This window comes from Streptomyces marokkonensis (assembly GCF_039539045.1).
GTDB lineage: Bacteria > Actinomycetota > Actinomycetes > Streptomycetales > Streptomycetaceae > Streptomyces > Streptomyces marokkonensis.
Map to the genome: position 1 here is coordinate 1 of NZ_BAABCQ010000057.1, position 41514 is coordinate 41514.

44 protein-coding genes and 6 pseudogenes are annotated in these 41514 nt (G+C 69.7%); 25 read left to right on the forward strand and 25 right to left on the reverse strand.

The features are described 5' to 3' along the window. Positions 1-383, forward strand: a pseudogene (locus tag ABEA26_RS16285) (RNA-guided endonuclease TnpB family protein); the annotation flags it as partial. 425 nt (positions 384-808) lie between these two features. On the opposite strand, the gene ABEA26_RS16290 reads toward ABEA26_RS16285, so the two are convergent. The 4 genes from ABEA26_RS16290 to ABEA26_RS16305 all read right to left on the reverse strand — a co-directional run bounded on the left by ABEA26_RS16290 (position 809) and on the right by ABEA26_RS16305 (position 4070). After that, a complete protein-coding gene (locus tag ABEA26_RS16290) occupies positions 809-1555 on the reverse strand; it encodes an SAM-dependent methyltransferase (protein ID WP_345593045.1) in 747 nt (248 codons plus the stop codon). Positions 1556-1572: 17 nt separating this feature from the next. Further along, positions 1573-2547, reverse strand: a complete 975-nt coding sequence (rsgA, locus tag ABEA26_RS16295; protein WP_345593046.1) for a ribosome small subunit-dependent GTPase A — start codon at positions 2545-2547, stop codon at positions 1573-1575. 608 nt (positions 2548-3155) lie between these two features. Beyond that, positions 3156-3404, reverse strand: coding sequence for a transposase (locus ABEA26_RS16300; RefSeq protein ID WP_345593047.1), 249 nt, complete (start codon positions 3402-3404; stop codon positions 3156-3158). Positions 3405-3443: 39 nt separating this feature from the next. Next, entirely contained in the window at positions 3444-4070 is a 627-nt protein-coding gene (locus ABEA26_RS16305; protein ID WP_345593048.1) for a TetR/AcrR family transcriptional regulator, read from the reverse strand. A 99-nt stretch (positions 4071-4169) separates the two neighbouring features. On the opposite strand from ABEA26_RS16305, the gene ABEA26_RS16310 reads away from it, so the two are divergent. Beyond that, positions 4170-4823 carry a CatB-related O-acetyltransferase gene (locus tag ABEA26_RS16310; protein ID WP_345593050.1) on the forward strand — a complete coding sequence of 218 codons (654 nt, stop codon included), beginning with the start codon at positions 4170-4172 and terminating at the stop codon, positions 4821-4823. Between the two features lie 275 nt (positions 4824-5098). On the opposite strand, the gene ABEA26_RS16315 is transcribed toward ABEA26_RS16310, so the two are convergent. Next, on the reverse strand, positions 5099-6076 hold the full coding sequence (locus ABEA26_RS16315) for an SDR family oxidoreductase (RefSeq protein WP_345593052.1): 978 nt from the start codon (positions 6074-6076) through the stop codon (positions 5099-5101). A gap of 153 nt (positions 6077-6229) precedes the next feature. Here ABEA26_RS16315 and ABEA26_RS16320 point away from each other — a divergent pair, with 153 nt between their 5' ends. The 3 genes from ABEA26_RS16320 (at position 6230) to ABEA26_RS16330 (ending at position 8052) form a co-directional block, all read left to right on the forward strand. After that, complete coding sequence (locus tag ABEA26_RS16320; protein WP_345593053.1) at positions 6230-6820, forward strand: TetR family transcriptional regulator; 591 nt, start codon at positions 6230-6232, stop codon at positions 6818-6820. 220 nt (positions 6821-7040) lie between these two features. After that, positions 7041-7244, forward strand: coding sequence for a hypothetical protein (locus tag ABEA26_RS16325; RefSeq protein WP_345593054.1), 204 nt, complete (start codon positions 7041-7043; stop codon positions 7242-7244). A 415-nt stretch (positions 7245-7659) separates the two neighbouring features. Then, complete coding sequence (locus ABEA26_RS16330) at positions 7660-8052, forward strand: hypothetical protein (protein WP_345593055.1); 393 nt, start codon at positions 7660-7662, stop codon at positions 8050-8052. A 43-nt stretch (positions 8053-8095) separates the two neighbouring features. On the opposite strand, the gene ABEA26_RS16335 is transcribed toward ABEA26_RS16330, so the two are convergent. Then, the gene (locus ABEA26_RS16335) at positions 8096-8719 is read right to left on the reverse strand and encodes a helix-turn-helix domain-containing protein (RefSeq protein ID WP_345593056.1); all 624 of its coding nucleotides are present in this window, start codon (positions 8717-8719) and stop codon (positions 8096-8098) included. A gap of 93 nt (positions 8720-8812) precedes the next feature. Between ABEA26_RS16335 and ABEA26_RS16340 the strand changes: the two genes are divergently transcribed. Then, positions 8813-9463: a class I SAM-dependent methyltransferase gene (locus ABEA26_RS16340; protein WP_345593057.1), complete on the forward strand. Its 651-nt coding sequence runs from the start codon at positions 8813-8815 to the stop codon at positions 9461-9463. Positions 9464-9522: 59 nt separating this feature from the next. Further along, positions 9523-10011 (forward strand): DinB family protein, encoded by a 489-nt coding sequence (locus ABEA26_RS16345; protein ID WP_345593060.1) that lies wholly within the window; start codon positions 9523-9525, stop codon positions 10009-10011. 334 nt (positions 10012-10345) lie between these two features. On the opposite strand, the gene ABEA26_RS16350 is transcribed toward ABEA26_RS16345, so the two are convergent. The 3 genes and pseudogenes from ABEA26_RS16350 to ABEA26_RS16360 all read right to left on the reverse strand — a co-directional run. Beyond that, a complete protein-coding gene (locus ABEA26_RS16350; RefSeq protein WP_345593061.1) occupies positions 10346-10552 on the reverse strand; it encodes a hypothetical protein in 207 nt (68 codons plus the stop codon). A gap of 12 nt (positions 10553-10564) precedes the next feature. Continuing rightward, on the reverse strand, positions 10565-10894 hold the full coding sequence (locus ABEA26_RS16355) for a hypothetical protein (RefSeq protein ID WP_345593062.1): 330 nt from the start codon (positions 10892-10894) through the stop codon (positions 10565-10567). A 142-nt stretch (positions 10895-11036) separates the two neighbouring features. Next, positions 11037-11258 (reverse strand): annotated as a pseudogene (locus ABEA26_RS16360) (bifunctional DNA primase/polymerase); the annotation flags it as partial. A 311-nt stretch (positions 11259-11569) separates the two neighbouring features. Here ABEA26_RS16360 and ABEA26_RS16365 point away from each other — a divergent pair. After that, positions 11570-12436 (forward strand): GNAT family N-acetyltransferase, encoded by an 867-nt coding sequence (locus ABEA26_RS16365; RefSeq protein ID WP_345593063.1) that lies wholly within the window; start codon positions 11570-11572, stop codon positions 12434-12436. Positions 12437-12645: 209 nt separating this feature from the next. Here ABEA26_RS16365 and ABEA26_RS16370 read toward each other — a convergent pair. Next, positions 12646-12950 (reverse strand): annotated as a pseudogene (locus ABEA26_RS16370) (SDR family NAD(P)-dependent oxidoreductase); the annotation flags it as partial. Between the two features lie 29 nt (positions 12951-12979). Between ABEA26_RS16370 and ABEA26_RS16375 the strand changes: the two are divergent. Continuing rightward, the gene (locus tag ABEA26_RS16375) at positions 12980-13372 is read left to right on the forward strand and encodes a TetR/AcrR family transcriptional regulator (protein WP_345593065.1); all 393 of its coding nucleotides are present in this window, start codon (positions 12980-12982) and stop codon (positions 13370-13372) included. 27 nt (positions 13373-13399) lie between these two features. Then, positions 13400-14293 (forward strand): GNAT family N-acetyltransferase, encoded by an 894-nt coding sequence (locus ABEA26_RS16380; RefSeq protein WP_345593067.1) that lies wholly within the window; start codon positions 13400-13402, stop codon positions 14291-14293. A 141-nt stretch (positions 14294-14434) separates the two neighbouring features. Here ABEA26_RS16380 and ABEA26_RS16385 read toward each other — a convergent pair whose 3' ends face one another. The 3 genes from ABEA26_RS16385 to ABEA26_RS16395 all read right to left on the reverse strand — a co-directional run bounded on the left by ABEA26_RS16385 (position 14435) and on the right by ABEA26_RS16395 (position 16619). Then, on the reverse strand, positions 14435-14617 hold the full coding sequence (locus ABEA26_RS16385; protein ID WP_345593068.1) for a hypothetical protein: 183 nt from the start codon (positions 14615-14617) through the stop codon (positions 14435-14437). Next, a complete protein-coding gene (locus ABEA26_RS16390; RefSeq protein ID WP_345593070.1) occupies positions 14581-15441 on the reverse strand; it encodes a hypothetical protein in 861 nt (286 codons plus the stop codon). The genes ABEA26_RS16385 and ABEA26_RS16390 overlap by 37 nt, the downstream gene beginning before the upstream one ends. A 614-nt stretch (positions 15442-16055) precedes the next feature. After that, on the reverse strand, positions 16056-16619 hold the full coding sequence (locus ABEA26_RS16395; RefSeq protein WP_345593072.1) for an NADPH-dependent FMN reductase: 564 nt from the start codon (positions 16617-16619) through the stop codon (positions 16056-16058). A 405-nt stretch (positions 16620-17024) separates the two neighbouring features. On the opposite strand from ABEA26_RS16395, the pseudogene ABEA26_RS16400 reads away from it, so the two are divergent. The 3 genes and pseudogenes from ABEA26_RS16400 to ABEA26_RS36355 form a co-directional block, all read left to right on the forward strand. Beyond that, a pseudogene (locus tag ABEA26_RS16400) lies at positions 17025-17174 on the forward strand (helix-turn-helix domain-containing protein); the annotation flags it as partial. 352 nt (positions 17175-17526) lie between these two features. After that, complete coding sequence (locus tag ABEA26_RS16410) at positions 17527-18330, forward strand: SAM-dependent methyltransferase (protein ID WP_345593074.1); 804 nt, start codon at positions 17527-17529, stop codon at positions 18328-18330. A 548-nt stretch (positions 18331-18878) separates the two neighbouring features. Next, entirely contained in the window at positions 18879-19631 is a 753-nt protein-coding gene (locus tag ABEA26_RS36355) for an integrase core domain-containing protein (RefSeq protein ID WP_425587850.1), read from the forward strand. A 155-nt stretch (positions 19632-19786) separates the two neighbouring features. Here ABEA26_RS36355 and ABEA26_RS16420 read toward each other — a convergent pair whose 3' ends face one another. Next, positions 19787-20182 (reverse strand): ankyrin repeat domain-containing protein, encoded by a 396-nt coding sequence (locus ABEA26_RS16420; RefSeq protein WP_345593076.1) that lies wholly within the window; start codon positions 20180-20182, stop codon positions 19787-19789. A gap of 97 nt (positions 20183-20279) precedes the next feature. After that, entirely contained in the window at positions 20280-21743 is a 1464-nt protein-coding gene (locus ABEA26_RS16425) for a catalase (protein WP_345593078.1), read from the reverse strand. 188 nt (positions 21744-21931) lie between these two features. On the opposite strand from ABEA26_RS16425, the gene ABEA26_RS16430 reads away from it, so the two are divergent. The 3 genes from ABEA26_RS16430 to ABEA26_RS16440 all read left to right on the forward strand — a co-directional run bounded on the left by ABEA26_RS16430 (position 21932) and on the right by ABEA26_RS16440 (position 24272). Next, a complete protein-coding gene (locus tag ABEA26_RS16430; protein WP_345593079.1) occupies positions 21932-22345 on the forward strand; it encodes a Fur family transcriptional regulator in 414 nt (137 codons plus the stop codon). Between the two features lie 72 nt (positions 22346-22417). After that, the gene (locus ABEA26_RS16435) at positions 22418-23005 is read left to right on the forward strand and encodes an FAD-binding protein (RefSeq protein ID WP_345593081.1); all 588 of its coding nucleotides are present in this window, start codon (positions 22418-22420) and stop codon (positions 23003-23005) included. A 616-nt stretch (positions 23006-23621) separates the two neighbouring features. Further along, entirely contained in the window at positions 23622-24272 is a 651-nt protein-coding gene (locus ABEA26_RS16440; RefSeq protein WP_345593083.1) for a hypothetical protein, read from the forward strand. A gap of 100 nt (positions 24273-24372) precedes the next feature. Here ABEA26_RS16440 and ABEA26_RS36360 read toward each other — a convergent pair. Both ABEA26_RS36360 and ABEA26_RS16445 read right to left on the reverse strand, forming a co-directional pair. Further along, positions 24373-24615: pseudogene (locus ABEA26_RS36360) on the reverse strand (IS3 family transposase); the annotation flags it as partial. Between the two features lie 57 nt (positions 24616-24672). Further along, positions 24673-24846 (reverse strand): transposase, encoded by a 174-nt coding sequence (locus ABEA26_RS16445; RefSeq protein WP_345593085.1) that lies wholly within the window; start codon positions 24844-24846, stop codon positions 24673-24675. Between the two features lie 228 nt (positions 24847-25074). Between ABEA26_RS16445 and ABEA26_RS16450 the strand changes: the two are divergent. Then, positions 25075-25367, forward strand: a pseudogene (locus tag ABEA26_RS16450) (IS630 family transposase); the annotation flags it as partial. A 124-nt stretch (positions 25368-25491) separates the two neighbouring features. Here the strand turns inward: ABEA26_RS16450 and ABEA26_RS16455 are convergent. Together ABEA26_RS16455 and ABEA26_RS16460 are read right to left on the reverse strand one after the other, a co-directional pair. Further along, positions 25492-25953 (reverse strand): hypothetical protein, encoded by a 462-nt coding sequence (locus ABEA26_RS16455; protein WP_345593086.1) that lies wholly within the window; start codon positions 25951-25953, stop codon positions 25492-25494. Positions 25954-26190: 237 nt separating this feature from the next. After that, positions 26191-26799: a TetR/AcrR family transcriptional regulator gene (locus ABEA26_RS16460; RefSeq protein ID WP_345593087.1), complete on the reverse strand. Its 609-nt coding sequence runs from the start codon at positions 26797-26799 to the stop codon at positions 26191-26193. Positions 26800-26893: 94 nt separating this feature from the next. Between ABEA26_RS16460 and ABEA26_RS16465 the strand changes: the two genes are divergently transcribed. After that, positions 26894-27934: an NAD(P)-dependent alcohol dehydrogenase gene (locus tag ABEA26_RS16465; protein ID WP_345593089.1), complete on the forward strand. Its 1041-nt coding sequence runs from the start codon at positions 26894-26896 to the stop codon at positions 27932-27934. A gap of 494 nt (positions 27935-28428) precedes the next feature. On the opposite strand, the gene ABEA26_RS16470 is transcribed toward ABEA26_RS16465, so the two are convergent. Next, positions 28429-29064 (reverse strand): NADPH-dependent F420 reductase, encoded by a 636-nt coding sequence (locus ABEA26_RS16470; protein ID WP_345593091.1) that lies wholly within the window; start codon positions 29062-29064, stop codon positions 28429-28431. A gap of 33 nt (positions 29065-29097) precedes the next feature. After that, positions 29098-29832 carry an SDR family NAD(P)-dependent oxidoreductase gene (locus ABEA26_RS16475; RefSeq protein WP_345593093.1) on the reverse strand — a complete coding sequence of 245 codons (735 nt, stop codon included), beginning with the start codon at positions 29830-29832 and terminating at the stop codon, positions 29098-29100. Positions 29833-29973: 141 nt separating this feature from the next. Here ABEA26_RS16475 and ABEA26_RS16480 point away from each other — a divergent pair, with 141 nt between their 5' ends. Further along, the gene (locus tag ABEA26_RS16480; RefSeq protein WP_345593095.1) at positions 29974-30585 is read left to right on the forward strand and encodes a TetR/AcrR family transcriptional regulator; all 612 of its coding nucleotides are present in this window, start codon (positions 29974-29976) and stop codon (positions 30583-30585) included. 146 nt (positions 30586-30731) lie between these two features. On the opposite strand, the gene ABEA26_RS16485 is transcribed toward ABEA26_RS16480, so the two are convergent. Together ABEA26_RS16485 and ABEA26_RS16490 are read right to left on the reverse strand one after the other, a co-directional pair. Next, a complete protein-coding gene (locus ABEA26_RS16485; protein ID WP_345593097.1) occupies positions 30732-31571 on the reverse strand; it encodes an NAD(P)H-binding protein in 840 nt (279 codons plus the stop codon). Then, positions 31568-31993, reverse strand: coding sequence for a nuclear transport factor 2 family protein (locus ABEA26_RS16490; protein WP_345593099.1), 426 nt, complete (start codon positions 31991-31993; stop codon positions 31568-31570). The genes ABEA26_RS16485 and ABEA26_RS16490 overlap by 4 nt, the downstream gene beginning before the upstream one ends. Positions 31994-32079: 86 nt before the next feature. Here ABEA26_RS16490 and ABEA26_RS16495 point away from each other — a divergent pair, with 86 nt between their 5' ends. The 6 genes from ABEA26_RS16495 to ABEA26_RS16520 all read left to right on the forward strand — a co-directional run bounded on the left by ABEA26_RS16495 (position 32080) and on the right by ABEA26_RS16520 (position 37411). After that, entirely contained in the window at positions 32080-32688 is a 609-nt protein-coding gene (locus ABEA26_RS16495; protein WP_345593100.1) for a TetR/AcrR family transcriptional regulator, read from the forward strand. 206 nt (positions 32689-32894) lie between these two features. Beyond that, positions 32895-33479, forward strand: a complete 585-nt coding sequence (locus ABEA26_RS16500; RefSeq protein ID WP_345593102.1) for a TetR/AcrR family transcriptional regulator — start codon at positions 32895-32897, stop codon at positions 33477-33479. 76 nt (positions 33480-33555) lie between these two features. Beyond that, the gene (locus ABEA26_RS16505) at positions 33556-34902 is read left to right on the forward strand and encodes an MFS transporter (RefSeq protein ID WP_345593104.1); all 1347 of its coding nucleotides are present in this window, start codon (positions 33556-33558) and stop codon (positions 34900-34902) included. 25 nt (positions 34903-34927) lie between these two features. Further along, positions 34928-35686, forward strand: coding sequence for an SDR family NAD(P)-dependent oxidoreductase (locus ABEA26_RS16510; RefSeq protein WP_345593106.1), 759 nt, complete (start codon positions 34928-34930; stop codon positions 35684-35686). A gap of 119 nt (positions 35687-35805) precedes the next feature. Beyond that, positions 35806-36261, forward strand: a complete 456-nt coding sequence (locus ABEA26_RS16515; RefSeq protein WP_345593107.1) for an MDR/zinc-dependent alcohol dehydrogenase-like family protein — start codon at positions 35806-35808, stop codon at positions 36259-36261. Positions 36262-36313: 52 nt separating this feature from the next. Beyond that, positions 36314-37411, forward strand: a complete 1098-nt coding sequence (locus tag ABEA26_RS16520) for a MerR family transcriptional regulator (RefSeq protein WP_345593110.1) — start codon at positions 36314-36316, stop codon at positions 37409-37411. Between the two features lie 462 nt (positions 37412-37873). Here the strand turns inward: ABEA26_RS16520 and ABEA26_RS16525 are convergent, their stop codons facing one another. Both ABEA26_RS16525 and ABEA26_RS16530 read right to left on the reverse strand, forming a co-directional pair. Then, on the reverse strand, positions 37874-39262 hold the full coding sequence (locus ABEA26_RS16525; protein ID WP_345593108.1) for a CoA transferase: 1389 nt from the start codon (positions 39260-39262) through the stop codon (positions 37874-37876). A gap of 212 nt (positions 39263-39474) precedes the next feature. Beyond that, positions 39475-41502: a HelD family protein gene (locus ABEA26_RS16530; RefSeq protein WP_345593112.1), complete on the reverse strand. Its 2028-nt coding sequence runs from the start codon at positions 41500-41502 to the stop codon at positions 39475-39477. Positions 41503-41514: the final 12 nt, after the last annotated feature.

A 41514-nucleotide genomic window follows, 5' to 3' on the forward strand; every position in this document is an offset into this window, starting at 1 on the left:
CGAAGGGTGACGGAGCCAACCGGGCCAAGGCCCGCCGCAGGGTCGCCAGGATCTACGCCCGCATCGCCGACCGACGCCGGGACGGGCTCCACAAGCTGACCACCCGACTCGTTCGTGAAAACCAAACGATCGTGATCGAGGACCTGACCGTACGCAACATGGTCAAGAACCACACCCTCGCCCGGGCCATCTCGGACGCGGGCTGGAGCGAGTTCCGCTCCCTGCTGGAGTACAAAGCCGCCTGGTACGGGCGCGAAGTGATCGCAGTGGACCGCTTCTTCCCCTCCTCCAGGCTGTGCTCGGCCTGCGGCGCCCTGCGGGGCAGGATGCCCTTGAACGTCCGTACCTGGACGTGCGACGGCTGCGGCACGGCCCACGACCGCTCCCCACTGGTGCCGTGTCTGCGTCGAGTCGCGTGGTCGGCTGGATGGCCGGCCCACCAGGTAGGCCCTGCCGATGGTCGGCGGGCTCCTGCCCCGCTGTCTCGGACTCATGTGAATTCCTGCGGCCGGTTCGAGCTGGGCTCCCGCCTCGGTCTCGCCGCGGTGGCGGCAGCGGCTCCCGGTCCTCGCACCGGGCCAGAATCGGGAGCCGCACTTGGCGGCACGTGCGGGTGGGGAGGCGTACTGACGGCCGTACCCCGAGCTTCGCGGCGCCGGGCTCCCTGGTCCTGGAAGGAGGAGGGCAGGGCCTGCACGGAGGGAGCGGGTGTCGGTTCGCTTGTCGTCGGCCTGAGCGTCGTGGTGATGAAGTGTCCAGTGCGGGGCCCGGACGGAATGATGTCCGGGCCCCGCACGGGGCGGGGTTGTCAGCGCTTCATGAGGGCGAAGACGCCCCAGCCGAGGTACTCACGTCCGTAGCGGGCGTAGCGGGCGGGCTCGGTGGTGAGTTCTTCCCGTACTTCGGGGGCGAGTTCGTCGTCCGGGTTCTCACCGAGCCAGCGGCGCATGCTGAGCCACTGGGCTGCGGCGTAGCGGTCCCAGCTGTTCTGGTCGGCCAGCGTCATTTCCACGACGTCGTACCCGAGTTCCTGGAACTGTCCGATCAGTTCCGGGAGTTCCAGGAAGTCGGCGATGGAGGCGGCGTGGCAAGCCTTGGCGGTCTCCTCGTCCGGAGGGGTCTGCCGCCAGAAGGGTTCGCCGATCAACATCATGCCTCCGGGACGAAGGCTGCGCTGGAGCAGATGGGTCGTGCCGGCGACGCCGTTGCCGATCCAGGTGGCACCGACGCAGGCGGCCAGATCGACGGGCTCGTCGGCGACGTGGCCGGCGGCGTCACCATGGAGGAACTCGACCCGGTCGGCGACGCCGAGTTCGGCGGCGCGGGCGCGGGCCTGCTCGGTGAAGAGCGTGCTGATGTCGACCCCGGTGCCGGTGAAGCCCAGGTCGCGGGCCCAGGTGCAGAGCATTTCGCCCGAGCCGCTGGCCAGGTCGAGAACCCGGGTCCCGGCGGGGAGGCGGAGGGATTCGCCCAGGGTGGCGAACTTGTCCGCGGTCAGCGGGTTGTGGATGCGGTGGCCGCTCTCGCGGATGGTGAAGATGCGGGGAAGGTCCATGACCGTATTCCTTTCCGTCATGCCTTGAAGTGGGGGGACTGCTTGAGGGCGCGCACCTGGCGCGCGATCTGCTTCATCGGCCGTTCCAGCTCGGCGCGCAGCCGCGCGTCGGTACGGGAGGCCGCGTAGGTGTTCTCGCGCTGCAGCCGGTGGTAACTGTCGAGGCGCCGCCGGGTGAGGTGACCGTCCTCGACGGCGGCCAGCACCGCGCAGCCCGGCTCGGTGGTATGGGCGCAGTCCGCGAAACGGCAGTCGTGGGCCAGCTCGGTGATCTCGGCGAAGGTGTGCTCCAGGCCGTCGTCGGCGTCGTGCAGGCCGACACCGCGCAGGCCCGGGGTGTCCAGCAGGACGCCGCCGTGGGGCAGCGGCACCAGTTCGCGCCAGGCGGTGGTGTGCCGGCCCTTGCCGTCGCTGCCGCGTACCGCGCCGGTGGCCAGGAGGTCCTCGCCGAGCAGGTGGTTGCCGAGGGTGGACTTGCCCGCGCCCGAGGGTCCGAGCAGGACGACCGTGCCCGACAGGACGGCGGTCAGGACGTCCAGGCCCTCGCCGGTGGTGGCGCTGGTTACCAGCACCTCCACGCCCGGGGCCACCGACCCCACCTCGGACGCCGCCGAGGTGGGGGCGGTGGACCGGTCCGCCTTGGTGAGCACGATCACGGGTGTGGCGCCGCTGTCCCAGGCCACGGCGAGCATCCGCTCGATCCGACCGAGCTTGAGCGGGTCGGCGAGGGAGACGGCTACCGCCACGGTGTCGACGTTCGCGGCCAGTACCTGGGCTTGGGAGGTGCGCGAGGAGGTGGAGCGGACCACGGCGGTCAGGCGCTCCAGCACCTCCACCACGGTGGCGGGGGTCGCCGGACCGGACGGACGGACGGACACCCAGTCCCCGGTGCACGGCGTCAGCCGGTCACCGGTACCCGAGGAGGAAAGGACCATCGCGCGGACGGGGCCGCTCTCGGCGACGACGTCGCACAGACCGCGCTCGGCCCGCACGACACGTCCCGGGACCAGTCCCTCGTCCCTCGACGGGGCGAAGGACCGCTCACGTTCCGTGTCCCAGCCGTAGTCGGCCGGAGTCAGGACGCGCGAAGGACGGGAGAGAGCAGATAGGTGTGAAGCGTGTTGGTGAAACGATGAAGAGACCCTTGAGAGGAGGTCTCGCCGGACGACAGACATGCCGGAACCACTCCCACGGCGGGGAGGATGGCAGGGGAAAGGTCAGGACGAGACCCGAGAGATGCGAACGAGTCGGGCACCGCACACAGCGGTGGTCACCACGACCGTCATCACGCATCTCCTCCGATCTCCAAGAGTGGCATGGTCGCCACTTGCACAGAAACCGTAGCATCTTCTGTGAACCTCTGCGGCACCGGTTCGAGCTGGACGTTGCTGCCGCCGCGCTTGCCCTTGCGGGCAGCGGTGTCGAGCCCTTCGAGAGTACTTCACGGAAGCTCTCGCGCTCGGTCCCGGCCATGGCGGCGAAGAACCCGCCGCTACTTGAGTGACGTCACGCGTTCGACGGCGCGGGGCGCATGCCTTCGAGCAGGGTGCCAAGGTAGCGGTGGGCGGTGAGACGTCGCGAGTTTCGGTGCGGCCCGGATTCACGTCTGCCGTGGCGGGTTCAGGTTCACGGTCTGCTGGTGGGACAGCAGGCCGGCGACTGCTTGGATGGTGTCGCTCATATGCCCGCGGCGGCCGACGGGGCGGGCCAGGGCTCGGGCAGTTCTCAGGTGGGCGAGGCCGCGCTCGACCCGGATACGCCGTGAGGAGTGTGCCTTGCGCCGGCGCTCGTACACCTCCTCGCACCAGCCGGGGGTGTTCTTCCTGAACTTGCGGTGCGGTGGTGTCACCACGTTGATTGTGCGTGCGTCAGCTCCCTGTCTCCTCGATCACGCACCCCCTTCCCGACGGACGGAGAAGGCACCCGCGGCAGCCGCCAGAGCTGCCGCCTCCGCGGCCCGTTCCGGGAGTTGCGGGTCCGGGTTGGCACGCAGGAGCACTAGCTGGTGGTAGAGCGGCGCCGTGGCGGCGATCAGCAGCCTCCGCGCGTCCGTGTGCTGTGCGGGGAGTTCACCGCGCTCGATGGCGCGCTCGACGAGGATCTCGCACTGGGCGTACCGGTCCGTCCACAACTGCGTCTGGGCCCGCGCGGCCTGTTCGGAGTGGAACGAGGCGGCCATCAGGGCGACGGCGAACGACGGCTGCACGACCAGGGATTCCTGGATCTCCTGGTTGAGGGCCGTCAGATCGCCGCGCAGCGAGCCGGTGTCCGGCGGTTGCCAGTCGATCTCGCCGGCGGCGTCGATGACGTCGACGAGCAGGCCGCCGACATCGCGCCAACGCCGGTAGACCGTGGCGCGGTGCACTCCGGCCCGCGTCGCGACACCCTCCATCGTGAGTCCTTCGTCACCGCCTTCAGCGAGTTCGGCGCGCACTGCATCGAGAACCTGGGCGCGGATGCGGGCGGTGCGACCGCCCGGGCGGCGGTCCGACGTCGTGTCCGGTGGGTCTGTCATCAGCAATCAGTATCCGGTTGATCAAAGGGGCAGGGCTGTGCCAGCATCTTAACGCGACAGTTGTCGCCCTAGGTTCACTGGAGAGGAACAGCTTCCGCGATGCCGCCCGTTCCCGCCGATCCCACCGTGCTCCACCCGATGCCCGAGCACCCGCGCGTGATTCTGCTCAAGCCGCTGGTGAAGTCGCCGTTGATCGAGGTCGGTGACTTCTCCTACTACGACGATCCGGACGACCCGGCCGCGTTCGAGACGCGCAACGTCCTGTACCACTACGGTCCCGAGCGGCTTGTCGTCGGCAAGTACTGCGCCCTGGGGACGGGCACCCGGTTCATCATGAACGGCGCCAACCACCGCATGGACGGTCCTTCCACCTTCCCGTTCCCCACCATGGGGGGCTCCTGGGGAGAGCACTTCGACCTGATCACCGACCTGCCCGGCCGGGGCGACACGGTCGTCGGCAACGACGTGTGGTTCGGCCACGGCGCCACGGTCATGCCCGGTGTACGCATCGGTCACGGCGCGATCATCGCCGCCGGCGCCGTGGTCACCGGCGACGTCCCCGACTACGGCGTCGTCGGCGGCAACCCCGCCCGGCTCATCCGCACCCGCTACGACGCTGCGGACATCGCCCGGCTCCTCACCGTGGCGTGGTGGGACTGGCCCGTGCAGCACATCACCAGGCATGTACGGACGATCATGTCGGGGACAGTCGCCGATCTCGAGGAGGTCGCCGCGCAGATCGACCAGCCCTGACACCGCGTCCTCGCCACACCGCCCGCACCCGTCCCGCGCCAGAAACGAGTGATCGCCCATGTCTCGTCGCCGCGCCCATATCGCGATGGTCGGCGTCCCCATCGTCAGCCCCCGACTGAAGCCGGGGGCTTCTCGTCACGCCGGGTTGACGTCGCGACGGGCCGGCCCGGCCCATGGACGAGGTCATGCGAGAGACGTACTGAGAGATGGGTCCCCGAGCAGTTCGCCCAGGTCAGCTCTCGCAGAACCCCTCGACACCGCGCGGCTGCGCGGCGTCACGCCGTCGAGGACACCACCGGGCCCCGACCTGCTCCAGGGGATGACTGTGTTGCGTATGTCGTGGTCGCCGGGGCGTCGAAGTAGTGGCCCTGCGCGAGGTCGTCGATGAGGCCGGGACGGAGGGGCTTCCAGCCGAGGAGGTCGCGTGTCAGCGTGCTCGAGGACGGGTTGTCGGCCTGGGCGTGCGCGCTGAGGAAGCCGAAGTGGTCGTCGGCCTGCGTCGGCGGGACACTGACGACGGGCAGGTTCAGCCCGCGGCCGATGGCCTCGGCGATCTGGCGGAAGGTGATCCCCTCGTCGTCGACGGCGTGCAGCCGTGACCCCGCCGGCGCGGATTCCAGCGCCAGCCGGTACAGGCGTGCCGCGTCGAGCGTGTGCACGGCGGGCCAGCGATTGGCCCCGTCGCCGACGTAGACGGAGACACCCTTCGACCGGGCGATGGAGATGAAGGTCGGGATGAAGCCGTTGTGGTCGAGCGTGCTGTGCACGGTCGGAGTGAGCCGGACGACGGACGAGCGGATGCCGCGCTCCGCGAGTGCGACCACCGCGTTCTCGGCGTCGATCCGCGGACCGGCGTCGAGCGCGTTGGCTTCGGTGAGGGTGCCTTTGAGGCCCGCGACGGCGAACAGCGCGGTTCCCGACGTGGCCACCAGGGGCTTGCCGGTGCCGGCCAGAGCGCCCCCGAGCGCCTCGACGGCGCGCAGATCCGCTGCGACCGCGCCCTCGAAGTCGCCGGCGAACATGGCGTCGTGCTTGAAGGCCAGGTGGATGGCGCCGTCGGCCGCGGCGGCGGCCGCGGCGATGCCGTCGAAATTGTCCAGGTCGCCTCGGTACACCTGGGCACCGGCAGCCGCCAACCCGGCGGCGGACTTGTCCGAGCGAGCCAGGCCGACGACCTGGTGTCCCGCTTCGAGGAGTTCGGGGACGACGGCGGAGCCGACGTGTCCGGAGGCTCCGGTGACGAATACGCGCATGGTGCGCCTCCCTGCTACTGGCTCCCACCGGGGCGCCGTGATGTCAGTTGATGACATCACCGTAACACCGATGTCAGTCACTGACGTCACCCCTACGTCAGTGACTGACATCAGGTTATGTCAGGCCCTGTCATCGGCAGTTAGCATCGGAGCATGAGCCGATGGAAACCCGACGCACGAGGCCGCCTGGAGAAGGCGGCGCTGGAGCTCTACAACCACCAGGGCTTCGACGCCACCACCGTCGCGGAGATCGCCACCCGCGCCGGACTCACCGAACGGACCTTCTACCGGCACTTCACCGACAAACGGGAAGTCCTCTTCCCGGCCGCCAACCCCCTCGCCGACGCCCTCGCGAACGCCACGGCCACCGCCCCCGTCCCGCTCCCGCCGCTCGAGGTGATCACCCACGCCCTGACCGAAGCCGCCCACGTCCTCGAAGAACGCGCAGACCTGGCACGGCAACGCCAGGCCGTCATCGCCGCCAACCCCGAACTCCAGGAACGCGAACTGGCCAAACTCGCCGCTCTCGCCTCCATGCTCGCCCGCACGCTGCGCGAACGCGGCCTGGAGACCACCACTGCCGCACTCGCCGCCGAAATCGGGATCGCCACCTTCAAGGTCGCCTTCGAACGCTGGATAAACGACCCCGCCCGACACACCCTCGCGCAGCGCATCCGGGAAACCCTGGACACCGCCAGGCACCTCACCGCGCCTTACGGGCGAGGCGGTGACGGGCCTCGGTGACGTTGAACCGGGCGCCGATCATCCGCTGGTGTCCCCCGTTGGAGACGAACGGGAGCAGGCGCAGGGTCTTGAAAGTGTGACCGGCCCCGACACGGCGCCCTGTACCAGGTCAGGCCGCCGTGTCGGGGCGGTTCCCGGAATTCCGTGCCTGCTGTAAGTCATCGCTTCTACCGTCCAGCCCCGACATGTGATCACAGGGGTGTACGGAAGGGGCCGAACAGTGCGGCGGGATCTGGGACTGGAAGCAGGTGTGGACCACTTCACCCTGAACAGCGACGAGGCGGGCTGGTTACGGAACAAGACCGGCGCCACCAGGCGGGGCTTCGCCATTCAGCTCTTCTTGACCTGGCGCGGCCGGTTCCCCCGCATGCGCCTGGAGCTGCCGCCCGACGCTGTCGAGCACGTCGCAAGCAGGTCGGCGTAGCCGCGTCCGAGCTGTCCTTCCACGACTTCACCTCCCGCGCGGCCAAGCGGCCCCGCAGCGAGCTGCGGGAGCTGATCGAGCCGCCGACCGCGGCCCAGGTCGACACGATCATCCGCTCCGCGCTGCACCAGGCCGACGAGCGCGCCGTCGCCGAGGTCGCCGCCCGCATCGCCCGGGCCGAGCGCTGTACCCGTCGGCTGGACGCGCTGGCTTCACCGACCCGACCGGCAACACCCCCGAGCAGGACGACGAAGACGACCTGGAGTCGGTCCTGGCGGACATCAAGGCCCATCCGGGCAACGTCGGCCTCAACTCGCTGCTGGACGAGATCTCCGCACTCAAGCAGGTCCGCGGCAAGGCGGCCGGACTCCTCGGAAGGATCGCCGCCGCATCCTTCGGCACCCCCCAAGGCAGCGTGCGCGAGGCGATCTACCCGGCGGCCGGCGGCGAGAAGACGCTCAAGGACTTGGTCGCCGAGACGAAGGCCACCAACGCCGCCTTCGCCCGCTCCAAGCGGGAGACGTTCAAGTCCTCCTACAGCAACCCCTACCGGGCCGAGCTGATGAAGCTGCTGGAGGTGCTCGACATCCGCTCCTCCAACGACCGCCACAAGCCCGTCATCGAGGCCCTGGCCCTGATCGAGCGGCACAAGACTCCTCCACCACCTACCTGCCGCTCGACGAGACCGTCCCGCTGGACAGCGTGGTGCGCGGACTGGATGGAGTTCGCCCTCCACACTCCCGACAAGGCCCAGCGGGTGATCCGCACCCCAAGAAGTCCGGGAAGGACACGCTCCGCCCCGAGCTGACGGCCCTTCCCGCAGTGAGCGGCCTGAAGACTCGGGCTCGTGCTCAGGTGGTGCGTGCCCTGATGTGCGCGCGTTCGCCCTGCCGGCCGAAGAGGATCAGCAGCTCGACCGCTCTGCCATCGGCGCTGCCCAAAAAGTGCGGGAGTCCGGTGTCGAACTCCGCGGCCTCGCCCGGCGGCAGCACGAGGTCCTGATCGCCGAGGACCAGCCGCAGCCGTCCGTTGAGGACGTACAGCCACTCGAACCCCTCGTGCGTCTGCGGCGTCGGCTCGGCCGGCGCGTCCCGGCCGGGGATGAGCATCTTGAACGCCTGCATCCCGCCCGGCCTGCGGGACAGCGGAATGAACGTCATGCCGTGCCGGTGAAGCGGCTTGAGGTGGACGCGGGGGTCTCCGGTGGGCGGGGCGCCCACGAGGTCGTCCAGCGGGACGCCGTAGACGCGGGCCAGCGGGAGGAGCAGCTCCAGGTTGGCGCGGCGCCGGCCGCCCTCCAGCCGGGACAGCGTGCTCTCCGAGATCCCCGTGGTCGCGGCCAGCTCGGCCAGGGTGATCCGGCGCTGCCGACGCAGCGCGCGCAGCCGCGGGCCGACGGCGTCGAGCACGCCCTCCAGGTCGTCCGGGTCGTGCGGGTCGTGCGGGTCGTGCGGGTCGCTCCGGTTGTCGTCCATGGTCGGCATCATGCCGCTACAGCAAGTTCTCGTGCAATTTTGGCCAGTACTCGGGCAGTCTCGTCTCACCACGTCCGAGGAGGAGCACCGTCCATGACCGAAAAGACCACTCCCGAAGGGCTCTCCGATGCGGGCCGCTTCTGGGAGGAGCACTACAACTCCCGTGATGCGGCCGCCGGGCGCCGGGTGAATCCCCTGCTGGTGGAGATCGCCTCCGGTCTCGCGCCGGCGACCGCACTCGACCTGGGCTGCGGCGCCGGTGGTGACACGCTCTGGCTGGCCGGTGCGGGTTGGCGGGTGACCGCCGTCGACGTTTCCGGCACGGCCACGGCACAGGTCGCCGACGCGGCTCGCGAACGCGGGCTCGGTGACCTCGTCCGTGCCGAGCGGCACGACCTGGCCTTCGGCTTTCCCGAAGGCCGCTTCGACCTGGTGACCGCCCTGTACCTGCAGTCACCGTTCGACCTGCCGCGCACGCAGGTGCTGCGGACCGCGGCGCGGGCGCTGGCACCGGGCGCACGGCTGCTGGTCGTCGACCACGGGTCGATCGCCCCGTGGTCGTGGAACCAGGACCACGACGCTTCGCACCCCACACCGCACGAGATCGCCGCCGATCTCGCCCTCGACCCGGACGGCTGGTCGATCGAGAGGGCGGCCTCGCCACGCCGGATCGCCTCCGGGCCGGACGGTCGGACCGCCGAGGTCGTCGACCACGTCCTGCTGATCCGCCGGACCACCGGCTGAACAGCACAGGCCGTCTCACCCATCCGCCTGCTCAACCGTTCACGCAGAAGGGCACTTTCATGAGGTCCACCCGCCGCCGTGACCTGCCGCCGCCGAGCACCGGCACCTCGGAGAAGGACGTACTACTCGGCTTCCTCGACTACGTGCGCGCCTGCATGGCGGCCAAGGTCGAGGGCGTGCCGGAGCCGCAGGTCCGCACGCCCGGTGTCGCGTCGGGCACCAACCTGCTGGGCCTGGTCAACCACCTTGCCCACGTGGAGCGTTCCCTGTTCCTCGGCGAGCAGGTCGCCGACTGGCAGGCCACCTTCGCCGCGGCTCCCGGCGACGCGGTCGACGACGTCCTGGCCGCCTACCGCGACGCGGCCGCCCGGTCGAACATGGTCGTCCGCGCCGCTTCCGACCTGACCACCACCGTCGCCCGCCCGGCGTCCCGGCCGAAAGGACCGTCCCTGCGGTGGGCGCTCACGCACATGATCGAGGAAACGGGACGTCACGCCGGCCACGCCGACATCCTGCGCGAACTCCTCGATGGAACCACGGGCCGCTGAACCGTCCGGACCGAACCTCGCGCAGCACGCGCGGCGTCCGGTGAACATGGGGGTGCCGGTAACGACGATGGGACAGGTTCGGCGTATTCGGCTCGCGCTTCAGGCATAAAAGGCTACATCTACTCAGGACCAGAATTTGTCCAACCCGGCTGCTACCAATTCCGCACCGGCGCTGACGTATTGAGTTGTGGAACGGTGAACAGGCGGCCGCTCACGAAGGAAGACGGCGATCTTCATGGTAGTCAGGGCCCCAAAAGCGACCAATCCCTGAAAGAAGACCCGGGCCCCTATTCGACAGAGGCCCGGGTCGGTGTCCGGTAAGGGTTTCGCCGGGTCAGGTGCGTGCCGCCCGCAGTTCGGTGAGCACGATACGGCCGGCGACAGCGAAACCGAAAGCGCCGATGGCGAACATCGCGAAGATCACCGGCCACTGCCATTCGGCCCGCAGATGCAGCGCCACGAACCACAGGGGGGCGACATCGCCGGACAGCTTCATCAGCGTGGGCACGAGCACCTGCGGGAACACGGCGATGCAGCCCACGAAGAAGCTGGTTCACAGCAGCTGCTGACGGTGCTTGGGCATCGCCTTGATGAACGACGCGCCCGGGCCGCCGCCCTTGTCCTGCTGGGCCTTGCCGGTCCGCATCAGATACAGCAGTTCGGGCCCGCGCTTGATCAGTGTCTCGCTCCCTGCGCGGCCGAGCATCATGTACGCCACGAAGCCGGCGGTGACGCTCACCGGCACTCCGGCCCACAGCAGCGACGGGTTGTCGAGCAGATGTCCCGCAGTCACCACCGCGAGGGCGGGTGCAGCGGTGACCGCGCCGAGGAACGGCAGGAACGCCGTCGAGTCGAACGCCGGCGACACCAGACAGCTCAGCACCGCGAAGACCGGCGCCCCGTAGAGCGGCCAGCACTCCGATCGTGTGGAACCCGGTGGCGAGTCCGGTCAGGTAGACGCCGTCGGGAATGCCGATGCCGGGCAGCAGCCGGTCCCGGTCGGGAGTCCGCCTCTCATGGGCGTCGATGCCGTCGACGACGACCAGTCCGGCCGCACCGCAGGCCACCCCGACACCGAGGCCTGGGTGGGCGCCCCACCACTGCTCGATCCTGGCGGCGTCCAGCGTGGCGGCGCGGAATCCGTGGCGCCAGCGGCCCGCGCCACGACAGCCGCACTCCCAGTGGCCGTGCCGGGGCGCCCGGCAGACCGCGCAGTTGCCCGCCGGTGTCTTGCGACGCGGAGCCGGCGGGTGAACGGGTCACCCCTGTCCGGCACACCATCGGGCAGTCGCCAGTGACCGAAGAGTCCCCGGGGACCGGCGCAGCGACCGGATCCACTTCGGTCGCTGCTTCAGCAGCTGGGCGAAGAAGCGGGTCAGGCGCCTTGCGAAGCCGAGAACAGTGACTGAAGCGACTCAGGGAACTCTCGAGCGGACACCGAGTGTGTCGTGCCACATCTCCACCCGTGGCCCCGCCTTCGTGCGGGCACCCCGCAGTACCCACCGCCGCCTTGGCAGTTCCGCTTCCCCCGGACCGAGGACACGCGGGATCGTGAACCATGAGCCCTGACTCCTGGCACCTCTCCGAAGACCTCGACGACGTTCTCGACCGGGCCGGGCCCTTCCTCCGCTCGCGCCCCGTCCTGCACAACACTCCGCTCACGGTGCTGGAGAAGTGGCGGACCCACCCGGACGCCTTCGCTCCCGGGACCGTCCTCTTCGGCCTGCTGGAGTCGGAGGGCGCGATCCAGGCGCTCTTCTTCCGCCCCCCGAACCGCCGGCTGACTCTCACCCCGCTCTCCCCCGACCGGGCCGACGCCCTCGCGGCCCGGCTGACCGGCCTCGGCCATACGCTCGCCGGGGTCACCGGGGATCACGCCACCGCCACCGCGTTCGCCGAGGCCTGGCAGCGGTACACCGGCGCGACACCGGCCCTCCGCCTCGGAATGCACCTGTACCGCCTCGACACCCTCACCCCGCCCGACCCACCCCCGGCCGGCCGAGGACGGCCCGTGGGCGAGCGGGATCACGAGCACCTCATGCGCTGGTGCCGTGAACTCGCCGCGGACCTCGGGGAGACCATCACCATCGACGCCGGTTCCTGGTCCGGGACCCGCTTCGCCGAGAAGCGCTACACCTTCTGGGAGACCCCGGACAACATCCCCGTCTCCCTGGCGGGCGTGAACCCCATGGTCGCCGGGATGGTCAGGGTGGACCCCGTCTACACCCCCGCCCCCCTGCGCGGCCGGGGGTACGCCGCCGCCGTCGCCGCCGAGGTCAGCAGGGCCGCGCTCGACGCGGGCGCCACGGAGGTCGTGCTCTACACGAACGCGGCCAACGCCACCAGCAACGCCCTGTACCAACGCCTCGGGTACCGCCGGGTCACCGACTGGGCCCCGTACGACTTCACGTACGCCGAACAGTGAACCGACAGACAGGCCCAGCGCGTTGCCTCCGCCCATGCCGACCGGAGTCGGTCAGAGTACGAACTCGATCTGCTCCACATTCAGTGAAGCAGATCTCCTCCAGGGCGTCGGTGCGGCAGCCGCCCGCCTGGAAGGAGCCCTCCTTCCAGGACATCGGCGGCGACCTGCCGCAGCCGCTGCTCGCCGACGCCCGCCTGCTGGGCGTCGACGTTGACGTCCCTCTGGGCTCGGGCCTGCGCCTCGCTGAACTCCTCCACCATTCCCGTGAACAGCGCGCCGGCGTTGTTCACGACGATGTCCAACCGCCGAAAACGCGCGACCGCTTCACGGACGACGTCGAAGACCACCGCGCGGTCCGTGACGTCGAGACGCAGCGTCAACAGGCGGTCCGGGTACGGAGCGGCGAGACGTCGCGGGACGCGCCCGCCACCCGGTCTCCGGCAGCGAGCGCCGCTTCGGCGAACGCGCGGCCCAGACCGCGGCTCGCCCCGGTGATGAACCAACTCCATGTCAATACGGCACGTGCCGTGCTGTACTGCCGCCATGGCCAACCGACGCGCGGACCGAACGGAAGCGATCCTGCAGAGTACTCTGGAGCTGGCCGGAGAATCGGGTTTCGCCAAGCTCGGCATCGAGGCGGTCGCTGCCCGCGCGGGCGTCGGTAAGCACACTGTCTACCGTCGCCGGCCGTCCCGGGGCATGCTCTTCCTCGATGCGGTCCCCAGCTCGAACAAACAGGGCCTGGACCATCGCGACACCGGAGACGCCGTCGCCGACCTGCGTGAAGTGATGACCAGGGCCGCCGACCTGCTGGGCCGGGTTCCCTGGGGCCCGCTGTACTTCCGGCTGCTCGTCACGCAACAGCCCTTGACGCACGACCACATCGACCGCGTCCTTCGAGCGGTCTTCACCGGCATGAGACCCAGCGAGACCTGAGTCCCCGCCCTGGACAGAAACGGAGCCTTGCCCATGCGCGTCACCGCTCTCACGGATCCCGACCGCACCTCCTCCGCCCACCGCCTCGCGTGGCTGGCCCACGCCGACGACGGAGACCCGCTCGGCTCCGTGTTCCTGCGGGTGTTCACCCGGGAGGGCCAGGAGCACCTGGCCGAGTTGGAGGTGAACGTCCACAAGGCGGAGCGGCGCAGGGGCGTCGGGTCGCGTCTCCTCGACGCAGCGGTGAACGCCGCGAGGCAGGCAGGAAGGCGCTCGGTCGTCGCCCAGGCCGACGCGGGCACCCCCGGCGATCGCTTCCTCGCCGCACACGGCTTCCGCAAGGTGCTCACCCTGACGTACGCCCGGTTCGACCTGAACGACGGAGACACGGCCAAGGCCGCCGAGACCGCGGCGACAGCTGAGCGGCCGCACCCCGGCTACCGGCTCACGTCATGGCGCGGCACCGTCCCCGAGGAACTGGCCGGGACGTTCGCCGCCTCGCGCCGGGCGATGGACGACATGCCGATGGACGACACCGACTACGGCGTTGTCGTCTGGGACATCGAACGCGTACGGTCCGTCGCCCGGGCCGTCGCCGACCGCGGCGAGCTGCTGACCACGGTGGCCGCACTCGACGCGTCCGACGGCTCGATCGTAGGCTTCTCGGAACTCGTCGTACCGGGTGACGGCAAGGGCGACGGAACGCACTACGGCACCGGCGTACTCCCCGAGCACCGCGGCCACGGCCTCGGCCGCTGGATGAAGGCCGAGTCGATCCGGCTGGCCCGCACCGACCACCCCGCTCTCGCCGGCCTGGTCACCGACACCGCGGACAGCAATACGCACATGCGGCGCATCAATGACGCACTGGGCTACGTCCCCACGCACCAGGCCCTGGAGTACCAGCTCGACCTCCGATGACCGAATACGGCCACGGCCGGGCGGAGAGGTCTGCGGCAGCATGACTCGGGCAACGAGATCGGACATGAAGCGGCTGCCTCGCACGTTGTCCGCTGTCACCGAAATCTAGACGCACTGAGGCCCCCGCTTTCGGCGGGGGCCTCAGTGGTTGTGGCGGAGGACCTGCTGAGTGGGCTTGCGACGCGTCCGCTTCCGCGCGGCGGAAAGTTGCGGGCCGTCGGCCTTCTTTGCCGTGGTCGCCTTCTCGGCAACCGACGAGGGATTCGTCGTCTTGCGCCCCAGACGCTTCACTTCGTTCTCCAGCTTCGCCTGCTCCACGGCCATGTCGTTACGCTCCGAGTAGTCGTCGACGTCCAGCCGGCCGTCCGGGTCGAGCGTGCCGATGGCCTCCAGGTGCTCCGTGATGCTCCTCCCCCCTCACTGATCATGTGGTTGAAAAGGTAGACGCCCTTGGTCTGCCGGAAGACGAGTCGCGCGTGAATGAGGGCTTGGAGACCGCGCCCCACCAAGGAACGGTGGACCTCCACCGCGTCGGCCAGGTCGTCCTCGGTGACGAGACAGCGTCCCCCAGGCTCCTGCGTCCCGAGGAGCCTGAAGAGTACTCGGTAGGCGATCCCTGGCATCGCCGGCAGGTACGCGAAGTCGTTGAGGGTGCCGTACGTCAGCTCTGGCGGCTCCGGATTCACAGACGCTGCAGTCCTCATGTTCACGCCTCCGGCTTCTGCTTCTGCTTGCCCTTGCGCCTGCGCGGGTTCCGGGAGCCGCGCGCCGGGAAGGGCCATCGTCCTGAATTCCTCTGGAACGTCCTGGTCGACCACCAGTTCGTTCAGCAGGCTCAGTTGGTCCACGTGTACCTTGACCTGCCTTCTGGCCGCACCTCGGACAGGCTTGTCCACGACGTTGATGGAGCCCTTCTTGGGCGAGTGGGCCAGGCCGAGGCGCTTGAGCTTCGTCTGGGCTCGTGACACCCGCGCGGGGTCCATCTCCAGGGCCTCGGCGATGTCGACCTGCTTCAGTTCGACATGCCCTCCGATTTCCTGGCTGCCCATCAGATGGAGCAGCACGCACAGGGTGACGTTGTCGACCCGGAAATACCGGGCAGCCCAACGGAGGAACTCCAGGCCGTCCTGCGCGAAGTACTTCCCCATGAACTCGCCCGCCTTGACCCGGGGGGTGCACGAACGCCGAATGCCCCCTGAGGAAGCTCGACGAGTTCTTCCGGGGGGCGAGAGCACCCGTATAGGGGCTGCTTGGACTCGGCGCCCGAGGAGGTGACGAACCCGGCAACCGCCGAGGGCCGCCTTGGGCTTGCGCCGGCATGGCGTTGAGGGCGCGGCAGGCGTCCGTGTCATCGCGGCAGGCCGCTCACCATGTCGGCCCCGTCATGTGCCCTTGTGGCAAGCAGCCGTCAGTGCCCCTCACCAGCCCTTGTAGTCCCATCAACCGGAACGCGTCCTGCTCCCTCAGCCCTTGACCCGCACCACCGAAGCCCGCCACGGCGATGCCTGCAGCCGATCGAGCAGGCGCGCGTCTGCCCCAGCAACCCGGTCCCGGTCTCAGCCACGCTCCCCAATCCTCCGCGACCCGACGGAGCTGTAGCCAACTGTCGGTCATGAGCCGCTGATGCCGCCGCAAGCTTGACCTGAGTAGGCAGAGGACTCCTGGCCCGCCATGGCAACCGATTCCACGGAGGAGGACGCCTAAGCATCCGGCAAGGCGCATACCGTCGGTGAGGGAGAGCGATTGCCGCCCGTCGGACGGATCAGGCCTGGCGCAGTGGGGCGAGCGCGTCGGTCCAGGTGATCACCTCGGTGAGCAACTGCTGGAGAGCTGCCTCGTGACGCTCGGCCGGAGTGAAGGTCCGGAACCCTTCGAAGTCCGCCTGGAGCGACAGGTGAAGCTGGGTACTCACCGCCGCCAACTGAACGGCACCGGCGATGTGCCGCAGGTGGTCGACGGCGCGGGCGCCACTGACGTTGCTGCCGTATCCGACGAATCCGGCGGCCTTGTTGTTCCACTCGTTGTAGACGAAGTCGATGGCGTTCTTCAGCGCGGCCGGGATCGACCGGTTGTACTCGGGCGTGACGAAGACGAACCCGTCCAACTGGTCGATCCTGGCGGCCCAGGCGCGGGTGTGGTCGTGCTCGTAGACGCCCATCCGGGGTGAGCGAGGCTCGTCGAAGAGTGGGAGGGCGTAGTCGGCTATGTCGACCAGTTCGAAGTCCGCGTCCTCGCGGACACCGGCCGTCTTCTGGATCCATTCCGCGATCTGCGGCCCGACGCGGCCGGGACGCGTGGTGCCGAGGATGATGCCGATGGTGGTCACGCATGTCTCCCTGGTGCAAAGTTGGTAGAGAGGTTCACAAGCAAGAGGCAACAGAGTGCACGAGGACGGCGGACCCACGACGGGAACCGGCCATGCCGTGGTCCTCTCACGAGGCATGGTGGCACGATCAGGGCAGTTCGGTCCTGCCCATGTCGGAGCTTTTCGACGCGATCGACGCCCTGGTCGCGTCCCACGCCCCGCTGCGCCGCCGGAGGAACGCAAGCGGTTGCGGAAGGCCCACGAGCACACCATGGACGAGGCCACCCAGGCCCTGGGGGTCCGCCGCGCCACGACTAGTGTCCTGCGCCAGAAACGACGTGGCTAAGTGTGTAGGTTGTTTTCACGGTGTCTCGGGGTCCTCGTGCTGCGGAAGTCGTGCTGTCTGCCGAGGAACGGGCGGAGCTGGTGCGGGCCCGGATCATCCTGGCCTGTGCGGAGGGAGCGTCAAATTCCGGTGTCACAGCGGATTTTGGGGTGTCTACGGAGACGGTGCGCAAGTGGCGCTCGCGGTTCGTGGCCCGGCGGGTGGCGGGGCTGGTGGACGAGCCGCGGTCGGGCCGGCGCAAGCCGGAGCTGGTGCTCTCCGAGGCCGAGCGTTCGGAGCTGACGCGCTGGGCACGGCGGGCGAAGCGGGCTCCGGCCCTCACCAGGGCGACGAGGTGGGGTGCGTTGACGGCCCTCCATCGTGCCTGTGCGGACTCGACGAGCTTGAATACCATGGCCAGGGCGGCCGCGCGGGAGCCTGCACCCCGGTTGGCTTGCCAACGCTGTCGAATCCATGCATCGCTGTACATGTCCCTCACCAGCGGGGCGCTCGCGGGACTGGCGGCTCTTCGGCTTGAGTGAAGTCGGGCCGGACTCGCGGCAATTGGTTCACGGAGACAGAACTGTGTGTGAAGCTTTCCCCATGACTCACCCGCGTGAAGACGTCAGGGCCAGACTGCAGACCGATCGCCCGCATTCCGCCCGTGTCTGGAACTACCTGCTGGGAGGCAAGGACAACTACCCCGTCGACAGCGAGGCCGGCGAGGTCATCCTGAAGACGTTTCCGGAGTTCGCCGCCGTCGCGCGGCTGCAACGCAAATTCCTCGCCCGCGCCGTGCGCTTCCTGGCGGGCGAGGCCGGTGTCCGCCAGTTCCTCGACATCGGCACCGGACTGCCCACCGCCGACAACACCCACGAACTGGCCCAGCGCATCGCGCCGGAGAGCCGCATCGTGTACGTCGACAACGACCCCCTCGTCCTGGTGCACGCGCAGGCTCTGCTCACCAGCAGCGCCGAGGGCGCCTGCGACTACGTCGACGCCGACGTGAGGGATCCGGAGCGGATCCTGGCCGAAGCCGCAAAGACCCTGGACCTCAGCCGCCCGGTCGCCCTGACCGTGCTGGGCACCATGGGGCAGATCTCCGACACCGAACGCCCCGCCGACCTGGTGAGCACGCTGATGTCGGCCCTGCCGTCGGGCAGCTACCTGGCACTGAGCGACGGCACGAACACCAACGAGGCGCTCAACACGGCGGTGGGGGCCTACAACGGGCAGTCGGCCAACACCTACCACCTGCGGTCGCCGCAGGAGATCGCCGCCTTCTTCACCGGCCTGGATCCGGTGGAGCCGGGGATCGTGTCCACGGCCACCTGGCGCCCGGACGCCGGGCAGTCCGAGGAGGACACGGCCGACGTGTCCGTCTGCGGCGTCGCGGTCAAGAAATGACCCGCCCTGTCGCCCGGTACCTCCGCGGCGGCACTCCGTGGCGTCGGCGAAAGGCATGGCTGAAGTGGAAGGGGCCAGCGAAGCCGGACGCCTCGGCCTGCACTTGCCGATAACCTCACCCGCCCTGGCCGAAGCTGGTGTGCGGGTGTACGGGATATCGCGTGCGGTCGGTCGAGTCTGTGCCGTCGCGCGGCTGCCGATCGACGCCACATGATGACCAACCGTGCTGCTGCCACTGGCCTACCTGGACATGGCGAACGCGTTCGCCATGCTGCGCCTGCTACCGATGAGTGATAGGGACAAGGACATGGAGATCCTCGCCCTGCGCCGCCAACTGCCGGTGCTGGGACGCCAACTCGGGAGAAGGGGTGCTTCGGCCCGAGTGACCGGGCTTTCCTGGCGGCGCTGTTGTACCGGCTGCCGCGAGACGTGCTGCGCGGGCTGCGGCTGCTGGTGCGGCCGGACACGGTGCTCCGTTGGCACCGCGACCTCGTCGTCCGCCGCCACGCCGCCGGTCCAAGCCGAAGCACCCGGATCGACCCTGCACCGTGCTCTCCATCCGCCACTTGGTGCTGCGACTGGCACGGGAGAGCCCCACGTGGGGCTACCTGCGTCTCCACGGCGAGCTGCTGGTGCCGGGCGTGAAGGTCGCCGCCTCGACGGTCCGGGAGATCCTGTGGGAGGCCAGGACCGACCCGGCGCCCGAGCGGACCTCCATCACGTGTGCCGACTTCCTGCGCTCCCAGGCCGACGCGCTGCCGGCCCGCGACTTCTTCAGGACGGTCACCCTGACCGGGACGCGACTGTACGTGTTCGCCCAGATCGAGCACGCCAGCCGACGGATCCGGGTCCCCGGCGCGACCGCGCACCCGACGGCCTCGTGGGTGGCGCAGGCCACGAGGAATCCCGTCATGGACCTGGAGGATGTCAACTGCCTGGTGCGGGTCCTGATCCGGGACCGGGACGGGAAGTTCCCCGCCCTGTCCGACGCGGTCCTCTCCGATGCAGGGATCGAGGACGTGATCGCCTCGCCGGCCTTCTCCACGGGTACGAGCATGCCCGCCAGACCTGCCCAGACGAGGACTTCGGCAAGGCAGGGCCTGTACGGTGAATCGACTCGCTGGGACACACCCTCAGCGACCGGGCCAGGGACAACGGCGGGCGCGGGCCGCCATTTGGCGAGGCTCGTGATCGGCCGGACAGGTCCTCGCCGGTTGTGCAGGCGTCGGCCGGAGAACAGCCCGACGATTCTCTCGGCCAAAGCCAGCACCGCCGCTGCACCCACCAAGGTCGCGCCCTGAATGACAGCAGTCTTGATCCGCCGACCCGGGGTCGGTTGTACGCCGTCGGCCGTCGACTCGGGATCCGCCGGCCCATTGGCCGCGTCCGCCCGCGTGTGCTGTACGTACGGGATCAGTCGCAGGCAACCGATGCCGACCGTCAGGCGGCACCCCAATCAGCTCGCGAGTAGGTGTTCCCGGCCGAACATGGAAGCGGCGGCCCGCGCGGTCGGCGTACCGGAGTCCAGGTCCGCGCCGGCTCGGCGCAGCACGGTCACCACGTCGTCGGCGCCTTTGAACAGGGCGCCGGCGATGGGGGCCTGGTCCCTGTCGTTGCGAAGGTCCGGGTCGGCCCCGTGTCGGAGCAGGGTCCGCACGGTGCCCGAGTGACCGTGGTACGCGGCGAGCATGAGGAGAGTGTTGCCTGCCGGATCGCGTACGTCCACGGGCAGCCCGTGTTCCACGAACTCCACCAACTGCTCGGTGGCGCCCTCCCGGGCCAGATCCATGGCGATGGCCACCACGCGCTCCGTCTGCTCGGGAGTCAGCCCACCGCCGTTGTACATGTCCATGAAGTCTCCGAAGCCATACGCCGCGTCGGCGTGGGCACCTCATGCGTGCCCACGCCGACGCGGTGCGAGGTACCGCGCGTCTTGCTGACCGGCCCGGTCAGATGTTGCCGGCGGCCAGGGCCTCGATCGCCTTGCGGACACCTGCGCCGTAGGCCGGGTCGGCCTGGGTGCAGTTGCCGATGTGCCGCTCGATCGTCTGCTCCGAGGCGCCGTCGATCGCGCGCGCCGTGTTCTCGAAGAGAACCTGCTGCTGCTCCGGGCTCATCTGCCGGAACAGGTTGCCGGGCTGCTCGAAGTAGTTGTCGTCGTCCTCACGGTAGTTGAACCGGTCGGCGACGGCGCCCACGGCCTGGCTCGGCTCGCGGTAGGCGGGCTGTTCCTGCCAGCGTCCGTAGGAGTTGGGCTCGATGCCCGGGGTGGCTCCCTGGTTGCCGTCGACGCGCATGCCGCCGTCGCGGTGGTAGGAGTTCACCGGGTTCTTCGGGGCGTTGACCGGGATCTGGTGGTGGTTGACGCCGAGGCGGTAACGCTGGGCGTCACCGTAGGAGAAGAGCCGGCCCTGCAGCATCCTGTCGGGGGAGAAGCTGATGCCCGGGACCACGTTGGCCGGGCTGAAGGCGGCCTGCTCGACGTCCGCGAAGTAGTTGTCGGGGTTGCGGTTGAGCTCCCACTCGCCGACCTCGATCAGCGGGTAGTCCTTCTTCGACCAGACCTTGGTGAGGTCGAAGGGGTGGAAGCGGTAGTTCTCCGCGTCGGCCTCCGGCATGACCTGGATGAACAGCTTCCACTTCGGGAAGTCGCCGTCCTCGATCGCGTTGAAGAGGTCGCCCTGGTGGGACTCGCGGTCCTTGCCGACGAGGGCCTCGGCCTCGGCGTCGGTGAGGTTCTTGATGCCCTGCTGGGTGCGGTGGTGGAACTTGACCCAGAACCGCTCGCCCTCGGCGTTGATCAGGCTGTAGGTGTGCGAGCCGAAACCATGCATGTGCCGGTACGAGGCCGGAATACCGCGGTCCGACATCACGATCGTGACCTGGTGCAGGGCCTCGGGGAGGTTGGTCCAGAAGTCCCAGTTGTTCTCGGCGCTGCGCATGTTGGTGCGCGGGTCGCGCTTCACCGCGTGGTTGAGGTCCGGGAACTTCAGCGGGTCGCGGAAGAAGAAGACGGGGGTGTTGTTGCCGACGAGGTCCCAGTTGCCCTCTTCGGTGTAGAACTTCACGGCGAAACCGCGGATGTCGCGTTCGGCGTCGGCGGCGCCGCGCTCACCCGCGACCGTGGAGAACCGAGTGAACAGAGGAGTCTTCTTGCCGATCTCGGAGAAGATCTTCGCACTCGTGTAGCGCGTGATGTCGTGAGTCACCGTGAAGGTGCCGAACGCCCCAGACCCCTTGGCGTGCATCCGGCGCTCCGGAATGACCTCGCGGTCGAAGTGGGCGAGCTTCTCCAGGAACCACACATCCTGCAGAAGCATCGGTCCACGCGGGCCGGACGTCAGGGAGTTCTGGTTGTCGGGAACCGGTGCACCGGCAACCGTGGTCAGCGGCTTCTGGTTGTTCTCAGGCAAGACTTGCTCCTCGGTGTGGTTCTTCGCATGCGCTGATGGCCTGACGGTCCCGGCCGGCCATCAGTCCGAGGCAAGCTGCCCCGCGCGTATTTCGGCACCACCCTACATTGGACAGAATCTAAGGCAAGGTGCCATCTAGAAGAATATCCGCTCTCGAGTTGTCGCCGAACCCTGTTAGGGTGCTGAGCATGAGCGATCTCCTGGGGCGGCTTCGCGAACGTGGCTGGCGGCTGACCGCGCAGCGGCGCGTGGTCGCCGAAGTGCTCGACGGAGATCACATTCACCTGACCGCCGACGAGGTGCACGCCCGCGCGGCGGAGCGACTGCCCGAGATCTCCCGGGCGACGGTGTACAATACCCTGCGCGAACTGGTGCACCGCGGCGAGGTCGTCGAGGTGTCGACCGACGGCCGCGCCAAGCGCTACGACCCCAACGCGCGTAGCCCTCATCACCACTTGCTCTGCGCGCGCTGCGGCTTGATCCGCGACGTGCACCCGACGGGTGATCCCCTTTCGGACCTTCCGCCCTCACAGTCCTTCGGTTTCACGGTCTCCGAAGTCGAAGTGACGTACCGCGGCTTCTGCCCGGACTGCGCCATCTGACGTCGTCGGAAGGCAAAGTGGAGGAAGGCTTCCTGCCCCGAACTGCCCTTGGCGCCCTGAAAGCCGAGACTCGTGGATCCGCAGTCGCGAACAGCGCAGGTCACCGGCGGCGCGACCGCCGGCGACCTCGTCGGCACCGCACAGGCCCACGGTCCGGTCGCGGTGACAGGCACGGTTGGCACAGTCGGGATGGTGGGTCTGGCTCTCGGTGGTGGTTACGGCCCGCTGTCGGGCTGCTTCGGGCTCGCGGTGGACAGTGTGCTGTCGATCGATATCGTGCTCGCCGATCATCTGCCCGCGGGTGGCCCGGACGAGCTGACCGTCCAGACCGGTTTTGTCGCCGGGCCGGACGGGGCGCCGGTGCTCTTCGTCGCACCGACCTGGTGTGGTGACGCGGCCACGGGTGAACGCGTTACGGCACCACTCGCCCGCCTCGGCAGCCCGTTGATGGCGCAGATCGGTCCGACCGCGCTCGCCGACTCACTGGCGGGGATGGATGCCGCGTTCCCCTTCGGCCGCCATGTCGAGATCAGGACCCGGACTGTCGACCTGACCGCACACGCCTACGGTCCCAACAGCGCCCGCCTGCTCGACATCAAGCACCGCGTCGACCCTGAGACTGTCTTCCGCGCCATCCCGCTACCGGAACCACAGTCGTGACCCCGCACACCGACATCTCGGGTCGTATGGTCTGAAGGCCCTGGTGCCGCGCTGCATGGGCTCGGGTGGGGCGGTCCGGCGGTACTGCCTGGAGTAGGGGTGCCGCTGGCGCGACCAAGTCGGCGACACCGGGTTCTGTTCGGATGGATGCAGGTCAAGACCGCTGCAGGCTGACGAGGTTGGCCGCGCCGTAGGGCCGCTGGTTTGTGTGGGACCGGGCAGCACCAGCCGGAGTGTGCCGGAACCGCGGTCGGCTGGGTCGCGTCTCTTTCCGACCACCGTGAAAGGAACTGAGATGGACCGCGATTTACGCCGCTCGCGACCTCCGCACCGTCCTCCCCATCCTCCCCGTCCCCCAAGAGGCCCGGACAACACACCACAGCCGGCCACGCCGTTGTGGCGCAGGCTGCGTGAGGATGACTGGCCGACGTTGCGCGAGCTGGTGCGGGGCCGGCGCCCCGGGAGCGTGCGCCCTGTCGTATTGGTGCTGATGGTGCCGTGCCTGTGGTGGCTGGCAGTGGCACTGATGGTCTCGTACCAGGTTGCTCGCGCGGCCCGCCGGACCGCCCGCCGCGCTTTTCCCCCTCGCCCTGCGGGACGCGTCGAGGACCGCACTGTGCTGAAGGTGCAACGGGCGCGGGCGTGGGTCGCCCTCGCCATGTCGGGAGGGCTGCTGGCTCTCTACGGCGGCGTGTGGGATGCCTGGGATCAGGCCCTGCAACGGCTCTACCTCGCCCCCTGGCTGGCGCTGGCGAGTGCGGTGTTGGTGGCGGCAGTGCTGTACTGGGCGGCCCGTCGCGAGAGGCGGTTGCTCATGCGGGCGCAATTCAGGAGCGCCGGCCTGCCCATCCTGGGGTACATCGGCGCCTGGGTGCTCGTGCCAGTGCTGTTCGTGGCGGCGCTCATGGCCATGGAGGCCCTGCTGCCACACACCATCACCGCATCGACCATATTCCTCCTGTACGTGCCCGTACTGGCCCTCTGGGCGCCGTTCTGGTGGATCGTCTACTTCCTGTACTTCGCCTCCGGACCGGCGGTGCGCAACGCCTTCAGCCTCTCTGCCGTCCATGCTGCGCTCCCAGCGCTGGCGACGTGCGCTGCGGTCTGGGTGTTCGCCCTCGTCAGCTGGGCCGCAGGCGGTCTACCGCCGGGCCCGGAGGCGCTCGCGGTCTGCGCCGTCCTAGGCGGCCCGGCATCGGTGACGGCACTGGCGTGGTGGGAGATCCATCGCCTGCGGCATCAGCACGACATGCGCTGGCGGGACTGACCCCTCCCCCACACCACCCGCCATCACCTGCGGCATCGTGCCCCCTCGCGCCGCACCCCCTCACGACGAGGAGGAACGAGCGACCCGGTCGGGTGACGCCACGGACATCGCGCTCGCGCATCACCCGGACGACGCGCTTGCAGTTCACCCGCCGCGCCGGACGCCACAGTTCGGCGTGGATGCGTGGGACTCCGTAGGTGCGGCGGGAGGCGACGTGCAGCACCGTGATCTCGTGCGCGAGCGCGCCGTCGGCGGCCTGCTGAACACGGCGGGCGGCCTTGCCCTCGCGCCACGCGCAGGAGGAGGAGCGGGCGGCATGCAGCGCCCGGCACAGCAGAACGATCGGGGTACAACTCGCTCACCGGTCGCTCTCCTTGACGAAGAAGGCGGTCGTCCTTTCTCATGGTCCCGATCGTCGGTCCGCCTTCATCTTGCGGTACCAGCCACGCAGGGATTCCGAGCTGATGCCGAGTTCCCCGGCAACGGCGGTGACCGTCTTGCCCGAGGAGTCGACGAGCGCAATCGCGTCCGGCTTGAACGCCTCGGTGTACCGCTGCGTGTAATTGCATCCCACCTGGTGCTGCTTCCTCTGAAACCTCAGGTTCCGGTCTCCAGGTGATCCTGGATCAAGGGGAAGGCTCAGCGGGTGTGTGCCATGGTGTGCCGGGAGGATGATGAACACCCACGAACACATCACCACCCGGGGCTAGCACGTGCACGATGAACGGACCGGTCAGGCACCGGATTTGGCTCTGCCGGGACTGACTGCGCAGGAGCTTGGAGGCCGGGCTGGCCAAGGTGCGCCATGACGCCGCCGCACGCGAAGACCTGGTCACCACGTGGCCGGACTCCGGTGGTGCGGGTTCGCGGATGTTCACGAAGACGGATGTCCATCGCGGCGCTGACCTGCTGCAAACCCGGCCGCCGGTCGAGGCTGATCTGCCGGCCGCGGCGGGACGACGACAACCGGGACGGGCGCAAGAGCTTCTCCTGGCGCGGCTACCGGGGACCTGCTTGATCGCCGCCCACCAGCAGCTGGGTGGCCCGATCGTGCTCGTCCGGGACAACCTCAACGTCCACGGAGCCGCAGGCCTGGGGTTTGCGCGCTTGAGTGGCGGGACCGGCCGGCCCCGGCGCACCGCGGGCGGGTACACGCCCGACGGTGCGGCGGAGCACACGTAGACGCCTCGGCGGAACGAGGCGAAGCGCGTGCCGGCCGTCAGTCCTTGAGCTTGTACTCGCAGGGCTTGGCCGACTTGCCGTCCTGGTTGTCGGCGACCTGCTTGCCATCGACCTTGATCGTGCACGGGGCCGGCTTGAGCATCCCGTCCGGGCCCTTGACCGAGCCGGGCACCACCGACACCGTGACGCCGACAGTCAGCTCGGCGCCTTCCAGTTGCATGGACTCCGTCTTGGTCCAGGGCAGCGTCACCTGTTCGAAGTGGTTGCTGTTCCCGTTCCACATGACCTGGGCCGCGCCCGTGCCGCCCACCTCGAAGACCACCTGATGCGGAACACCCTTCTTCCCCGAGGACGAGCCCTTCGCCTCGCCGCTCGCCGAGGTGCTCGGTGATGACTCGCTCGCCTTGGCCGGGCCGGCGTCCTTCTTCTCACTGCCGCACCCGGTCACCAGGACCGCCGCCGCGAGCAGACTGGTGGTGAGGGTTGCTGTCTTGCGCATGTGCGTACTTCCCCGTTGCTGGACTGATCGGTGCTGGTGCAATAGGAGACCGTAGACCATGGGACTGCACGGCTCGATACCGCTGAGGAGCGGGGCCCCGACCTGTGCATCCGGGCGACGGTACCCGGCCCGCGCCCCGTAGGGGGAAGCAGTCGGACTTCCGGCGTGCGACCCGGGTTCCGGTCCTGGCCGGAGCCCGTGCAACGTGCGTGAGCGCCACCGGGGAAGTTGGTGGCCTCACGAAGGGGGTGCGTCGCCCCTGCCGACCGCAGTGGCACTGTGGACGCAGTCGCGGAGCAGGGAGCGGCGCTGGTCATGTACGTCATCGGGTTCTCGGCTGCTGGCCGCGTATACATTGCTCACCGGTGACCAGGCCATGGACATGGCGATGACCACGGCCATGATGTCGAACGGGTCACCTGCGCGGACCCGCCCGGCGGCCTGGGCCTCGGCGATGGCCGTGAGCTTGCGGTCGTCGTAGTGCTGGTGCGTCTCGACGAGGTGCCCGGCAGGCCGACGCTCCAGTCGTGTCCAGGTCGCCAGCCGGATGAGGTCGGGGCGGCGCAGGTATTCGTCGTAGAGACGAACGGCCCAGTCCGCGAGATCGTCGGCGTCGATGGGCACGACGTTGGTGATGCGCTCCAGCGAGCTGAGGAAGATCGCGTCGAAGAGTCGCTCCTTGTCGCCGAAGTAGGCGTAGAGCTGTGCCTTGTTGGTGCGCGCTGCCGTCACGATGCGTTCGATGCGCGCCCCGGCGATGCCGTGCTGGGCGAACTCTCCGGTGGCGGCGTCCAGGATGCGCTGGTAGGTCGCGGCGCCTCGCGAGGTCTGGGGCTGTTCCGGCATGACCCCACCCTACCAAACAGAACAGTTGGTTTGCCCAGGCGACCCTCTCGCGCTTATGTTGCAATAGACAGAACAGTCTGTTTAAGGAGCCACCATGCGAACGACCACCGGATGGCAGGCAGCCGGCCCGACGACGCTGCGGCGCGCGTCGCTGGAGCGCCGTGACCTGCGCCCGGACGACATCGCGGTGCAGATCGACTACTGCGGCGTGTGCCACACCGACCTGCACGCCCTGCACGCCGTCGACGAGCAAGCGGAGGCGCCCCTGGTACCCGGGCACGAATTCACCGGCGTGGTGACCGGGACCGGCCCCGAGGTGACGACTTTCTCGGTCGGCGACCACGTCGCGGTGGGCAACATCGTCGATTCCTGCGGTATGTGCGCCATGTGCGAAGCCGGGCAGGAGAATTTCTGCCATTCCTTCCCGACTCTGACCTACGGCGGCACCGACCGGCAGGACGGGTCGACCACCCTGGGCGGCTACTCCCGCGAGTACGTCGTGCGCGCCACCTTCGCCTATCCGCTCCCCTCCGACCTCGACCCGGCCGCAGCCGCCCCGCTGATGTGCGCCGGCGTCACCGTCTGGGAACCCTTGCGCTCCCTCGGTGTGGGCACCGGCAGTCGCGTCGCCGTGGCCGGGCTCGGCGGCCTGGGCCACCTCGCGGTCAAGATGGCCGTGGCACTCGGCGCCACCACGACCGTCATCAGCCGCACCCAGGACAAACGCGACGACGCCCGCAAGCTCGGCGCTCACGATCTCATCGCCTCCGCCGACACCCAGCAGATGGCCACGGCACGCGACACCTTCGACGTCGTCATCGACACCGTCTCCGCCCCCCACGACCTCGCCCCGTATCTGAAGCTGGTGGCGATGGACGGCACCCTCAGCCTCCTCGGGTACCTGGGCCCCGTCACCGTCGAGGCCACGGACCTGCTCATCGGCCGCAAGAAGCTCAGTTCCGCGGGCAGCGGAGGCCGCCTGGCGACAGCCGAGATGCTCCAGTTCTGCGCCGACAACAGCATCGACGCCGACATCGAAGTACTCCCGTCGTCACAGGTGGACACGGCAATCGACCGTCTCCGGCAAAACGACGTCCGCTACCGCTTCGTACTCGACATGTCCGACCTGGACTGAAGAGACGGTGGGGGCCGGGCCATGGCGTGCGGGCCGGACGACAACGCACGCACGGCCCGGCACTCTGCCCTCTCACAAACGGGTCCTTGGCCCACGCAGGGTCAAAGGGGCGACCGGGGATTGCCGGGTGCCGGAGCGGGTCGCAGAAACCGTGTCCGTTCCGACGCAGAGGACCCTGGCAATCGTCATCGCCAGGGTCCTCTGCGCGCGTCCGACAGATCAAGTGCCCGGCCGAGGCTCACGAAGAGCGGCGGGCGCAGTGGCCGGCCGAGGAAGTACGCCCGACAGAAATGAACCGGGAACGGCTGACCGGCCCCCGCGCAGCCGCTGCCGGAGTGAGGATTCGAGCCGCCGGTTGCCGGTTGCCGGTCGCCGGTTGCCGGTCGCCGGTTGCCGGTTGCCGGTCAGGTGGACCGGATCGTGGCCTCAGACTGCCGGCAGTTCGATGACGCCTCGCCGTGGTGACCGCATGGGCGAGTCCCTTCGGTGATCCGTCAACCGCTTGCTCGGACGGGAAGTTCGGTGATGCCGAGGGCGAAGTCCAGGCTCCCCACCCCGTGGTTGGCGAGGCCGACCGTGACCACGCCCGCTCCTTCCAGCCAGTGCGCCATCCCCAGGCCTCCGACGTCCAGCGGGCGCAGCCCGAGGCTCTCGACGAACGCCTCCACACTTGCCTTGGCCTGCGCATTGTCGCCGGCGATGAAGACATCGGGCCGACCCGTCTCCAGGACATGTCGGAAGACGGTGTTGAACGCCTTCACCACGCCGGCGCCGGCCGGGGCCGCCTTGGCTACTTGCTGCGCGATCGAGGTCTCCTCGCGGTGGGCCAGTCCGTCGAACGTGGAGTTGAAGGGATTGCTGATGTCGACGATGACCTTGCCCGCGAGAGCGTCCCCGTACTGGGCGACGGCCGGCACGACGCTGTCGTGCAACAGGGCCACTATGACGATGTCCCCGGCCGGGGCGGTACCCCATTCTCCCGTCGTGGCGCCGCCTCCGAGAGCCTTGGCCAGGTCGGCGGCCTTGGACTGATCGCGGCCCATGATCTCGACGGTGTTGCCGCCCGCTGTCGCCCGCGCTCCGATGGTGCGGGCCATGTTCCCGGTGCCGATGATGCTGATGCTGCTCATGAGACGTCCTTCCCCGGTTGTGTGCCGTTCGGTTCAGATGGCGGTGGTGCCGCCGTCGGCGACGAGTTCCATGCCGTTGACGTAGCTGGAGTCGTCGGAGGCGAGGAAGAGGGCGGCGGTGGCGATTTCGTCGGGGCGGCCCATCCGGCCGCGGGGGATGAGGGACTCGAACTGGCGCTTGGTGGCCTCGTCGAAGAGTTCTTCCTGCTTGGCGGTGGCGACCTGGCCGGGGGTCAGGACGTTGACGCGGATGCGGCGGTCCTTGAGCTCGTTGAGCCAGACGCGGGTCCATGCCTGCTGGACGGCCTTGCTGCCGGCGTAGACGCTCCAGCCGGGGAAGGCCCCGAGGGAGGCGTTGGAGCCGGTCATGAGGATGGAACCGCCATCGTTGAAGAGCGGGAGGGCCTTTTGGACGGTGAACAGGGTGCCGCGGGCGTTGAGGTGGAACGCGGCGTCGAAGTGGGCCTCGGTGATCTCGCCGAGCGGGGCGGGCTCGCCCCCGCCTGCGCTGGCCCACAGCACGTCGAGGCTTCCCTTCTCCCGCTTGACGGTGTCGTACAGGCGGTCCAGGTCGTCGAGGTCGGCGGCGTCGCCCCGGACGCCGGTGACGTTACGGCCGATCTGCTTCACGGCCTCGTCAAGGGCGTCCTGGCGGCGGCCGGTGATGAAGACGTGCGCCCCCTCGTCGACGAACAGCTTCGCGCCGGCCAGTGCCATGCCGGTGGTGCCGCCGGTGATGACCGCGACCTTGCCGTCGAGCTTTCCCATGGTCATTCCCTTGGGTCGGTGGTGCCGTATGTACCTGGGGCGACGATAAGTACACCGCCCTGTGTGCTTAAGGTACTGGACAGCCGACCGGGACGCAAACTATGTACACCGGTCATTACCTGGCTGCGGTACGATGGGCCCATGACGGAGTTGGAGAAGGGCCCCACGGGCCGCCGCCGCGGCCGGGGCGCCCGCGAGCGCATCCTCAGCGCGTCCCAGCAGCTGTTCCGCGAGCAAGGCATCAACGGAACCGGCATGGACCAGCTTTGCGCGGCGGCCCAGGTGTCCAAACGCACGGCCTACCAGCACTTCACCGGCAAGGACGAACTCGTCGCCGAGTACCTGCGCCGGTTCGACCCCGCCGTTCTGTCCGGCGTGTTCGACCGCACCGACCTCACCCCCCGCGAACGGCTCCTCGCCGCCTTCGACATCCCCCCCACCACTCCCCTGTGCCCCTACATCGCCGCCGCCGTCGAACTCCACGACCCCCAACACCCCGCATCCCAGTACGCACGCGACTACAAGAAGGCCGTCGCCGCGCGGCTCGCCGACACCGCCCGCGAAGCCGGTGCAACCGACCCTGAACAGCTCGGCGAGCAGCTCGCGCTGCTCATCGACGGCGCCGCGGCGCGCACCCGGGTCCTCGACACCGACACCTTCCCCACCGCCGCCGCCATCGCCGCCGTCCTCATCGACAACGCCGTCCCCGCCGCGGCCGGCGATGACCGGCGACGGGAGGGGGTGTCAAGCTGACTTGGCACTTCCGACCGCATCATGAGCTTCTGCACAAGACGGACCTGGACGTGGCCGCCCCGTGGGCGGCGGTGTCGCGTACGGCAGTGGCCTGGGCGGCCGCGAGTGTCGAGGCTCTGACGCCGGGGGACGACGGGTCTGCTGCTTCACCCCATCTCTCGTTCGAGGAGATCGCGGAACCTGCGCGCGGGCCGACCCGTGAGGCGCTGGACGGTGCCGGTGATGCGGTCCTCCGCCCCCTCGGCGATGGCACTGTCCATGCCGGCCAGCATCGAGGCGAACTCCGGCGGCACGTGCGCCGCGAGGCGGTCGCGCATCTGTTCGCAGGACAGGCGGTGGTGGTCCACGGGCCGGCCGGTGACCTGGGTGACGGTGGTGGCGATGTCGTCGTAGCTGAGCGCCTCCGGCCCGGTGAGGACGAGATCGGTGTTGGGGGCGTGTTCGTCGGTCAGAGCACGGACAGCGACGGCCGCGATGTCCTCGACGTCGACGAAGCCGACCCGGCCGCCCCCGGCCGCGGTCCAGATGGCGCCTTCCGCGCGAATGCTCACGGCGTGCGCATGTGTGCCGGTGAAGTTCTGCATGAACCACGAGGGCCGCAGCACCGCCCACTGTTCGAACAGATCGGGCAGGGCCTGGTGCACTGTTCCCACCGCCGGGCCGCCCTCGGGGATGGCCGAGGAACTGAGGAGCACCGCACGGTGCACGCCGGCGGTGCGGGCCTGCCGGAGAAACGGCAGCATGACCGCGGCCGGGTCGGCGTCGCCTACGGGCGGTATCAGATAGACGCGGTCGGCTTCGTCGAGGGCGGCGGGGTGGGTGGCGGGTTGGTACCAGTCGAAGGCGACCGGCTCCGCGCCGGGGACGTTGACGGCGCGACGACTGGCGGCCTTGACGCGGTGGCCGGAGGCTGACAGTTGCGCCACGGTGCGGCTGCCGGTGGTGCCGGTGGCGCCGATGACCAAGATGGTGCCGGCGGTTGTCATCGACTGCTCCTGGTGAAATCGGTGCCGGGTTCGAGGACGGCGAGGGGGTTCCAGTAGTCGCGGTAGGAGGTGATGTGCCCGTCCCGGACTGTTACGACGGCGATGTAGGTCATGTCGAAGGGCCGGTCGGTCTCCACCAGGCGGCCGACGCCACGCATCTCGACCACGATGGTCTCGGGATCGGTGCTCTGGTGGATCCGCAACTCGGGGAAGTCGTGCAAATCGATGTGATCCGGGTAATGGCGCATGTACGCGGCGATGGCCTCCCGGCCCTTCAGACGCTTCGGCCAGCCGTCAGGGGCGAAGGGGAACTCCAAGGAGCCGTCCTCGGCCCACAAGGCGACCCACGCGGGAATGTCCTTGTCCAGCAACAGCCGCAGGCTGTGGCGGTAGAGGTACGCCGGAGAAGTCGGTGCGGACATGGGTATCCTCCATCTCATGGAATATGGACCCTGGGTCCGCTTCAACGATACGGACCCGTGGTCCGCTTTGCAATCGGAGGTGCAGCATGCCCGAGCGCAAACCCCGCAAGGATGCCGCCCGTAACCGGCAGGCCGTCCTGGCGGCCGCCGACGCCCTCTTCGCCCGCTGCGAGAGCCCGGAAGGTGTCACCCTGGCCGCCGTCGCAGCGGCGGCCGGCGTCGGCAAAGGCACGCTCTTCAGGGCCTTCGGCGACCGACCCGGACTGCTGCGCGCGCTGTACGAAGCACGGCTGGAACCAGTCAGGGAGGCCGTTGAAGCCGGACCTCCACCCCTGGGCCCCGCGACGCCGCCGCAGCAGCGCGTACCGGCCCTGCTCGACACCCTCCTGTGCTTCAAACTCGACAACCGCCGCCTCATGCTGGCCCTGGAGGAAGGCGGGAGCAGCAGCCCGTACCAGGCGGATCATTACGAGCGCTGGCACGATCTGCTGGACACCATGCTGGGGCAGATCCCCGGCCTGTCCGACAGCGACTTCACCGCTCACGCCCTGCTCGCGGCCACCCGAGCCGACCTTGTCGAGCATCTGGCCGGGCACGAGTGTGTGCCGCGCGAAAGGATGCGGGCGCAACTGGCGGACTTCACTGCCAGAGTCCTGGGCTCCGACCCTGTGCGGGGCCTGGCGGACGAGGGGTGATCGTGGGCCGGGGAGCCGACACCCCGATCGCTGTTCGCTGAGTCGGCAGACCTCAACAGGGCGCCGTGACGGCCGCTCAGGAGCCGGCGGACGGCACGGACGCCCTCGTCACCGAGCCGCTCGTGCGCCGAGGTGAGGAGTCCTCACAAGCCTGGCCACAAAGCAGTTATTGACCGATCGTTCTGGACGCGCCTATGGTCTTCGACGTGGCCAGGACCAAGCAATTCGATCCGGACGCCGCGCTGCAGTCGGCCCTCGAGCTGTTCTGGAGGCGCGGCTACGAGGCGACGTCGGTGGCGGACCTCGTCGAGCACCTCGGCGTCGGCCGGGCCAGCATCTACGCGACCTTCGGCAGCAAGCATGAGCTGTACCTGAAGGCCATGGACCGGTACGCCGAAACGCGCGACCCGCTTCTTCTCACGGAGCTGTCCCAGCCGGGCCCCGCGCTGCCCGCGGTGCGGGCGGTGGTGCGCCGCTTCGCCGCGGAGGCCGCCTCGCCGCAAGGGCGGTTGAACGGCTGCTTCGTCACCAACACCGCGGCCGAGCTGGCCCCGCACGACCCCGCCGCGGCCCGCCGGGTCGAGACCAGCTGGGAGCACGTCGAAACCCTGCTGCATTCCGCACTCGTACGGGCCCAGGCCCAGGGCGAGCTTCCCGAGGACCGTGAACCGCGCACGCTGGCCCGCATGCTGCTCGTCCTGCTGCAAGGCGTACGGATCGTCGGCAAGGCGTCGAACGATCCCGCCCGGGTGCGGGACGCGGCCGAGCAGGCGCTGACACTGCTGGACTGAATCACACTCACCGTCAACCAGCGGGTTCCCTTCATGCCCAAATAATGAACCGATCGGTCAAATATCAGGGGGATGCATGACCGCCACAGACGCTGCCCGCGTCTCCACCATGCGGCACCGACGCGTCTTCGTCCTCCTCGGCAGCGTCCAGACCACGCTGATCTTCACACTCGCCGCGCTCGCCGTACCGCTGCCCCACATCGGGCGCGAGTTCGACCTGGAACGCGCCGACCTGATCCTGCTCAGCGCCGCCTACGGATTGACCTTCGGCGGACTGGTGCTCTTCGGCGGACGTCTCGCCGACCGCTACGGAGGGCGGCGCGCCCTCACCGCGGGCCTCGTCCTCTTCGCCACCGCCTCGGCCGCCGCCCCACTCGCCCCCGGCATCCGGGCACTGCTCGCGGCACGCTTAGCCCAGGGCGCGGGCGCGGCCCTCGTCGCCCCCGCCGCCATGGCCGTGCTGCGCACCGTCTTCCCCTCCCCCACCGTGTACGGCAGGGCGATGGCCACCTGGGGCGGACTCTCGGTACTCGGCGCGACCGCGGGCCATCTGCTCTCCGGTGTCATCTCGCCGCTGCTCTCCTGGCGTTGGACCTTCGCCGTACCACTCGTGGTGGCGGTCGCAGCCCTCGCCCTCACGCCCCGGCTGCTGCCGGAGACCGCGCCGAACCGGCACAGGACACTCGACCTGCCGGGCGCCCTGCTCGCCACCGTCGGGATCGTCCTCGCCAGTTACGGGCTCGTCGTCACCGATGCCCGCCCCTGGTCGTCGGCCGACGTGCTCGTGCCGCTGCTCGGCGGGACCGCGCTGCTTGCCACGTTCTGGTACGCCGAGCGCCTCGCCCGCGATCCGCTGCTGCCACCTCGCTTCCTGCTCGACCGGCGGCGGGCCCTCGCCCTCACGGCCATCGCACTGAGCGCCTGCGGGACCGCCATGACCTTCGTGGTTCTCTCACTCCACCTCCAGCAGGCGCGCGACTGGTCACAGGCGCAGACCTCGGCCGCCTTCGTGCCGTTCGCCGTCGCGCTGATCGCCTCGGGCCGGGTGGCAGGACCGCTCATCGGCCGGTACGGGGCCCGGACCGTCACGGCCGCCGGGCTGGGCACGGGCGCGGCCGGGCTCGTCCTCCTCGCGTTGACCGGGCTCGACGCGCACACCTGGTACGCGTACGGACTGCTGCCGGGCCTCGTGCTGCTGCCTGCCGGCACCGCGGCCTCCTTCGCCGGAGCCGCCGTGCTCGCCACCGAAGGTGTACCGCGGCAGCAGACCGGGCTCGCGGGTGGCGTGCTGAACACCGCGATGGAGGTCGGCCCGACCGTCCTCTTCGCCGTCCTGCTCACGCTCGGCGGCGACGCCTCGTCCCTGGCCGCGACGGGGACCGCCCTCGCCGTCGTGGCCCTCCTGAACCACCGCACCAAGTAGTCCATCACTTGAAGGAGTCACCGAAATGAACCGCTTCACTGGCAAGACCGCCCTCGTCACCGGCGCGGGATCCGGCCTCGGCCGCGCGATCGCGCTCGCCTTCGCCGCCGAGGGCGCGTCCGTGGTCGCCGCGGGGCGCACCGCGGCCTTTCTGGACGAGACGGTCGGCCTCATCGAGGCAGCCGGTGGCACGGCCGTCTCCGTCACCGCCGATGTCACCGACTCCGGTCGGCTCCAGAACCTCGTACACGAGAGCGTCACCCGCTTCGGCGGACTGGACATCGCGGTCAACAACGCCGGGATACTCCGCGGGGCCGTACCTGTCGGCGAGGTGAGCGAGGAGGACTGGGACGCGGTGCTGCGGACCAATGTCACCGGCGTCTGGCTGGCCATGAAGCACGAGATCGCGCACATGAGGGAGAACGGCGGCGGCGCCATCGTCAACATCTCCTCCAACCTGGGCGCACACCTGCGGATCCCGAACCTCGCCGCGTACATCACCTCGAAGGCAGCGGTCTCCGCGCTGACCCGTGCCGCCGCTCTCGACCACATCCACCAGGGCATTCGCATCAACGCGGTCAGCCCGGGCGCTGCCGCCGGACCCATGTCGCTGCGGCCCGGCGAGACCGAGGCCGACCGTGCCGAGCGGGTGAAGACGGAGAACCCGCTCGGCCGGGTCGCGGAGGCCGCAGAAGTGGCGGCCGCGGTGCTCTACCTCGCCTCGTCCGCGGCCGGCGCGGTAGTGGGCACCGACCTGGTCATCGACAGCGGATCCTCGGCCTGACGGCTCGTAGGCTTCGGCGACATCCTTCCCCGGCGCCCCGCGGTCAAGGTGTGCGCCCCACGGCAGCGGGGCGTACCCCATGCGGAGGGGCCGACGGAGCCTGGGCCGAACTGCGCGCCGTGGACACCGATGTGGTGGGCACCGTCCCCGAGGGCGCCGATCTCGGCCCGATCGGCACGCTGCCGGTCGCGGCCGGCACGGCCCTGCGCGCACTGCATCGCATCGGCCCGATCCTGGGACGGCACGTCCTGGTGACCGGCGCGAGCGGCGGCACGGGCCGCTTCACCCTGCGGCTCACGGTCCGAGGCGGCGCACATGTCACCGCGCTGACCAGCGACCCGGCGAAGGCGGACGCACTGCGCGTGCTCGGCGCCCACGAGATCGTCACCGACCTGACCGCGCTCCAGCGCCTCGAGCCGGTCCACGGCGTGGTCGAACTGGTCGGCGGCGCCCACATGGTCGCCGCGCACGGCGCCCTGGCCGAGACGTGCTGGTTGCCGCAGGTCACATATCCGGCGAGGGGTGACGGCGACGCACGGGATGCCCCGACCTCCGGAGCCGACGCCGGCTCTTGACCCTCACGCTGCGTCAGGCTCCATAGTCGGTGCCGTGGAGGAACACTGGACCGTGGGACGCGTGGCCGGGCTGGCCGGCGTGAGCGTCCGCACACTGCATCACTACGACGAGATCGGGCTCGTGCGTCCGTCGGCGCGCACCGCGGCCGGGTACCGGGCCTATTCGGCGGGCGACGTGGAGCGGCTGCGGGAGGTGCTCGCCTATCGGCGCTTGGGCTTCGGGCTGCGGGAGGTCGCGGAACTGGTCGGCGACCCGTCCACCGACGCGGTCGCGCACCTGCGCCGACTGCGCGGCCTGCTGCTGGAGCGGCGTGATCGCGCCGACGCCATGGTGGCGGCCATCGACACGGAACTCGAGGCACGGGCGAAGGGACTGAAGGTGACACCGGAGGAGCAACTGGAAATGCTCGGTACACGGCTGTACGACGCGATCGGCGGCGCCTACACCGCGACACGGCGTACCGATCCGCGGATCGCCGCGCAGATCTGGGACGCGCTCGGGGACGCGCGGACGGTGCTGAACGTCGGGGCCGGCACCGGCTCCTACGAACCCGCCGATCGCGACGTGACCGCGGTGGAGCCATCGGCTGTCATGCGGGAACAGCGCCCCGCCGGCTCGGCGCCGTGCGTGGCCGCCACCGCGGAGAGCCTGCCGTTCGAGGACCGCTCCTTCGACGTCGCGATGGCCGTCTCCACCGTTCACCACTGGGAAGACCCGGCAGCGGGGCTGCGCGAGATGCGGCGCGTGGCCCGCCGCGTGGTGGTGCTCACCTTCGACACCGACGAGCCCGGATGGCAGGCCCGGTTCTGGCTCACCCGCGTCTACCTGCCCGAGTTCGCCACCGTCCTCGCGGGCTTTCCCTCGCTCGCCGGGATGGCCGACGCGATCGGTGCCCGCGCTGAGCCGGTCCCCGTCCCGTGGGACTGCGCCGACGGCCTGTTCGAGGCGTACTGGCGCCGACCGCGGGCCTATCTGGAGGAACACGTACGCCGTGCGGTGTCGGTGTGGACGAGGGTCGGACCACAGGCCGAGCAGCGGGCGGTACGAAGCCTCAGCGACGACCTCGACTCCGGCCGGTGGGCCGAGGACAACAGCCACCTCGCCGACCTCGACGCGGCAGATCTCGGCCTCCGCCTGCTCATCGCCTGAACCGCGGCGCGTCGCTCATGCCGGGCGAGGCCGCCGGGGACGCCCCGCGATGCCGTTCGAGACGGTCCGCAAGCACCTCGGTTGTCTCTCCGCCCGGGCCTGACCGCGTGGGCGGCCCGTGCGGCCGGCGTCGGTTCGCGTTGCCGCCGGCCCCCGAAGTCGCCGCCGACGGGGCCAACGCTGAACCCAGTTCTCAGACGTGACGCCGGAGCGAAGTGACTTCCGCGGCACAGGCGGCGTGGAGGGGGTGTCCCACAGCCGCCGGCCCGCCACCTCCGTCCGTACGGAGGCGACCGGCCGGGCGAGCGTCGTTCACGCCTGGCAGCAACGCACGGCGCCCGCGCAGCCACCCAGTCACGCCGGTCCGATGTGGGGCGTACTCGGTGACAAGGCGGTCCGTCTCCCGCGGCCAGGACGGTGACCGCGTGTGTGGGACGGGCGCCCCGCCCCGCGAATATCTCGTCAGGCGCCGTCCCAGACCGGGGCGTCCGTCCCCCACGGACCCGGCGGGCGCGCCCAGTTCACCGGGCACCCCTCGTACGACACCGGCGGTAGCGCGTGCCGCAGCCGGCCCATGGGGCCGGCGGTCTCGGTCAGCCAGTGCTCGGCGTCGAAACCCTGGTCCTCGCCCGGAACGGCTGCCAGATCGTGGACCAACCAGTGCGCGGTCCGCGCCAGGGACAGACGGACCAGTCGGGTGCCGCCCGAGCGGTGCTGTTCGGTGAGCGCGCGCAGCACGCCGGCCGCGAGCAGATAGCCGGTGCCGTGGTCGAGCGCTTGCGCGGGCAGCGCACCGGGCGAGTCCGGCGAACCCTCCAGCTCGGCGATGCCGGTGGCCACCTGTACCAGGCTGTCGAAGCCGCGCCGCTCGTGCCACGGCCCGTACTGGCCCCACGCGGAGAGCTGGGCGATCACGAGACCCGGACGGCGCTCGGCGAGCGCCTCGGGTGTGAGTCCGAACCGTTCCAGCGCGCCCGGCCGGTAACCGGTGACCACCACGTCCGCCTTGTTGAGCAGTCCCTCGAAGAGCCTACGGTCGGTGGCCTCTCCCAGGTCCAGGGTGGTCGAGCGCTTCCCCATTCCTGTGTCGTTGTGGGCCTCCTGACTTTCCGGCAGCTGTGGAGGGTCGATCCGCAGCACGTCGGCGCCGAGCAACGCCAGTGTTCGGGTGGCGACCGGTCCGGCCAGCACCCGGGTCAGATCCATGACACGCAGCCCTGCGCACGGTAGGGCGGCACCATCGAGCATTCGGTCCGGGGCGTCATCGACGCGCGCTGTCGTCAGCAGCGACCTTCCCGCGACCATGGACCCCTGCTCGCTCTTGGCCCAGTCCTCGGGGCCGCGTGCCGCGACGGCCAAACCTCCCGCCGCGTACACGGTCTCCTCGACCTCTGGCGCGGAAAGCCGGGCGATCGCCCGGCCCACCGCGTCCGCCTCCTGCCCGCCGGCGTCCTGCGGCACCCCGAGAGCGGCGAGCAACCGGGTCCGGTGGTGCGGGTAGTTGGCGTGCGTACGAACCCATCCATCGGTCGCCCGCCAGAACCGGGACAGCGGCGAGAAAGTCGACCACGCCTGCCCGCCGACCCGCACCAACCGGTCGCTGAGGAACGCCGTCGCGACTGCCTCGTCAGCAACCCGCACACGCGGAACGGGGTGCCTCGTGCGTACGGAAGTGAGCTCGGCCGCCGCGAGCGAGCACACTGCGACGGTGGCACGCGCCAGCTCCATGACGGGCAGCCGTGCCGGCAGCCCTCCGGACGGACCGCCGTAGGACACCCGGTCGAGCAGCGACGAATCGGCACCGAGTGCCGCCCAGGCCTGGGCGGTCCCGGAGGACGTTGAGGAATCCATACCCACACTGTGGCACTGAGTGTCACCCCCGGGAAGGGTAGTCCTGAGGCTGGGCCCTCGCCCGGCACGGTCTCGGCATCGTCTGAACGCCGTCGGCTTTGACCGGGCCGCCTGATGCCGGGCGCGGCCACGAGCGGTGAGGCGGCGAGTAGCCCCGTGCTCGCGGGCCGGTTGGCTGCACGCCGGGTGCGCCCGCCGCGGGCGCCGAGTCGTCAGGCGGGCTGGACGGCGATGGTGCAGAGGCGCTTGGTGGCCCGGGTGAGGGCTACGTACAAGTCCCTTTCCCCACCGGGGCGGGCTGTGATGATTTCCTCGGGGTTCATGACGACGACCCCGTCGAATTCCAGGCCGCGTGCTTCGGACGCCGGCACGACGCGTGCGTGGTGAGCGATGCCCTGGGCCGTCAGCTCGCTCACCCTGGTGTCCGCGCAGATCACTCCCACGAGCTCTTCCGGGTGCGCCGTGCTCTGGGCGCAAAGTTCCTGAACGACGGCCGTGACCAATCCGTCCGCAGATGTCGTCACGGTACGAGGACTCTCCCCGCTTCGCAGTGACCGCGTTGGCTTCTGGTCGGGAGCGATCCGCGTGAGCAGGTCCCGGACGCTCTCCAGGATCTCCTGCGTGGTGCGGTAGCTGACGGTCAGGTTGTGCAGTGTGAACCGCGGGCCGACGTGGGGACTCAGTGCTTCCTTCCAGTCGCTTGCTGTCGCCACCGGGCCTGCCTGAGCGAAGTCACCCACCAGCGTCATCGCTCTTGCCGGGCAGCGACGGACGATCATCCGCCACTGCATGGCGGTCAGTTCCTGTGCCTCGTCGACGACGACGTGCCCGTACGTCCGCTCGGGAGGGCCGTCGATCAGGCTCGACGCCTCGTCCAGCAACGGCATGTCGGCATCGGTCCACGGGTCGTCCGGACCGCGCAGCAGAAGGGACCGCTCCTGCGCGGTCAGGCGGGGCAGGTGCTCGGCTAGAGCGGCGGCGTCCGTCAGGAGCGCCTGCACAAGGTCACCGGGCACCAGCCGCGGCCACAACATCTCGACCGCTCGGTCGACGCCGGCGTCGTCGAGGAGACCGGCTCGGACGGCGTCCAGGTCCAGCTCGTGGACCGGGCCCGAGTCGGCCGCGCCTTCGGCACGGCGCTGGGCGGCTCCCGTGAACCGGTCGAGGTTGATGCCTGTCATCCTTTCGGCATCGGCGTCGATCTGCTCCAGGAGGTCGCCCATGTCTCGGCGCACCGCGTCGGTGACGGCGTCGGCCAGGAGCTCTTTGAACACCTGGCGCGCGGAGTTGTGCCCCGGTGCGCCCGCCACGGCGGCGTCACGTGCCGTGGCGACCTCCGCGCCGGAGAGGTGAACCCGTTCCTGTCCGACCCGCACGGTGAAGTCACCGACAGGGGCCTGGTGGACGCGCAGCAGGCCGGCCAAGGCGTCGGCGAGGTCGGAGCTGCCCTTGAGACGCGCCGTGTCGAACGGGTCCACCGTGTTGGTGGACACTCCGGCCAGTTCGCGGCAGGTCGCCAGAACGACGTCGTTCTCCCCGAGCGAGGGAAGGACCTGGGAGATGTAGTCGAGGAACCGGGCGTTCGGGCCCACCACCAGGACACCCTCCTTGGCGGCGCGCGGGAACGCGTACAGGACATAGGCCGCCCGGTGCAGGGCGACCACCGTCTTGCCGGTGCCGGGCCCGCCCTGCACCACCGTCACCCCGCGGTGGGCGGAGCGGACGATCTCGTCCTGCTCGGCCTGCAGCGTCGCGACGGCCGCCTTCATCCTGCCCGTACGCCGCGCCGACAGAGCCTCGCTCAACGGGCCGTCCCCCACGACGTCCTCGTCGGTCGGGGCGGTCCCGTCCAGCAGTTCGTCGCTCACCGAGACGACCGTGCGTTCCTCGAGGCGCAGGTGCCGGCGCCGCCGCAGGTCCATCGGGTGGACCGGTGTCGCCTCGTAGAAGGGCCGCGCGGCGTTCGCACGCCAGTCCACGAGCAGAGGCAGGTCGTTTTCCTCCGTATGCAGTCCTATCCGCCCGATGCGCAGGGCCGTGCCGTCCGTCCAGTCGATGCGCCCGAACACCAGTCCCTTTTCGGCGCCCTCCAGCCGGCCGATTTCCTTGGCCAGACGCTCGGCGGCGATTTCCCTCTCGTATGCCTCACTGGCGGTTTCCGCCGGGGTCTTCAGCACACTCGCTCGGTGTACCCGCACCTCGGAAAGCCGCTCGGTGAGCAGCTCATACAAGGAGGACACATAATCCCGCTC

Excerpts from the sequence above, each read along its gene's own strand:
- ABEA26_RS16290 (WP_345593045.1), bottom strand. The coding sequence starts at position 1,555 with ATGGACCTTCCCCGCATCTTCACCATCCGCGAGAGCGGCCACCGCATC.
- ABEA26_RS16305 (WP_345593048.1), bottom strand. The coding sequence starts at position 4,070 with ATGACAGACCCACCGGACACGACGTCGGACCGCCGCCCGGGCGGTCGC.
- ABEA26_RS16310 (WP_345593050.1), top strand. The coding sequence starts at position 4,170 with ATGCCGCCCGTTCCCGCCGATCCCACCGTGCTCCACCCGATGCCCGAG.
- ABEA26_RS16315 (WP_345593052.1), bottom strand. The coding sequence starts at position 6,076 with ATGCGCGTATTCGTCACCGGAGCCTCCGGACACGTCGGCTCCGCCGTC.
- ABEA26_RS16320 (WP_345593053.1), top strand. The coding sequence starts at position 6,230 with ATGAGCCGATGGAAACCCGACGCACGAGGCCGCCTGGAGAAGGCGGCG.
- ABEA26_RS16335 (WP_345593056.1), bottom strand. The coding sequence starts at position 8,719 with ATGGACGACAACCGGAGCGACCCGCACGACCCGCACGACCCGCACGAC.
- ABEA26_RS16340 (WP_345593057.1), top strand. The coding sequence starts at position 8,813 with ATGACCGAAAAGACCACTCCCGAAGGGCTCTCCGATGCGGGCCGCTTC.
- ABEA26_RS16345 (WP_345593060.1), top strand. The coding sequence starts at position 9,523 with ATGAGGTCCACCCGCCGCCGTGACCTGCCGCCGCCGAGCACCGGCACC.
- ABEA26_RS16365 (WP_345593063.1), top strand. The coding sequence starts at position 11,570 with ATGAGCCCTGACTCCTGGCACCTCTCCGAAGACCTCGACGACGTTCTC.
- ABEA26_RS16375 (WP_345593065.1), top strand. The coding sequence starts at position 12,980 with ATGGCCAACCGACGCGCGGACCGAACGGAAGCGATCCTGCAGAGTACT.
- ABEA26_RS16385 (WP_345593068.1), bottom strand. The coding sequence starts at position 14,617 with ATGGCCGTGGAGCAGGCGAAGCTGGAGAACGAAGTGAAGCGTCTGGGG.
- ABEA26_RS16390 (WP_345593070.1), bottom strand. The coding sequence starts at position 15,441 with ATGGGGAAGTACTTCGCGCAGGACGGCCTGGAGTTCCTCCGTTGGGCT.
- ABEA26_RS16410 (WP_345593074.1), top strand. The coding sequence starts at position 17,527 with ATGACTCACCCGCGTGAAGACGTCAGGGCCAGACTGCAGACCGATCGC.
- ABEA26_RS16420 (WP_345593076.1), bottom strand. The coding sequence starts at position 20,182 with ATGGACATGTACAACGGCGGTGGGCTGACTCCCGAGCAGACGGAGCGC.
- ABEA26_RS16430 (WP_345593079.1), top strand. The coding sequence starts at position 21,932 with ATGAGCGATCTCCTGGGGCGGCTTCGCGAACGTGGCTGGCGGCTGACC.
- ABEA26_RS16455 (WP_345593086.1), bottom strand. The coding sequence starts at position 25,953 with ATGCGCAAGACAGCAACCCTCACCACCAGTCTGCTCGCGGCGGCGGTC.
- ABEA26_RS16460 (WP_345593087.1), bottom strand. The coding sequence starts at position 26,799 with ATGCCGGAACAGCCCCAGACCTCGCGAGGCGCCGCGACCTACCAGCGC.
- ABEA26_RS16465 (WP_345593089.1), top strand. The coding sequence starts at position 26,894 with ATGCGAACGACCACCGGATGGCAGGCAGCCGGCCCGACGACGCTGCGG.
- ABEA26_RS16470 (WP_345593091.1), bottom strand. The coding sequence starts at position 29,064 with ATGAGCAGCATCAGCATCATCGGCACCGGGAACATGGCCCGCACCATC.
- ABEA26_RS16475 (WP_345593093.1), bottom strand. The coding sequence starts at position 29,832 with ATGGGAAAGCTCGACGGCAAGGTCGCGGTCATCACCGGCGGCACCACC.
- ABEA26_RS16480 (WP_345593095.1), top strand. The coding sequence starts at position 29,974 with ATGACGGAGTTGGAGAAGGGCCCCACGGGCCGCCGCCGCGGCCGGGGC.
- ABEA26_RS16485 (WP_345593097.1), bottom strand. The coding sequence starts at position 31,571 with ATGACAACCGCCGGCACCATCTTGGTCATCGGCGCCACCGGCACCACC.
- ABEA26_RS16490 (WP_345593099.1), bottom strand. The coding sequence starts at position 31,993 with ATGTCCGCACCGACTTCTCCGGCGTACCTCTACCGCCACAGCCTGCGG.
- ABEA26_RS16495 (WP_345593100.1), top strand. The coding sequence starts at position 32,080 with ATGCCCGAGCGCAAACCCCGCAAGGATGCCGCCCGTAACCGGCAGGCC.
- ABEA26_RS16505 (WP_345593104.1), top strand. The coding sequence starts at position 33,556 with ATGACCGCCACAGACGCTGCCCGCGTCTCCACCATGCGGCACCGACGC.
- ABEA26_RS16510 (WP_345593106.1), top strand. The coding sequence starts at position 34,928 with ATGAACCGCTTCACTGGCAAGACCGCCCTCGTCACCGGCGCGGGATCC.
- ABEA26_RS16525 (WP_345593108.1), bottom strand. The coding sequence starts at position 39,262 with ATGGATTCCTCAACGTCCTCCGGGACCGCCCAGGCCTGGGCGGCACTC.